Source organism: Massilia sp. ZL223 (assembly GCF_018119395.1).
Classification (GTDB): Bacteria; Pseudomonadota; Gammaproteobacteria; order Burkholderiales; family Burkholderiaceae_D; genus Telluria.
The window spans coordinates 1-57,159 of sequence record NZ_JAGPWD010000029.1; the positions used below are offsets into that span (position 1 = coordinate 1).

The window sequence follows — 57,159 nt, forward strand, 5'->3', positions numbered from 1 at the left end:
CCCCGGGGGGGCGGGCCCCTTCCATTCAGGCCGGGATGCGGCTCACTCCCACGGCTTCGGCCGTGGCCGATCCCCGGACTTGGAGAGACAGGCAAGCGGGAAGATGGTGCGGGGCGCGAGCGGCAAGGCCCAGTCGCGTAATCCATCCAGTAACGCCGTGTTGGCGAGCAGCGGCACATAGCTGCCGCTGTTCCCGTTGTCCATCCCGCCGGGTACTTCGTCCTTCGCGGTTTCGCGCCTGCCGAACATGAACTTCACCCTGGACCCGTCCACCAGGTGCAGGTAGACCAGGTTGCGCAAGGTGATGTAGCCGACGCCCTCGGGAGTCACGGTAACATTGTCCTTCAGAAGGTTCACTAGCGCCGCGATCTTCTCGCCATCCCAGTTGGACTGGAAGGTGCAGCCCGTATGTTTCAGCAAGTGGCTCTCGCGCAAGGGGTAGCGTGTCTGGATATCCAGCGGGACCAGGATGACCACCGCGCGGGCGACCTGCGACGGCTCGGGAATCCGGGTTTCGTGCTCGGCCTGCGCCCCGGCACCAAGCGCCGGCAGTGAGACAGCGAGGGCGCCGGACACGACTACGGCGTACAGGCTCGGCATCCTTCCTCCAATATGAAGAAGCGGCGACGGCTTCACTCTTGGACCCCGGCGCGGAAGCCCCTGAGTCTAACAGCGTGCAGCCGCCGGAAAATCACACATTGACACTGCCGAAGGCGGCCCTGCTTTTCCCGCGAGATATCGCGCCGCCGCCGGCGCAGCTGCGCCGAAACCGGCATTCATTCGAGTGAATTCGCATTTGTCCATATCTCCTTTGCATATTCCGGCTCGCATGCAAAGAACGTTTGCATATGTATGCTCGTGACCAAATTCGCAATTTGCAATTTGCAATTTTGCGGTGTAATATGCGCGGCCCACAAGGTTTCCCTGTGGCAATAAATTAAGGTAAGAAAAACATGTTCAAGAAAATCGCAGCTGTCGCGGCCCTGATCGTCGCTTCCTCCTCCGCCTTCGCCGTCGAGCCGGGCGCCCTGTACGCTGGCCTCGACGCCGGCAAGACCAAGCTGGATGGCTGGTCGCACCGTGAAACCAGCGTCGGCGTCTTCGGCGGCTACAAGTTCCACCCGAACGTCGCAGCCGAACTGAACTACCGCCGCCTGGCCGATGCCGACGTCGAAGATTTCAACGTGAAGGGCGACCAGTTCGGCGTGTCCCTGATCGGTTCGATCCCGCTGGCGAGCAACTTCAGCGTCTACGGCCGTCTGGGCTACAACCGCATCGAAGTCGACGTCGAGCAAGGCGGCTTCACCGGCACCGACTCGACCTCGCGCGCCGTCTACGGCGTCGGCCTGGGCTATGCCTTCACCCCGGCCATCTCGGGCCGCATCGAAGTGCAGAAGCCGATGAGCGACGTCACCAACCTGAGCGCAGGCGTGGTCTTCAAGTTCTGATCGCGTTGACGGAACATGGCGCATCGCGCGCCATGGCGCAATGAAAAGAGCCCGGTTCAGCCGGGCTCTTTTCGTTGGTGCAGCTTCAGGATGCGCGCGCCGTACGCGCGCCCGCCGCCAGCACCGCGCCGAGACGCAGCGCCGAATCCACCGCGCTGTCGATCGGCGGCTGGTAGCCGTTGGCGATCCAGCGCAGCGCGATGCTGATCACGCCGCCCACCACGCCGCACTGCAGCAGCTCGTCGTGCTCCGCGCTGGCCGGCGCCACCATGCGCGCCACTTCGCGTCCGATGGCGCGCAGCGCGTCGTCGAAGGCCCGGTCCACCGCCGGGCTCACGCCGCGGATCTCGACCAGGAACACGCGCGCCGCCTTCGGGCCGCGCTGCAGCGCCGAAAAGTAGGCGTGCAGCATGGCGCGCGAGCGTGCCATGCCGCCGCGTCCCGCCGCTTCGGCCGCGCGCAGCACTTCGCCCAGCACGGAATAGGTCACCGCATTGAAGGAGTCGATCAGCAGCGCCTCGCTGTTGGCGAAGGATTCGTAGAAGTAGCGTTCGGTCAGGCCGGCGGCCTCGCATACCGCCTTGACCGTGGCCTGGTGGTAGCCCCGTTCGCCGTACACGTCGATGGCGGCGGCGATCAGGCGGCTGCGCCGCTCGGCGCGTCTTTGTTCCTGCGATTGTCCACGGTAGGACCGGGTAGATAGGGAGAGCTCTGCTGTCATCCGGCTATTCTGACACATTCTTGCAACTGACATTCTGACAATGTACAGTGTCAGCAATAAACCAAAACAGGGACACCATGAGCATCAGCCACGACGAGAGCGGCGTGCTGGACGTACTGATCGTCGGCGCCGGCCTGTCCGGCATCGGCGCCGCCGCCATGCTGAGCCAGCGCTGCACGGACAAGTCTTACATGATCCTGGAAGCGCGTTCGGCCATCGGCGGCACCTGGGACCTGTTCCGCTACCCCGGCATCCGCTCCGATTCCGACATGTACACGCTCGGCTACGCCTTCCGTCCCTGGACCGATCCGCAGGCCATCGCCGACGGCCCCGCGATCCGCGCCTACGTCGCCGATACCGCGCGCGCCTACGGCGTCGAGCCTCACATCCGCTACGGCCACAAGGTGGTCAAGGCCAGCTGGTCCAGCGAGCAGGCCGTGTGGACCGTGACCGCCGCGCTGGCCGACGGCGGCGAAGCCGTGCTGCGCGCACGCTTCCTCTACTTGTGCAGCGGCTACTACAGCTACGACGAAGCCTACCGCCCCAGCTTCGAGGGCGAGGCGGACTATCGCGGTCGCATCATCCACCCGCAATTCTGGCCCGAGGACCTCGACTACAGCGGCAAGCGCGTGCTGGTGGTCGGCAGCGGCGCCACCGCCGTGACCCTGGTGCCGGCCATGGCGGCGCGCGCCGCCCATGTCACCATGCTCCAGCGTTCGCCATCCTATGTGGTCGCGCGCCCCGCCCAGGACCGCTTCGCACGGCGCACGCAGCGCTGGCTGCCGCCGCGCCTGGCCTACGCCCTCACGCGCTGGCGCCTGATCGCCGAATCGATTGTTCTCTACCGCCTGGCGCGCGGCAAGCCGGAGCTGGTCAAGCGCCACCTGCTGGCCCAGGCCCAGCGCCAGGCCGGTCCCGGCGTCGACGCGGGCACCCACTTCTCGCCCAGCTACAAGCCCTGGGACCAGCGCGTCTGCCTGGTCCCGGACGGAGACCTGTTCCGCGTGCTGCGCGAAGGCGGCGCCGAGATCCTCACCGACCGCATCGTCCGCTTCACGGAACGCGGCGTCCTGCTCGCATCCGGCCGCGAGCTCGAGGCCGACCTGGTGGTGCTGGCCACCGGCCTTTCGCTCAAGCTGTTCGGGGGCGCGGCCATCGAGGTCGACGGCCGCGCGCTCGACCCCAGCCAGGCCATGGCCTACAAGGGCATGATGCTCGGCGACGTGCCCAACTGCGCCATGACCTTCGGCTACACCAACGCGTCCTGGACCCTGAAGGCCGACCTGACCGCCGCCTACGTCTGCCGCCTGCTGTCCTGGATGGACCGGCACGGCGTGGCCATCGCCGTGCCGCGCCGCGATCCCACGGTGGCGAGCGAACCCTTCCTCAGCTTCACCTCGGGCTACGTCCAGCGCGCCAGGAATGTGCTGCCCAGCCAGGGGGCGCGCAAGCCCTGGCAGGTCTACCAGAACTATGTGATGGACCTGCTCACCATCCGCTTCGGCCGCCTGGACGATGGCGTGATGCACTTCGGTCCGAAAGGAGTCATGCCATGAGGTTCGGCAACCGCGTGGCCGTGGTGACCGGCGCCGGCGGCGGCATCGGGCGCGCCATCGCGCTGTCGCTGGCGCGGCGTTCCTGCCACCTGGCCCTGTGCGACATCGACGGGGCGGCGGCCGAGGCCACCGCCAGGGAAGCGCGCGCCCTGGGCGTGCGCACCAGCGTGCACCAGATCGACGTCGCCAACCGCGCCGCAGTGCGCGCCCTGCCCGCCGCCGTCGGCGTGATCCACGGCCGCGTCGACCTGCTGGTCAACAACGCAGGCGTGGCCCTGGGCGGGACCTTCGAGCAGGTGGCCGAGGACGATTTCGACTGGCTCATGGAAGTCAATTTCCACGCCGTGGTGCGCCTGACCCGGGTCTTCCTGCCGCTGCTGCGCGAGAGCGACGAAGCACGCATCGTCAACCTGTCGAGCATCTACGGCATCATCGCACCGCCGGGCCAGAGCGCCTATGCGGCCAGCAAGTTCGCGGTGCGCGGCTTTTCCAACGCCTTGCGCCACGAACTCGCGGGCAGCAAGGTCGGCGTCACGGTGGTCCATCCGGGCGGCGTGGCCACCAATATCGCGAAAGCCGCGCGCGTGCCGAAGGACGCCCCGGCGCACGAGGTCGCACTCGGCCGGGAACAGGCCCAGCACCTGCTGCGCATGGACCCGGCGCTGGCCGGCGAGACCATCGTTCGCGGCGTCGAACGGCGCCGGGCGCGGGTACTGGTCGGCGGCGACGCAAAACTCGTCGCCCTGCTCGAACGCCTGAGCCCCGTCAACTACTGGAACTACCTGAAACATCTCGTCATGCGGGAAAGCGCAAAATGATCTTGTTCACGATTCTCACAGCCGGCCTCGTGGCCGCCAGCCTCTTCCTGTTCTCGTACCGGACCACGCGCCGCATCGAAGCCTTCCTCCCGCCCAGCGGCCGCTTCGCGGAGGTGGACGGACAGCGCCTGCACGTGACCGACCAGGGGAGCGGCGCGCCGCTGCTGCTGCTCCACGGCCTAGGCGGAAACCTAGGCCACTTCAACTTCGGCGCCTGCGCCGCGCTGTCGCAGCATTTCCGCGTGGTCGCCGTCGACCGGCCGGGCTCGGGCTACTCGCCGCGCGCGGCGGACGCGCCGGCGGACCTGTCGGCCCAGGCCCGCGTGCTGGCCCGCCTGATCGAGGAACTGGGGCTGGAGCGCCCGACGGTGGTCGGCCATTCGCTGGGCGGCGCCACCGCCCTCACGCTCGCCATCGAGCATCCCCACCTGGTCGGCGCGCTGGCCCTGGTGGCGCCGCTGACCCACGCGCCCAAGGAAGTGCCGCCGGTGTTTCGCGCGCTGCTGATCCGCCCGCGCTGGCTGCGCAGCCTGTTCGCCCATACCCTGGCCGTGCCGGCCTCGATCGCCACCAGCCGCCGCGTGCTGGAACAGGTGTTCGGTCCCGAGCCGGTCGCGCGCGACTTCCCGACCCGCGGCGGCGGCCTGCTCAGCCTCAGGCCTAGGCACTTCCTGGCCAGCGCCGCCGACCTGGCCGCGGTGCCGGAACACATGGCGCGGCTGGAACAGCGCTACGGCGAGCTGGAGGTGCCGGTGTCCATCCTGTTCGGGCGCGAGGACCGCGTGCTGTGCTGGCGCGCCAACGGCCAGTCCATGCTGGACAAGGTGCCCGGCGTTCGCCTCGAGGTGGTCGAAGGAGGCCACATGCTGCCCGTCACCCGCCCGGAGCTGACCGCCAGCTTCATCATGGAAGCGGCGGCCGCACGCCGCCTGGCGGCCTGAGGTGCGCGCATGGTTGTGATCCACACCCCGCGCCTGGCCCTGCGCACCTGGCGCTCCGCCGACGCCGAGGCCTTCCACGCGATGAACCAGGACCCGCGCGTGATCGAGCACCTGCCCGGGCCGATGAGCATGCAGCAGGTCGCCGACTTCATGGCCATGCAAAATGCGCTGTATGAACGAAGCGGAAGCTGCTACCTGGCGGCCACGCTGGCTGCGGGCGGCGCGCTGATCGGATTCGTGGGACTCAAGCGCCATGCCGGGGGACTGCCATTCGCGCCCTGTACCGACATCGGCTGGCGCCTTGGCGCCGACTACTGGGGCAACAGCTATGCGCGCGAGGCCGCCGCGGCCTGCCTGCACCACGGCTTCGAGCGCCTTGGACTGGACGAGATCGTGTCCTTCACGGTACCGCAGAACCTGCGCTCGCGGGCATTGATGGAACGCCTGGGCATGCGCCGCGACGAGGCCGGGGACTTTGCCCACCCGGCCCTGCCGGCCGGTCACCGGCTGTCGGGGCATGTCTTGTACCGCCTCCGGCGCGGGGAGTTCGCGCCGGCTTAGCGCTCGCGGGCCGAGGTATCCTGGTCGCGATCGGTTTCGGTCGTGCGCTGGCCGCCCGAGCCTTGCTGGTTGAGTTCGCCGGACTGCCGGTTGCCCGCACTGCCGCTGCCCAGGCTGCCCTTACCGCCCATGCCCGTGCCGAGCTGGCCTTGCTTGCCGTCGGTCATGAAACCCTTGTCCTCGCACTCGGCATCCGAGCCGCCGGCCAGCAAGTCGTCGGTGCGGCCGGCCTGCATGTTGCCGGGTTGCTCGTTCTGTTGCGAACCGCCTTTGCCGATATCTCCCGTGCCGCCGGTCCCCATGCTGCCTGCGCTGCTGGTGCCGCTGCGCGTGATCTGGTCGTAGTTGCGCCCTTTGGCGTCCTTGCCTTCGCTTTGCATCGACATCATGGCCTCCTTGATGGACTTGTTGATCTTTCCATCATAAGCAGGCCGTCAGCCGGTGCAATAGGCCTGCTGCCGCTGACGCTGTAGGACAGTTCCGGGTCAGGCCGCGAGCCCCTGCAGATCCAGTATCCGCATCAGGCTTTCCAGGTTATACGGCTTGCGCAAGACCACGGCGTCCGGCCAGTTGTTGACCTCGCCATTTCCGGTGGCAAAGATGATCCGGATCGCCGGCGCGGTCGAACGCGCATGGGCCGCCAGCGCATCGCCCGACATGCCAGGCAGCATGACATCCGTGATCAGGATGTCGGTTTCCTGGCCGATCATGCCCAGCGCCGTTTCCGCGTCGCCCGCCGAGCAGACTTCGTGGCCCAGGTGTTCCAGCAATGCCTGGGTATTCATGCGGATGTTCTCTTCGTCCTCGACCAGGACGATGCGGCAGCGGCCGCTTGCCGGCAGCGGCGCCGGCGCGGGTGCCGGCCCCGGCTCGCGCCCGGTCTTCTTCTGGTTGGCGATCACCTGGCGGATGCGGCGCGCCAGGCTTTCGCGGGTGTAGGGCTTGCCGAGCAGCTCCACGCCCGGATCGAGGCGGCCGCCATGCACGATCGAGTTCTCGGTATAGCCCGAAGTGAACAGCACCGCCAGGTTGGGCAGGCGCTCGCGCGCCATGCGCGCCAGGTCGACGCTGCGCAGGGTACCCGGCATCACCACGTCGGTGAACAGCACGTCGATCGGCACGCCGCTCTCGACCACCACCAGCGCTTGGGCCGCGTCGGCCGCCTTCAGCACGCGGTAGCCGAGCTGGCCGAGCATCTCGACCACGGTGGTGCGCACGGCTTCGTCGTCCTCGGCCACCAGGATGGTCTCGGTGCCGCCGACCGCCGGCTGGGGCGCTTCGATCGGACCCAGCGGCTCCTCGGCGGCGGTGCTGCGCGGCAGGTAAATCTTGACCGTCGTGCCCTGGCCGACTTCGCTGTAGATCTTGACGTGGCCGCCCGACTGCTTCACGAAGCCGTACACCATCGACAGGCCGAGGCCCGTGCCCTTGCCTTCTTCCTTGGTCGAGAAGAAGGGCTCGAAGGCGCGGTTCAGGACCTCCGGCGGCATGCCCGGTCCGGTGTCGGTCACGGCCAGCATCACGTACTGCCCCGGCAGCACGTCGCCGTGGCTGCGGCAATACAGGTCGTCGAGCACGGCGTTGGTGGCTTCGATGGTCATCCGGCCCGTGCCGCCCATGGCGTCGCGCGCGTTGATCGCCAGGTTCAGCAGCGCGTTCTCGACCTGGGCCACATCGACCGCGGTGTTCCACAGTCCGCCCGAGATCACCAGTTCGATCTCGATCTCCTCGCCAAGCGCGCGGCGCAGCATGTCTTCCATGCCCACCACCAGGCGCCCGATCTTGATCACCTTGGGCTCGAGCGGCTGGCGGCGGCCGAAGGCCAGCAGATAGCTGGCCAGCTTGGCGCCCTTGTCGACCGCCTGGCGCGCATTGTCGATCCAGCGCGCGCGGTCCGCGTGGCCCGGCGCGGCCATGTCGAGCAGTTGCAGGTTGCCGGAAATAATCTGCAGCAGGTTGTTGAAGTCGTGGGCAACGCCGCCGGTCAGCTTGCCGATGGTTTCCATCTTCTGCGACTGCTGCAGCGCGAGTTCGGAGCGCCGGATGGTATCGAGCTGTTCGCGGTCGGCCGTGATGTCGCGCCCGATCGCGTGGATGTGGTGCGCGTCCGGCGCCGCGGTCCAGGACAGCAGGCAGTAGCTGCCGTCCTTGCGGCGGTAGCGGTTCTCGAACTTGTAGACGTAGTTGCCCTGGCCGAGCGAGGCCATCTGCGCCATGGTCGGCGCGCGGTCGTCCGGGTGCACCAGGTCAAGGAAGTTCCTGCCGACGAAATCCGATTCGTTCCAGCCGAGCAGCGCGCCGAAGGCGGGGCTGACCGCTTCCACCGTGCCGTCGAAACCCGCCACCAGCAGGATGTCCTTGGACAAGCGCCACATGCGGTCGCGCTCCGCGGTGCGCAGCGCCACCCGGCCTTCGAGGTCGGCGCTCAGGGCCGCGTAGTGCTCGGCCACGCGCTTCTGGTCCTCGATGTCGGTGGCGGTGCCGATCCAGCCGCCCGCGTCGCCACCCGCGTCGCTGCGCAGCGGCACGGCGCGCGACAGGTGCCAGCGGTAGCTGCCGTCGGCGCGCCGCAGGCGCATCTCGGCTTCGAAATCCGCGCCCGAGGCGACCGCGATCGCCCAGCGGGTCTGGGTGGCGGCGCGGTCGGCCTCGTGCACGACGGCCGTCCAGCCTTCGCCCTCCAGGTCCTCGAAGCCGAGACCACTGTAGGCGTAGACGTGTTCGTTGAACCAGTTCAGCCGGCCGTCCGGGCCGGCGGCCCAGACCTGGTTCGGCATCGCCTGGGCGAAACTGCGGAAGCGCGCCTCGCTGTCGCGCAGGGCGCGGGCGCCCTCGACGCGCCCGGTCACATCGTTGCCCTGCACGAAGATGCCGAACACCTTGCCATCCTCGCCGCGCAGCGGCTGCAGCACGAAGTCGAGGTAGCGCAGGCGCTCGCCGAGGCGGATGCCGCTGTCCTGGCCGCTGTACGGCTTGCCGCTGCGGTAGACCTGGCCCAGCAGGACGTCCAGGCCCTGGCCGGCCAGCTCGGGAATCGCCTCGCGCAGCGGGCGCCCCAGCAGGTCGCCGCGGCCGAGCAGCTCCAGGAAGGCGTCGTTGGCGAGCTCGAACACGTGTTCGGGACCGCCCAGCACGGCCATGAAGCCGGGCGCCTGCTCGAACATGGTGCGCAGGCGGCCGCGTTCGCCGTTCAGGTAGCGGCGCGCGCGCACCTTGTCGCTGGTCTCGACCACGATGGCGATCACGCCGACGATGGCGCCGTGTTCGTCGACGATGGGCGAGTAGTCCAGGTTCATCCACACCTGTTCCGGCTGGCCGTGGCGGTGCAGGGTCAGCTCCTGGTCGGCATACGACAGGGTGCCGCCGGCCAGCACGGTCTTCATCACATGGGCGTTGAAGTCGGCCACCTCGGGCCAGCCTTCGCGCACGCGCGAGCCCAGCAGGCGCGGGTGGCGGCCGCCGGCGAAGCCGGAATAGGCGTCGTTGTAGATCATGACGCCCTCCTCGCCCCACAGGGTGACGATCGGCACCGGCGAGCGCAGGATCAGGTCGACCGTCGTGCGCAGCACCGGCGCCCAGCCGGCCATGGCGCCGAGGCTGGTGGCCTCCCAGTCGTATGCGTCGATGATCGTGCCGAGAAGTCCGCCGCCGTGGGCGAAGGACCGCTGGGACGCCACTGCCTGTGCCGCTGCCTGATGCATCATGCTGGAAGAATGAATATGTAAAAGACGCAATTGTAATATCTCACAGTCAATTTCAGAAACGCTCCAGCCGTATCGTGCGGGGGTCTTTTGAGGGCGGCGCGGGACGCCATGTACAATTGGGCAACACTGAACGATCAAGCACGCAGCCATGACTTCGTCACCGCATGCCCTGGTGGTCTTCGCCGACCCCGCCCTGCACCGCTCGCGCATCAGCCGCGGCGTCGCCGACGCCGCCCGCAGCCTGCCGAATGTCGCCGTGCAGGACCTGTACGAGCTGTACCCGGACTTCTACGTCGACGTGCGGCGCGAACGCGCCCTGCTCAAGCAAGCCGACCTGGTGATCTTCGCTTTCCAGCTCAGCTGGTACGCGATGCCGTCGCTGCTCAAGGAATGGTTCGACGCCGTGCTCAAGCCCGAGTGGGCGGCGGTCGGCCCCAGTCCTCGCCTGCGCGGCAAGGCCTGCTGGGCCGCGGTCGGCTGCAACAGCCTGCCCGGCGACTACCGGCCCGGCGCCCGCCACGGCCATCCGCTGGGCGAATACCTGGCGCCGCTGGAACAGACCGCGCGCAGCCTCGGCATGCGCTGGATCGAGCCCGAAATCTTCTACGGCGCCGAGCACGCCGATCCGCAGGCCGTCGACGCCTACGCGGCGCGCCTGCGCACGCTGCTGGCCGGGCACCTGGAGCGCCTGGCCCTGGAAGGAGCCCCTCATGGAACATAGCGTCTTGACCGTGGCCATGGTCTACCTGGCCGCGGCCGTCATCGCGGTGCCGATCGCCCGCGCCCTGGGACTGGGTGCGGTGCTCGGCTACCTGCTGGCGGGGATCGCCATCGGCCCCTGGGGCCTGGGCCTGATCAGCGAAGTCGAGACCATCCTGCACTTCTCCGAGTTCGGCGTGGTGCTGCTGCTGTTCGTGATCGGCCTGGAGCTCGAACCCCAGCGCCTGTGGTCGCTGCGGCGCTCGATCTTCGGCTGGGGCCTGGCCCAGGTGGGTGGCGTGGCGGCGGTGCTGTTCGGCGCCGCCTGGCTGGCCGGCGTGGCCTGGCAGGTGGCCCTGATCGCCGCCCTCGGCCTGTCGCTCTCGTCCACGGCCATCGCCCTGACCACCATGCAGGAGCGTAATCTCCTGCCCACGCCGGCCGGACAGGCGGGGTTCTCGATTTTGCTGTTCCAGGACATCGCGGCGATCCCGATGATCGCCCTGGTGCCGGTGCTGGGTGCGGGCGACGCCGATCCGCACGGCGGCTGGGCCGGCGTGCTGAAGCCGGCGGCCGTGATCCTGGGCCTGCTGGTGGTGGGCCACTACCTGGTGCGCCCGGTACTGCGCGTGATCGCGCGCACCCGCATGCGCGAGATCTTCACCGCCTTCGCGCTGCTGCTGGTGATCTCGGTGTCGCTGCTGATGCAATGGGTCGAGATGTCGATGGCGCTGGGCGCCTTCCTGGCCGGGGTGCTGCTGGCGAACTCCGAGTACCGCCACGCGCTCGAGACCGACCTGGAACCCTTCAAGGGCTTGCTGCTCGGGCTGTTCTTCATCGCGGTCGGCATGTCGGTGGACTTCGGCGTGTTCTTCGCCCAGCCCTGGCGCATCGTCGCCATGGCCGCCGCCTTCCTGGTGCTCAAGCTGCTGGTGCTCTACCTGCTGGCGCGCGCCTTCGGGATGGCGGGGCGCCAGCGCACCCTGTTCGCCTTCCTGCTCTCGCAGGGCGGCGAATTCGCGTTCGTGGTGTTCGGGGCCGCCGCCACCGCGCGCGCCTTCTCCGCCGAGACGGCCTCGATCCTGGTGGTGGTGGTGGCGCTGTCGATGATGGCCACGCCGCTGCTCCTGATCGTCTACGACCGCGTGCTGGAACCCTTCTGGAACGGCCGCAAGAAGAAGCGCAAGGACGACGAGATCGCCGACAACGAAGGCCACGTGATCATCGCCGGCTTCGGCCGCTTCGGCCAGATTGTCGGCCGCCTGCTGCACGCCAACCAGGTGCCGCTGACCATGCTGGACCACGATCCGGACCACATCGACACCCTGCGCGACTTCGGCTTCAACGTGTTCTACGGCGACGCCACCCGCACCGACCTGCTGCGCGCAGCCGGCGCGGCCAAGGCGCGCGCGCTGGTGATCGCGATCGACGGCATCGACGACAGCCTCAAGCTGGCCGCCGCCATCCGCCACGAATACCCCGACCTGATGATCCTGGCGCGGGCGCGCAACATCACGCATTACTACCAGCTGATGGACCTGGGCGTGACCATCATCGAGCGCGAGACCTTCGAGTCGGCGCTGATGATGGGCAGGAGGGTCATGGAGCAGCTGGGCTTCGGCGCCTACCTGGCGCGCCAGGCGGCGATGCGCTTCCGCGAGCACAACCTGCAAAGCGTGAACGCGGTCTACCCCTACTACAAGGACCGCGAACAATACGTCTCGCTGGCCAAGCGCGCCAATGAAGAGCTGCATGCGATGTTCGAGCGCGACTTCGTGGCGATGAAGCGCGACCGCGAGGATGGCGACGAGTAAGGGCGTGCCCGCTCAGTCCTGCAGCATGCGCGCCGCAGCGGACTTGTCCAGGGCTTGCTTCCTGCATTCGGCCTATGCGCGCTGCCCCTGCGTGAGCCGGACACCTCCTTCTCGCCGATTCCGGAAGTTCGCACGCGTCAGGATTCCGCAGCTACCCACCTACCTACCTCAGTAAACCGCCGAATTCCTTTCTAAGCAGCGCCAGTTTCGGGTCGATATAGGTGGTGCAAAACGGGCCGCCGGCATTCTTTTCAGCATAGCGCTGAAAGCGCTCATCGGAAGCTTTGAAGGCTCGAAAGGGCAGGATTCGAGTGACAAGAGGCGCATCGAATCCTGGCCCGACTTCCATCAGAACGCGCCGTGCAACCTCGGCCTGGACCTCGTCCTTCACATAAACCGCGCTGCGATACTTGCGCCGCATGAAGTGGTTCGACGTGCTTGAATGCGTCCGTAAATGGATCTCGATCAAAGACCCAAGCGAGATTGTGTCTGGTTGAAAGGTGAGCAGCACGCCTTCGGAGAAATTGTCGTCGGGCGCGTCGGCCCGAATGAATCCCTGCTCCACGCGGATAATGCCGCGAAGAGCAGCGAACACGGCTTCCGTGCACCAATGGCAGCCTCCACCAAAGCCGATTCTCTGCACCTCAGCAGACATCAAGGATTCACCATGCAAAGCCGCATGGGTCATGACGGCACCCCGCTTTTCCTTTGTGCGGATCGAGCGTTCCAGATAGCTGAACCTGGAGCACGGCGTCGCTATCGATGATGTCAGACCCGGCAGTTCGGAACAGAATTGCTCTCGTCGTTCTTGCACTTCAGGCATGATACTCCCGGATGACCGTCCTTGAGGACGCCCACTGTCGCGTAAACGCGTCGCTGCCGAACGTTTCTATGCGGCACTGATATATACTCGACAGCACGTTTTCTGACCGCCCAGCGGCCTCGCGACGCCTTCCAACCGCCACCGCGCTAGTCTTATCTTGGATACCACCCCTCACCCGCTTCCTTGGCCGGCGAACCTGGCCGAAGAAAATGCCGCATTGATCGACAATTCGCTGGACCTGCTGGCGCTCGGCGATCACACGGGGCGCTTGCTGCGCGTGAACGCGGCGGCCCGCGAACTGCTTGGCTATGCGCCGGAGGAGATGGCTGGCCGTCATTACACCGAGTTCGTCCACGTGGACGACCACGCCCATGCGGCCGCGATCGAGGCTAGCCTGCGCGAGGGCAGGCCGGCCCGCCGCGACGTGCAGCTGCGGTACGTGCGCAAGGACGGCGCGGTGATTCTGATGTCGATCGCGGTGCGCTGGTCCCCGGCCCTGCAGTGCATGTTCATCACCGCGCGCGACATCACCCGGCAGGAGAGCGACCGCGTGGCCCTGCGCCAGTCCAAGGACCGCCTCGACGCCATGCTGGAAAGCATTGGCGACGCCTTTTTCGCGATCGACGCGGAGTGGCGCGTCACCTACGCCAACCGCAAGGCAAGCGACTTTGTCGGCATTGAACTGAGCTCGGGCATCGGCCGCAAGCTGCTCGATGTCGCACCGGAGCTGGAAGAATCGGAGGCCCTGGCTTTCTACCGGGAGGCGATGGCGAGCCGCGAACCGCGCACTACCGAGTTGTACTGGAAGCCGCGCGACATCTGGATCGAAATCCGCGCGTATCCGAACGAAGACGGGCTATCGGTCTACTTCCACGACATCACCGCCAAGCGCGATGCCGAGGGCGCCGTGCGCGCCAACGAGCAGCGCTTCCGCAGCCTGTTCCACCAGGCCGGCGACAGCATCATGCTCGTCGACCGCAGCCTCTCCATCGTGGCCGCCAACGGCCAGGCCTGCGCCCGTTTCGGCTACACGGAGGCCGAATTCGCCGGCATGGCGGTCACCGACCTCAACCCGGACATCAGCCTGCCGCAGCTGGGGCGGGCCCTGCGCGCCGGCCGCCCGCAGCTGCTGCGCACCCGCAAGACGCGCAAGGACGGGACCAGCTTCCCGGCCGAAGTGCACATTTCGCGCTTCGAGGACGGCGGCGAAGCGCTCTACCTGGCCATCATCCGCGACCTGAGCGACCGCGAGGAAGCCGGCCGCCAGCTTCGCGACAGCGAGCGGCGCTTCCGCGAAGTGATCGAAATGACGCCGGCCGGCTACCTGCTGGCCGGCGCGGACGGCGTCCTGCGTGACGTGAATCCGGCGCTGTGCGCGCTTACCGGGCGTGCCCGCGAGGCGCTGATCGGCCAGCCGCTGACCGAATTGTTCGTTGCCTTCCCGTGGCAGGCCCTGGCCGACGGCGCCACAGGTGCCGCGGCCGTGCAGGGAATGGAAGCGGTGATCCGCCACCGCGACGGCCGCCATCTGCACGTGCTGTTCAACGGCAGCATCGAACGTGGTGCGGACGGCCGCCTGAGCAGCCTGACCGGCCTGATGGCCGACATCACCGGGCGCAAGCTGGCCGAAAGCCGCCTGCGCGAGCTTGCCACCCACGACACCCTGACCGGCCTGCCCAACCGCGCCCTGCTCGGCGAGCGCATCCAGGACATGCTGGACCGCTGCTCAGAAGGCGACACCGTGGCGGTGATGTTCCTCGACCTGGACCGCTTCAAGGAGGTCAACGATTCCTTCGGCCACGAGATGGGCGACGTGCTGCTGTGCGAAGTGGCGCGCCGCCTGACCGGCGCCGTGCGCGCCGACGACCTGGTGGCGCGCCTGGGCGGCGATGAGTTCGTCGTGGCCGCGCACTGCACCACCGGTACGGCGGGCGCGGCGCGTGTCGCCGACAAGCTGCTGGAAGCCATGGCGGCGCCAGTGGTCGTGGGCGGCCACGACATGGTGGTCGGCGCCTCGATCGGCATCAGCATGTATCCGCGCGACGCGCGCACCCGCGAGACCCTGTTCCAGACGGCCGACACCGCGATGTACCGCGCCAAGTCCTCCGGCCGCAACCGCTACCGCTTCTTCGAGCCGGAGATGACGGTGGCGGCCCAGGTCCGCATGGCGCTCGAAGTGTCGCTGCGCCCGGCGCTGGCGCGGCGCGAGTTCGAGCTGCACTACCAGCCGCGCATCGACCTGCGCAGCATGGAACCGGTGGGCATGGAGGCGCTGATCCGCTGGAACCACCCGGAACGCGGCCGCGTGCCGCCCCAGCAGTTCATCGCCATCGCCGAGGAAACCGGCCTGATCGCCGCCATCGGCCACTGGGTGCTGCTCGAAGCCTGCGCCCAGACCCGGCGCCTGATCGACGAATACGGCCGCCCGATCCGGGTGTCGGTCAACGTTTCGGCGCGCCAGCTGGCCCAGCCGGGTTTCGGCGCCGAAGTGCGCGACGTGCTGGCGCGCACCGGCCTGCCGCGCTCCTGCCTGGAGCTGGAACTGACCGAGAGCGCGCTGATCGAGGACATCGAGCATACCGCCTCGATGCTGCGCGAGCTGAAGAAACTGGGGCTGGTGCTGGCGGTGGACGATTTCGGGACCGGTTACTCAAGTCTCGCCTACCTGCGCCGTTTCCCGATCGACGTGCTCAAGCTGGACCGCTCCTTCGTGCTGCAGCAGGACGACACGATCACGGCCTTCGAATTCGTGAAGGCCTTCGTGGGCATGGCGCACGCGCTCAACATGGCGGTGGTAGCCGAGGGGGTGGAGACGGCGGAGGTGCTGGATTTCCTGTGCGCGGCGGAGTGCGACGAGGCCCAGGGCTACTATCTGGCGCGCCCTGCTCCACTTGACGCAGTGCGCGATCTGCTGACGCCGAACGCGCCGCGGCTCGCCGGCTGAATTTCGGCCCGCTCCCATCACCCGTCGTTCCGGCGAAGGCCGGAACCTAAGTTGCACGCGCAGCCGTAACACACGCAAAACTTGGGTTCCGGCCTTCGCCGGAACGACGGGTTAACACTTAGGTCCTGGTTGCGGGGTCCACGTCGGTCCCGGCGTTGTCGGCCTGTCCCCTTTCCACACCAGCGGATCGATGCACATCCGCCTCCCCGTCATCCCCAAGTCCCAGGCGTGATACACGATCCAGGTCTGGCTGCCGTCCGGCGACACCGTAAACGAATTGTGCCCCGGCCCGATCACATGCCCTTCCCGGGAACTCATCAAGGGTTGCTCCCCTTCCGGCGGCCGCCCCCAGGGTCCGAGCGGATGATCGGCCACCATATAGCTGACCCCATAGTTCTCCCGCTCCCAGGCCCCGCCGCTGTAGAAACAGTAATAGCGCCCGTTGTGCCGCAGCACGCTCGCCCCTTCCACCGTGTGCCAGTCGTACACCGCGTCGTACATCGCCCGCCCGCGCTTGAACAAATGCCAGTCCGCGTGCGGCCGCGCCACCAGCGCCGGCTTACCCTCCAGCCGCGTCATGTCCAGCAGGCGGTCGACCACGATCCCCGTGCCGATGCGGTGATCGCCCTCCTCCTCCAGGAAGTCGACGCAATAGAACAGATACCACTGTCCATCGGCGTCGCGGAAGGGATGCGCGTCGATCGAGAACGGTTCGGAAGGCACCAGCAGCACGCCGCTGTCCACGAAGGGCCCGGCCGGCTGGTCGGCGATGGCCACGCGCAGCTTGTGGTCCTTGCCCTCCTCGTCTCCCGACGAGTAATACAGGTAGAACTTGCCGTCCGCATAGGCCACTTCCGGCGCCCAGAAATGATCCTCGCCCGGCTGGTCGATGGCGTAGCCCAGCTGCTCCCAGTGGACCAGGTCGTCGGAGGCAAGCACGGGAAAGCGCCCGCCCGCCGCGCTGCCGGGCGCCGTGCCGTAGGCGTAGTAGCGCCCTTCGTGCCGCAGCACGAAGGGGTCGGCCATGATCTCCGGGTAGACCGGATTCGTGTAGGTCGTCGTCATGCGGCCCTTCCTTACATCCGGTAGCGCAGGCTCAGGCCGTAGGTGGTCGGCGAGTAGCGGATGTCGCGCGGGCGGATCGGGTCGCCCAGGTAGCTCTCGTAGCGCTCCTTGGTCAGGTTGATGGCGTCGAAGTGCAGGCTGAGGTTCCTGCTCAGCTCATAGCCGAGGCTCAGGTCGACGTAGGTCGAGGCCTTGACGATGCGGTCCTGGCCGAAACGCGGCTCGGCGATCTGCTCCACGTATTTGCCGCGCCGCGTGGCGGCCAGGCGGCCGGTCCAGCCTCCGCGTTCGTACAGCAGCGCGAAGTTGTAGCTCTGGCGGGCGACGCCCACCAGCGGCGTGGTGGCGAAGTCGCCCGTGTTGAGGGCCGTCCGCGTCTGGTTCTCGCCATCGATCCAGGTGAAGTTGAATTGCGCCCCGAATCCGTTCCACACGCCCGGCAGGAAGTCGAAGAATTTCTGGACGCCGAATTCCGCTCCCTTCAGCTTGCCCTTGCCCGAGTTCTGCGGACGCGTCACGCGGTAGGTCTGGCCGTTGATCACCTCGGACTGCTCGAAGTTCTGCAGGTAGCCGTCGATGTCGCGGTGGAACAGCGCGATCTGGGCGTAGCCGTTGTTCTCGAAGTAGTACTCGAGGGTCGCGTCGCTGTTGATCGACTCGGTCGGGTCCAGGTTCGGGTTGCCGCCCGAGCCGGTGCCCGGCGCGTTGACGGTCGGCGGGATCAGGGACAGCGCCGGGTTCAGCGAGGCGAACTCGGGCCGCGTGATGGTCTTGCCGATGCTGAAGTGCGACTGCAGCCTGTTGGTCCAGTTGGCGAGCAGCGACAAGTTCGGCAGCACATTGGTCTCGGAGGTCGACAGGTTCACCGGGCTGACGGTGTCGCCGATACGGATATTCCCTTCCAGCTTGCGCTTGACCTTGACCACGCGCGCGCCCAGGTTGCCGGACACGCCCACGCCCGCCAGCTCGCTCTTGAAGCGCGCGCCCAGGTGCAGGGTGGCGCTGCGCTCGCGCTGCTCGAACAGGCGCATCGGATCGTCGGGGACGCGGCCGGGATCGGCGCCGTAGAAGCCCCGCACCACATCCGCCTGGTCGATCAGGAAGTCGCGCGAGGGCGTGACCCAGGGCCCGCCGAGCCGGTCCAGGCCCGGCACCAGCTTCTGGAAGGACGGGCCGAAGGCCTCGACCGGCGATGGCCGCACCGCACCCTGCACGTCGCTGTGCCCTTCGGCGCCGTGGAAGGACACCTCGCGCGTCGACAGGCGGATGCCGCCGGTCAGCGCGTTGACGAAGCCGCCGTCCAGGCGCCATATGGCGTCGCTGCGGAACTGGGCCTGTTCGCCCTTCGATTCGCCCCAGTTCTGCACCATCCCGCGCAGCACGAACTGGTTGGGGTCGCGCAGCGGGTTGGCGCTGGTCGGGGTGGTGATGGCGTTGTAGCCGCCGTGCCCGTCGCGCCCGTAGGTGTAAACGTCGGAGCTGGCGCCCGGGATCTGCTGATCGACGATCACGGTGTCGTTGATGAAGTCCGAGCGGGTGAAGGCCAGGCCCGAATCCACCGACAGCGCACCCTGGCGGTAGCGCAGGCCGAAGTTCAGGTAGTGGGTGTCGGTGCGCTCCTTCACGCCCCAGGTGCTGGTGGCCGTGTAGGGATCCCAGTCGTAGGGCCCGCCGAACTGGGCCGCCGCCGCATAGGCCGACTGGATCGGGCAGATGATGCCGTTGGGCGTGGCGCAGTAGGCGCCCTCGGGCGCCATCACCACATTGCTCAAGCGCGGAGTCCAGGTGGCGATGTTGAGGATGTAGTCCACCTCGCTGCGCCCGCGATAGCTGGTGCCCAGGTACTGGGTGGAGAACTCGAGGGCGGGGTTGATCTTCCACTGGAAGGCGGCGTGGATGCTGCCGCGCTCGCGGTCGCCCGCGTTGTAGATGCCGCCGATGTTGGGCAGCTCGCCGAGCCGGTCGCCCGGTCGCAGCGGTGCGATCGGCTGGTCGTCGTTGAGGCGGGTGGCGGTGCCGTCCGGGCTCACCGAGAAGATGCGGTCGGGCCGGTCGACCCACTGGACCGGATAGCCCCAGCGCTCCTTGTTCCAGGCTACGTCGAACAGGAAGCCCATTTCGCCCATGCCGGTCTGCCAGCGGTTGCTGGCCAGGACGCCGACGCCGGGATTGGTCTTGGCCTTGTGCGCGTTCGAGCCTTCCACGTCCTGGCGGCGCGCCTCGGCATAGCCGGTCACCGTATAGCCTTTGAAATCGAAGGGCGAGCGCAGGCGCACGTTGACCGCGCCGGCGATGCCGCCCTCGAACTGGTTGGCGGTGGCCGACTTGTACACGTCCAGCCCGCCGATCGACTGCACCGGCAAGTCCTGGTACGACAGGCGGCGCCCGGTGCCGGTGAAGATCTCGTTGCCGTCGATGGTGGTGGCGACGTCCGGCAAGCCGCGGATGATCACGGTGCTGGTCTCGCCGCGGTCGCGACCCACCTGCACCCCGGCGATGCGCTGCAGAGCGTCGCCCGCGGCGCGGTCGGGGAACTTGCCGATGTCGTCGGCGTTGATCGAATCCACCACCTGCTCGGCGTCGCGCTTGATCTCCTCGGCCGAGCGGATGCTGGCGCGGATGCCGGTGACCTGGACGGTCTGCATGGGGGTCGATGCGCCGGGCGCGGGCGCCGTGCTTGCGGGTTCGGTGGTCTGGGACTGGGCGAAGGCGCCATGGGCCGCAAGCAGCGCGATGGCCGCGCACACCGGCCTGAGTTTCAGGGTCGTCATCATGTCTCCTGGTTTCTCTCCGGGCACGACCGGCGCCTGGACCGACGCCGGTTGCCGATCTGAAAATTTTTATTAGTCATAAATATGACTAGCTGGACAAAAAGCTAACCCAAATTTCAGCGGGGCGGCGCACCCGACGATGCAGGAAAACAGGGGGAAATCAGGCTCGCGGAGCCACCGAATCGCGTTCCACCAGAGGGCAATCCATCTTGATGCTGGTGCGGCGGGCCACCGCGCCGCGGGTCTGGTCGATCAAGGCCTGAGCCGCCCAGCGTCCCATTTCGTAGTTTGGTAACAACACTGTGGTCAAGGGAGGCGTGGTGTAGCGCGCCAGGTCCTGGTCGTCGTAGCCGACGATCGAGACCTGTTCCGGCACCTCGCGGCCCAGTTTGCGGACTGCCTCGATGGCCCCGAGCGCCATCAGGTCGTTGGCGCAGAACAAGGCCGTGGGCGGTTCCGGCAGGCTCAACAGGTCGAGCGCATGCCGGTAGCCGGCGCCGACCTGCCAGTCGCCCTCGCGCACCAGTATCGGGTCGAAAGGAAGGTCGCAGGTCGACAGGGCTTGCCGGTAGCCCTTGAGGCGCTCGGCGGCGGCCTCGATCCAGCCTTCACCGTTGATCAGCCCGATGCGCCGGTGGCCGGCCTGCGCCAGGTGCATGGTGGCCGCGAAGCCGCCCAGCACCTCGCTCGGCACCACCGACGAGTACTGGCGGTCGCGCGTATGGCAGTTGAGCAGCACGGCCGGCACCCCGGCCAGGGCCGGCGGCAAGCTGACCGCGCGGGTGAAGATGGTGGCGTAGACCACGCCCAGCAGGCCGGGATCGGCCAGCATGCGCGCCAGCACCGCGCCTTCCAGCGCCGGGTCGCCGCGGGTGGCGAACACCGCCAGCAGGCAGCCATGCTCCCAGGCGCCGTCGCGGGCGCCCTCGATGGTTTGCATCGCATGCGGACTGGTGGCCAGCTCGTCGCTCAGGTAGACGATCAGGTTGCGTTCCTGCGGCGCGGCCGGCAGCGCGTGGCGTTCGAGCGGATAACCGAGCTCGCGGGCGATGCGCAGCACCGCGTCGCGGGTGGCCTTCGACACCTTGGCGCCGCTCATGTGGTTGATCACCAGCGACACGGTCGACTGCGACACGCCGGCCAGCTTGGCGATGTCGGTCATGGTCGGCCGGCGCGGCCGGGGCGTGTCAGCCATGCCGCCCTGGCGTGCGCGCGAAGGCCACGCCTTCCTGGTCGAACAGGTGGCCGCGCGCGGCGTCGAAGACCAGGCCAATGCGCGCCCCGCGCTCGGGGCAGGCCTCGTCCGGGCGGCACTTGATGGCCACGATGTCCTGCACGCCGGGCACCTGGGCATAGACGATGGTGGCGTCGCCCAGGTACTCGACCAGGGTGACTTCCGCGGGCACGGCGTGTTCGTCCCCCTTGTCCGCTACCCGCAGGTGCTCCGGGCGCACACCGAGCGTGACCGGTGCGCCGGGCGGCGCCCTGCCGGCATCGGCCGCCACCCGGGCCGTGGCGGCGCCAGGCAGCCGCACCAGCACCTCGCGCTCTTCTTCGCCCGCCAGCATCCCCGGCAGGAAGTTCATGCGCGGCGAACCGAGGAAGCCCGCCACGAACAGGTTGACCGGGTGCTCGTAGAGCTCCAGCGGCGTGCCCGCCTGCTCGATGCGTCCGCCGTTCAGGACCACGATCTTCTGGCCCAGGGTCATGGCCTCGACCTGGTCGTGGGTCACGTAGATCATGGTGGTGTTCAGGTCGCGGTGCAGCCGGGCCAGCTCGATCCGGGTCTGGCCGCGCAGCGCGGCGTCCAGGTTGGACAGCGGCTCGTCGAACAGGAAGACCTGGGGCTTGCGCACGATGGCGCGCCCGATCGCCACGCGCTGGCGCTGGCCGCCGGACAGCGCCTTCGGGCGGCGCTCCAGCAGGTGCCCGATCTGCAGGATCTCGGCGGCGCGCACCACCCGCTCCGCGATCTCCTCGCGCGGCATTTTCGCCAGCTTGAGGGCGAAGCCCATGTTCTCGGCCACCGTCATGTGCGGATACAGCGCATAGCTCTGGAACACCATGGCGATGCCGCGCCGCGAAGGCTCGACATCGTTGCAGACCTGGCCGCCGATCTCCACCGTTCCGCCGCTGGCCTCCTCCAGCCCGGCGATGATGCGCAGCAGGGTCGACTTGCCGCAGCCGGACGGACCGACCAGCACCACGAACTCGCCGTCCGCGATGTCCAGGTCGATGCCCTTGAGGACGCTGTTGTTCTCGAACTGCTTGGTGATGTCGAGCAGGCGCACATTCGCCATGAATTATCCTTTCAGGCCGGTGGCGGCCAGGAAGCCGTGGGTGACGCGGCGCTGGAACAGCACATAGGCCAGCGCCACGGGCAGCGCGCCGACCAGGGCCGCCGCCATCAGCTGGGCGTAGCGCACGCCGAAGGCGTCGTAGGTCTGGGTCAGGCCCAGCGGAATGGTCATCATGTCGGTCGAGGTGACGATGATGAAGGGCCACAGGAAGTTGTTCCAGGCCGCGATGAAGGTGACGATCGCCATCGCCCACACGATGTTGCCGGACACCGGCAGGTAGACGCTCCACAGGATGCGCAGCGGCCCCGCGCCGTCCATCACCGCCGCCTCGCGGAAATCGGCCGGAATGGCGTCGAAGAAGCCCTTGAAGACATAGATCACCACCGGCGCCACCACCTGGGGCAGCACGATGCCGGCGTAGCTGTTGATCAGGCCCAGTTCGTTCATCATGCGGAACAGCGGCACCAGCAAGGCCTCGAAAGGCACGAGGAAGGCCAGCATGGCGGCGGCGAACAGCAGCTGGCGGCCGCGGAAGCGCAGCTGCGAGAAGGCGTAGGCGGCCATCAGGCTCAGGGTCATGGTGATCACGGTGACCAGGAGGGCCACCAGGGCGCTGTTGAACAGCCAGCGCCCGACATTGCCGGCGGCGAGGACCTTGCGGAAGGCGTCCAGGGTCCAGTCCTGCGGCAGCCAGTGGAACACGGCGGACACGGTCTCGTGCTCCGGGCGCAGGGCCGTGCTGACGGCCCACAGCAGCGGCGCCACCCACATGGCGGCCAGCAGCAGCGCGCTTGCTGCGCCGAGCAGGGTCCAGCCGATGCCGGAACGGTGCGTCATGCGCTCCTCCCGTCCAGCCAGCGCACGAAGGCGGCCTGGGCCAGCGACAGCAGGATCACGATCAAAACAAAAGCGACGGCGATCGCGGCGGCGTAGCCGGCGTCGCTCTGGGTGAAGGCGGTCTCGTACATGTAGTGCAGGGTCACGCGGGTGGTGTTGAAGGGGCCGCCGGTGGTCATGATGTAGGTCTGGCCGAAGATCTTCATCGAGGCGATCAGCTGCAGGATCATGGCCATGCCCGCCACCGGCCGCAGCGCCGGCCAGGTGATGGTGCGGAACAGGGTGAAGCCGCGCGCGCCATCCAGCGCGGCCGCCTCGTACAGGTCGGCGGGGATGTTGCGCAAGCCGGCCAGGAACATCAGCATGTTGAAGCCCACGGTCCACCAGATGGTGGCGATGGCCACCATGGGCATGGCCCAGGTCAGGTCGGCGAACCAGGCGCGCTGCATCCCGAGCACGTAGTTCACCACGCCGGACGACGGCTGGAGCATCCAGTCGGCGATCAGGGTCATCACCGAGATCGGCAGCACGTAGGGCAGGAAGAAGGCGCCCTGCAGCCAGGAGCGCGCCCGGACGAAGCGGTCGACCAGCAGCGCCATCACCAGTCCAAGCGCGGTCAGCGGCACGACGGTGAGCAGGGCAAAGTAGAAGGTGTGGCCGAGCGCGGCCCAGAAGTTCGGATCCTGCACCAGGGTCGCGTAGTTATCCAGGCCGACGAAGGCGTTGGTGCGCGTCAGGCTGCTCTCGGTCAGGCTCAGCCAGAAGGTTTCGAGCGCCGGCAGGAAGAAGAACAAGATGAAGACGACGCCGAAAGGCGCCAGCAGCAGGATCGCGGGCAGGGTCTGGCGCCGCGGCTGCGGGGTCGAGAGGAAACGCATCCGGGCTCCTAGTAACGCGGCGGGCGTTTGCGCACCAGGCGCGCCGCCTCGGTTTCGAACATGCGCAGGGCCTGCGCCGGCGTCAGCTGGGAAGACAGCGCGGCCGGCATGAATTTGGAGGCCATCGCCTCCAGCGGCCCGGCCGCGCCCATATACCAGGCGTCCGGATCGTAGACCACGTGATCGGCGATGCCGGCATACGACGCGTTCGGCGTCAGCGCCATGGCTTGCGGCGATTCGGCCACCGGACGGTAGGCGAGCACATGGCCGCCCTGGGCCCAGCCCAGCGAGTTCTTGCTGACGAAAGCGATGAAGCGCATCACGGCCTTGACCTTGGCCGGCTCCATCGGGTTCTTTTCGTTGGCCGGAATCGCGAAGGCATGCGAATCGGCCCACACGCTGGCATTGCCGTACATCCGGGGCAGCGGCACGATACCGTAGTCGAAGCCGAGCGTGCCCTGTGTGCTTGCACGCACCAGTTCGGGCACCTCCCATACGCCGTTGATCATGAAGCCGGCGTTGCCGCCCATGAACTGGCTGGTGGAGGCCGCGTAGTCCAGCCCGGCTTGGGCATAACCCTTCTGGAACCAGCCGGCGATGCGCGCCAGCGAATCCTCGCCTGCACGGCCGTACGCGAAGCGCCCATCCTTGATCAGCGGGACGCTGCGCTGCGCCAGCATCGACACCCACAGGCGCCAGACGGCGTAGGAGCTCTGGCTGCTTTCCATCGTCATGCCGGGGCGGCCGGTCGCCTGGCGCACGGCGCGGAAGGCGTCGGTCAGGGCATCGATGCCTTCGATGGGCTGGAGTTGGCCTGCGGCGTCGAGCAGGCCCGCGCGGCCGGTGAGGGTCTTGTTGTAGTACAGGACCAGGGGATGCAGGTCGATCGGGACGGCGTAGATCTTGCCCTGGTAGACCGCCTTCTGCCACTGGCGCGGGTAGAAGTCCGTGTCGCTCAGGTCGGCGCCGCTCAGTTCAAACGGGGCGATGGGACGCAGGACGCCGCCGCCGGCCAGGTTGACCATGCGCGACAGGTGGACGGTGGCGATGTCGGGACCCGCGCCGACCACGGTCGAGGTGATCAGCTTGGTGTAGAACGGCTCGCCCCACTTCAGCGTGGTGCTGACCACCCTCACCTCGCGCTGGCTGGCATTGAAGCGCTCGACCAGGTCGCGCATGCGCGCGCCGTCGCCGCCGGACAGCAGGGTCCACATCCTGACTTCGACCTGGGCCAGCGCGGGCAGGCTGACGCCCGCCAATGCGGCCGCCAGCACGGCACCAGCCAGGCGCATAAGTGTGCGCGCCAAGCTTGTCTCCTGCAATGTTTGTTGAAGTTTATGAATTAATACTAGCAAATATTTCTTGCTTGGGCATGTACAAATGAGGGTGGTCCGCATGCAAACTTGGGCGGAACAATGCCGGTGGCATTGTTCCGGCCTTCGCGGGAACCCAAGTTCAACGAACGTAAAACCACCCGCACTGCTAAAATCATCCCTTTTTGCAGGCAGTAATAATGGGAATCGGCGTACTCTGCGGCCTCCTGGCCGGCGCTCTGTGGGGCCTGGTGTTCATCGTCCCCGAGCTGCTGTCCTCGTTCAGCCCGCTGGAGCTGGCCGTCGGCCGCTACCTCGCCTATGGCGCGATGGCCTTCGTCATCCTGCTGCCCAGGCTGCGCGCTCTGCAGCAGCGCCTGACCCGCGCCGACTGCGCCGCCCTGGTGCGCCACGCCCTCGCCGGCAACCTTGTCTACTACATGCTCTTGTCGGTCGGCGTCCAGTACGCCGGCGTCGGCCCCACCTCCCTGATCGTCGGCATGCTGCCGGTCGTCGTCACCCTCCTCGGCCGCAACGACCACGGCGCCGTGCCGCTGCGCCGCCTGGCCTTGCCGCTTCTGCTGGTCGCCGCCGGCATCGCCTGCATCAATGTCGACGCCTTCGCCCACCCGGCCAGCAGCGATCCGGTACGCACCGCCATCGGCATCGCCTGCGCCACCGGCGCCCTGCTGTGCTGGAGCTGGTACGCCCTCGACAATTCCCGCTACCTCAAGCGCAATCCGCACTTCGGCAGCGCCGAATGGTCCGCCCTGTACGGCCTGTCGACCGGCATCCTGGCCTTGGTATTGGGAGCGGTCGCCGTCGCCTTCGGCGTCGCCGGCCCCGCTACCGGCGCGGCGCGCGACTGGGGCCTGTTCTGGACCTGCAACGCCCTGCTCGCCCTCGGCGCCTCCATGATCGGCAACCAGCTCTGGAACGTGGCCAGCCGCCGCGTGCCGGTCACGCTGTCCGGCCAGCTGATCCTGTTCGAGACCCTGTTCGCGCTGGCCTACGGCTTCGTCTATCGCGGCCACGGCCCGCGCCCGCTGGAGCTGGCCGCGATCGCGCTGCTGGTGTGCGGCGTGACCTGGTCGGTCCGCGCGCACGCGTCCTCACCGGCGGAGCTGGGCCACGGAGACCTGGCTGAAGGTGACGGCGTGGCCGGCGCCGCCCATCGCCACCAGGCCTAGTTTCGCGCCTGTCCCCAGGCGGTGGGTCCAGGTGCCGCCGGCCACCCAGTTGCGGCCGTCCTGGCTGGACCAGGCGGTGTAGCGCTCCTCGCCGCGGCTCCTGCGCACGTCCAGCCGCAGCCAGGTCCATTCGCCCGGCGTGCCGACCACGGTATTGCCGTAGCGCGGATGGTGCGCCTCGACCGGCGCCAGCTCCTTCCCGAACTCCACCTGGCGCAGCCCGCCCCTGGCCAGCTCCACCAGCTTGACGTAGTTGTCGTCGTCACGCATCAGCACCAGGCCGGCCTGCACCGGCTTCGCGCAGCAGTCGAGCGGCGCGTCCAGGCGCAGGCGGGCTTCGATGCGCAGGTCGCCGGCCGGCAGCGCCGTCGCCAGCACCGGGGCGGTATCGGTGTCCACGTACAGGTCGGAGTCCGTCGTGGCAATGCGCAGGCCCGGCTGGGCCGCCGCCCAGCTGCCCGCGGCGCCCGGGCGCACCCAGCTCCAGCGCCGGGCCAGCTGCGGCTGGTCGAAATTGTCTTGCCAAATCGGCGCCGCCACGGCCGGGCTTGGCGCGGCGACGGCCGCCGCCCGCCTGCCGGGCATGACTTGCGGACCGTCCGTGGGCCCGCGCCCGCCCGCGATCACCGGCCAGCCATCCACCCACTCGATCCGGTCCAGCAGCACGGGCCGCCGCGTCAGCTTGTCGCGCGCGCTGAAGAAAGCCTGCCTGCGGTCGACCGCGTGGTACATCGTCCACCACTGGCCGTCATCGTCCTTGAACACCGTGTTGTGGCCCGCGCCGATCCAGCGGTTGCCGTTCTGGGCCAGCACCGGCGTGCCGCCCGCCCGCGCGGCCGCCATATCGTTGCCTTCGCGGTCGAGGAAGGGGCCTTCCGGCCCCCTGGCGCGGCCAACGTACAGGCCGTAGCCGGTCAGCGGCCCATTGCAGCAGTCGGTCGCCGACGCGAACAAATACCACCAGCCGCCATGGCGCACCACTTCCGCCCCCTCGTAGCGGTCGTCGGCGCCGATGCGCACCGGGTCGCCCACCAGGCCCATGCCGTCGGAGGACAGGCGCTGCACGAAGATGCCGCCGCCGTAGCTGCCGTAATAGATCCAGCGGTCGCCCTGGTCGTCCACGGCGATGTCCGGGTCGAAGGTCCAGTGGAACTTGCAGCCGCTGCCGGCGCGGCGCGGCGGCACCACCGGCCGCGCGACCGCCTTCCACGGACCGGCCGGCGAGGCGCTGGTCGCTACGCCGATCGCGCTGTCGGAAGCGCAGCCCGGCTCCGGGCTATGGGCGTCGTCGACGTCGGTGATGGTGAAGTAAAGGAAGTAGCTGCCGTTCATGTAGACCGCTTCCGGCGCCCACAGGCCGGCCTTGGGCGCGGCCAGGCCGCGCGGGCGCTCGGAGAAAGCGTCGCCCACGTGGTACCAGTTGACCAGGTCGATCGAACGGAAGATCGGCATCAGGCGGAAGCGCCAGCCGTCGCCGTCGCGCTCCTTGCGGCTGATCGGGTCGGTGGTGCAGTACAGGTACCAGACCGGATTGTCCGTCGTGCGGTCGCGCAGCAGGGATGGGTCGGCGCAGCTTTCGGCCAGGCTGCCGTCGGCCAGGCGCAGGGGCAAGGGATTGGTGAAGGTCTTGGCCGGTGCGGGCGCCTGAGGCGCGGCGAGCGCGGGGAGAAACAGCAGCAGGTGCATCGACAGCGCGGCGCACAGCCGGATTCCAGGTCTGCTCAAGACGTTCTCCTCGAGTTGCTGTTTGTCCCCGGAAAATAAGCGAAGCCGCGCGCCCGCGTCGCACGAATGCCGGTTAATTGTGAACATTGTAAAAATGATTCGTTGCACTAACGCATTTTTTTGTTCAATATGCACTCAAACACTATTTCCAGCATAAATGACCTGCTAGACTGGCAGGATTTTGTATCCCCTGGCACAAGAAAAATTGCCAACAAGAACATACATATGGGGAACGGCGGCATCCCGGTGCCGCGCCAAAACATAAGAAGAGAAACAAGGGAGTAGTCTGAAATGAACGGAATGCGGGGTCGTCCGAACCTGTCGCTATTGGCGGCGGCTGTCTCGGGCATGGTTGTCGGGGCTGTCCATGCCCAGGAACCCGGTGGGCAAGCTGGTGGGGCGCAGGCCGCGGCAACGGGCGAGATCCCGGAAGTCATGGTGACCGCCCAGCGCACGCCTTCGCTGGCCTCCCGCACTCCGGTGGCCATGAGCGTCCTGACCGGCGAGCAGCTGGCCCGGGCCGGGACCGACAGCCCCGCGGAGCTGGGCGCACGCCTGCCCAACGTGCACCTGGACCAGGCCGCCGATGGCCTGCGCGTCACCATCCGCGGCGTCAGCAACGCCGATGCGACCGACAAGGGCGATCCCTCGGCCGCCTTCATGCTGGACGGCGTGTATATCGCGCGCCCGCCCGGCCAGACCCTGAGCTTCCTCGACGTCGACCGCATCGAAGTGCTGCGCGGCCCGCAGGGCACCCTGTACGGCCGCAACACCACCGCCGGCGCCATCAACGTGATCTCGAACGCGCCGGTGAACCGCCATGAAGGCGCCTTCGGCCTGGAAGCCGGCACCCACGGAAGCCGGAAGATCGACGGCATGCTGAATGTCCCGGTCAGCGAAGCGCTGGCCCTGCGCGCGGCAGTCGCCGTGCGCCGCCACGATCCCTACTTGAAGAACGGCCAGGGCACGCCGCACAGCCTGGGCCTGGACCGCGACGACCGCGACGCGCGCCTGTCGGCCAGGCTCGCGCTCGGGCGCGACGCCTCGCTGCTGCTGCGCTACGACCATAGCGAAGCCCACGACAACAATGACCGCTTTGTCCCCGACACCAACTTCTTCAGCGGCATCGAGACCCGCACGCCCACCTGGCGCGCCGGCAGCACCGACCAGCGCCTGACCAACGCCTTCCGCCCGCTCAACCGGACGCCCGAGCAAGGCCGCCACGAGAAGCGTGCGCGCGGCCTGTCGGCCGACCTGGGCTGGGACCTGGGCGCGGCCACGGTGCACTACCTGGGCGCGCGCCGCAAGCTCGACCAGGCCATGCTGCTGAACTACTACTACCGCGTCAGCATCAACCCGCCTTTCGCGCTGGGCGTGCTGAACGACTACGACAGCCACAACACCCAGGACTCGCACGAGCTGCGCGTGGCAACCAAGGGCAAGGGTCCATGGCAGGCCCAGGCCGGCCTGTATTACTTCAGCGAAGAGACGAATTCGGTGTACAGCTTCCGCGGCCTCGAGATGCTGCGCCTGCCCCCGTATTACGTGTTCCCGATCGGCCCCACCAAGGCCACCAGCAAGGCGGTGTTCGGGCAGCTGACCTACAGCCTGCGCCCGGACCTGCGCTTGAGCGCAGGGGCGCGCAGGACCAACGACGACAAGTCGCGCATCGGCTCGACCAACTTCCAGCAAGGGCCGGTGTTCAATCCCGCCACCGACCTGCGCCTGCTGAACGCGGCCAGCATGGCGACCCACAAGACCACCTGGCGCCTCGGCGCGGAATGGGACGTGCTGCCGTCCACGCTGGCCTATGCCACCCTGGCCACCGGCTACAAGGCGGGCGGCTTCAACGACGGCTGCACCGCCGGCACCAGCGCGCTCGGCATCACCTGCCCGGCGGCGGCGGCCGTGCCGTCGAACCTGCTGTACTACCAGCCGGAGACGCTGCGCTCGGTGGAGGCGGGCCTCAAGAGCCGCTTCTGGGACGGCCGCGCCACGCTCAATGCCGCCGCCTTCCGCTACGACTACGCCAACCTGCAGCTGTCCGGCGTCGCCGTCCTGCAAGGCGCACCGCGCTTCATCACGAGCAACGCGGGCGAAGCCGGCGTCACCGGCCTGGAACTCGACGGCCAGCTGCGCGTGGGCCAGGCCGGGCGCCTGAACTACGGCCTGACCCTGCTCGACGCCCACTACGATGCCTACTCGCCGAACGGCGTCGTGTCCTGGAATGGCCACAAGCTGGACCGCGCACCCAGCCATGTGCTTACCCTCGGCTACGACCACCGCTTCGACCTGGCGGCGGGCCAGCTCACGGCCGGCCTGTTCGCGCGCGCCAGCGGCGCCTACGTGATCGGCGTGCCCAGCCAGCTGCTCGAATACCGCATTCCGTCGCGTACCGCCACCGACGCTACGGTCGGCTTCCAGCCGCACGGCGCGCGCTGGAGCCTGCTGCTGCGGGCCCGCAACCTGGAGAACAAGGTGCAGCCGGTCGCGATCGACAGCTTTGGCATGACCGTGCCGAGCAACCCGCGCACGGTCGACCTGCGCCTCGACTACCGCTTCTGACCAACAAAGGGATCACCAACGCCAACCCGCGCCGACGCGCACGCCCATCAAGAGGATCACAATAAATGACGTCTACGCATCACCACCGTTTGTCCTGGTTCACGCTCGCCCTGCTGGGTTCTTTTCTCACCGTCCTGCTGCTGCGCGGCTGGAGCGGCCAGACCCAGTTGCTGGTCCTGAGCTCCTTCCTGATGTTCGGCTGCTGCTTCGCCAGCGCCGCGCACCTGCTGGGTTTGCAGGCGGCCCTGCGCTTTGCGCTGATCGCGCTGCCGATCGGCTGGTTCGCGGAGCAGATGGGTTCTTCGCACGGCTGGTTCTTCGGCAAGTACACCTATACCGACGTCCTCGGTCCGCGCGTGGGCGACGTGCCGATGGTGATTCCCCTGATGTGGTTCGCCCTGGGCTATTGCGGCTACGTGATCGCCAACCTGATCGCCTGGCAGACCCCGTCGGACGGCGTCACCCCGGTCGGCCAGACCTTGACGATGTCCTTCCTGGCGGCCCTCGTCATCACCGCCTATGACCTCGGGGTCGACCCCTACATGGTCTACAAGCTCAAGGCCTGGGAGATGGAGAAGAAGGACGGCTGGTGGTTCGGCGAGACCCTGCAAGGCTTCGTCGGCTGGATGCTGGTGGCCTTCGTGATCGTGTTCCTGTTCCGCCTGAGCCTGCGCAAGTGGCCGCCGCGCGCTTCCCAGGCGCTGCGCCTGCGCGACGTTCAGGTGCCGCTCGCCATCTACGGCGGCCTGATGGTTTTCCAGATCACCCAGGGCTTCCCGGTCGAGACCCGCACCATCGCCACCTTCGTGATGGGCATCCCCCTGTTCTGCGCCCTCCTCGGCCTGCAGCGCTGGAACGGCGTCGCATCGCTGCGCGCGGAGGCCGCATGAAGCCGGATGCCCCGCAGCTGCTGAACCCCGCACTGCGCGCCGACCCCGCGGCCGACCATGCCGTGGCGCGCATGCTGGGCGACAGCGCGGCCGACCCGGCGCGGCTGTTCCCGCGCATTAACCGGATCAACGCCGAGCTGGCGCGCTGGGACACCAACGGCAGCCTGCAGGGCTGGCGCGCCTCGCCGGGCGCGGACCCGGCGATCGCGGCGGCGCTGGAAGACTATGTGCGCAGCTGCAGCCAGTTGCCCGAATGGGCCGACAAGGCCTGCATCGCGCGCGCGGAAAAGCTGTTCATGGACATGAGCATGCTGTCCTGCACCCTGCTGTTCTGTTCCAGCCTGCCCGAATGCTACATCCTGCCGGACCTGTCGGCGGTGCTGCAGGCGGCCGGCCAGCTGGAACTGCATACCGACTACCGGGTGCGCTCCACCGCCGCGATGATCTTCCCGGTCATGATGCGCGGCGGCCTGACCGACCCGGGCGGCGGCGGCGTCGCCCAGGCGCTCAAGGTGCGCCTGATCCACGCCACCATCCGCCACCTGATCCTGCGCGGGGCGCCGGGCGATTCGCCCGCCGCTTGCCCGGTCGCGCCGCTGGCGCCCGCCGGCCACGGCCTGCACCATGTGCTGTACGCGCATGGCTGGGACAGCCGGCGCGACGGCCTGCCCTGCAACCAGGAAGAACTGGCCTATACCCTGCTGACCTTCCACTACGCCTTCCTGCGCGGCCTGCGCCGCCTGGGCCTGGGCCTGCCGCGCGAAGACGAGGAAGCCTACTTGCACGCCTGGAACGTGCTGGGCCACCTGATCGGCATCGAGCGCGAGCTGATGGCCTGGACCATGGAGGACGCCTCCGCCCGCTTCCAGGTCCTGCAGGCGCGCGGCCGCGCGGCCTGGGATGCGCGACTGGCCGCCGATCCGCACGAAGCCGACCCGCGCCCGCCGCTGGCCGCCGCCCTGATGCAGGCCATGGCCAACGAACTGCCGCTGCGGATCCTGAAGCCCTTCCCGATCCTGCTGACCCGTTACCTGTGCGGCAAGCAGGCCAGCCGCGACCTGGGGCTGACCAAGCGCGTCTCGCTGCTGTCGCGCGCCCTGTTCGCCCTCGGCCTGGGCACGGTGCGCCTGATCGACGCGCTGGTGCGCATCTTCGTGCCCGGCTTTTCGATCTCGCGCCTGCTGACCCGGGTCGCCGGCTACCGCCTCACCACCCGCTTCCTGATGGACCAGACCCGCCCGCTCAAGCTGCCCGAGGCCCTGCTCGGCCAGGTCGACGAGGCGATGCAGTGCTGGTGCGAGGACCACAAGGCCCCGGCCTTCATGAAACGACTCGAGGCGCGCCTGGCGCGTCCCGCACCGCCCCCGGAGACACGCCAGGCATGAGCACCACCTTTGCATCACCCTTCGCCCCCCTGGCTCGGCTGCGCGCCATCCTCGTGTTCCTGTTCCTGGCCTTCTGCTCGCTGGCCGCCCTGGCCGCGCCGCTCGAACTCGGCGCCGGCGTCAAGCGCGTGGAAGCCTGGTCCGCCGTCACGGTGATGAACGACCCGGACGGCGATATGGACCCGGTCGCTGCGAGCAGCGCCCACGAACGCTTCGCGCGTCCGCTTACCGCCTACGCCACGCTTGGCATGCAGCAGGGCGCGACCTGGGTGCGCATTCCGGTGACGGTGCCCGCCGGCGCGCCCGAGAACTGGGTGATGCAGATCGACTTCGGCCTGCTCGACAAGGTGGATGTTTTCGTCGAGAGCGCCGGCGTGGTGCGCAAGGTCGGTACGGCCGGACGCGCGGATGTCCAGGACGGCTGGGCGCTGAAAGGCCGTGTGCCCGCGGTCGTGATGCGCCTTGGCGCCGGCGCCCGGCACACGGTGCTGGTGCGGGTGGAAAGCCACGGCGCCTTCATCCTGCCGATCGAGTTCCTGCAGCCGGACGCCTTCCACGGCGCCTCGCTCGGCGAGCAGATGCTGCAAGGCCTGATGCTGGGCCTGGGCCTGTGCCTGTTCCTGTACAGCGTGGGCCAGTGGATCACGCTGCGCGAGCCCTTGTTCGGCAAGTACGCGCTGCTGGTCGGCGCCGTGACCATGTACTCGGCCTGCTGGTTCGGCATCGCCGACCAGTTCCTGTGGCAGGACAACGCCTGGCTGAGCGAGCACGGCGCCGGGCTGGCCTCGATCCTCGCCTCCTGCGGCGCCTACCTGTTCGTCGAACAGTCGCTCGCGCGTCCCGGCATGGACCGCATCTTCAGCCGCCTGATGAAGACCTTCGCATCGCTGTGCGTGATCAGCGCCATCGGCTTCGGCGCGGGCCTGATCAGCCACCACTACCTGGTGGCCATCATCGGCACCCTCGGCATCATGCCGATGCTGCTCGGCCTCCCGGGCGCCTTTCGGCGCGCGCGCGCCGGCGACGCGGTCGGCACCTACTTCCTGGTCGGCTGGGCGGTCAGCTTCGCGGCGGCCCTGATCTCGGCCCTGATGATCAAGGGCGAGCTGCCGGCCAACTTCTGGACCATGCACGCCCTCGAATTCGGCAGCACCTTCGACATGCTGGTGTTCATGCGCATCCTCGGCCTGCGCACCAAGGCCATGCAGACCGCGATGCTGCGCGCCGAAGCGGGCGCGCGCATGAAATCGGAATTCCTGGCCAACATGAGCCACGAAATCCGCACCCCGATGAACGCCATCATCGGCATGAGCCGCCTGGCCCTGATGGCCGAGCCGAGCGCCAAGCTGCGCAACTACCTGTCAAAGATCCTGGGCTCGAGCGAGCACCTGCTGGGCATCATCAACGACATCCTCGACATCTCCAAGATCGAGGCCGGCAAGCTGACTATCGAATCGTTGCCCTTCGAGCTCGACGAGATGCTCGACCACCTGTCCAGCCTGACCGGGCTGAAGACCGATGCCAAGGGCCTGGAGCTGATCTTCCGGGTCGGCGCCCGGGTGCCGACCCGCCTGGTGGGCGACCCGCTGCGCCTCGGCCAGGTCTTGATCAACCTGACCGGCAACGCCGTCAAGTTCACCGAACGGGGCGAAATCGTGGTCTCCGTCGATGTCGACGAGACCCGCGACGGCAGCGTGGTGCTGGCCTTCTCGGTGAGCGATACCGGCATCGGCATGACGCCCGAGCAGCTCGGCCTGCTGTTCCAGTCCTTCACCCAGGCCGACAGCTCGATCACCCGCAAGTACGGCGGCACCGGCCTGGGCCTGTCGATCTCGCGCCAGCTGGTGGAACTGATGGGCGGCGCGATCTCGGTCACCTCGAGCCCGAACGTGGGCAGCTGCTTCCGCTTCACCGTTCCGCTGGGGATCCCCGCCGGCCACACCAGCACCGCCGCGGTGCGCCAGGCCACCTTGCAGGACGTGCGCGCCCTGGTGGTCGACGACAGCGGCACCGCGCGCGAAGCCCTGGTCGAGATGCTGCATGGCCTGGGCGTGCGCGCAGACGCCGCGCCCTCGGGCGAGCAATGCCTGGTGGCGCTGGAGCGCGCCCAGAGCGACGGCCAGCCCTACCAGGTGGTGCTGATGGATTACCTGATGCCCGAACTGGACGGCATGGAGACCATCCGCCGCATCCGCCGCTGCGCGCGCGACGCCGCGCCGCCGGCGATCCTGATGGTCAGCGCCTGCACCCGCGAGTCGGTGCTGCAGCAGGAAGGCGAACTGCCGCTGGACGGCTTCCTGCACAAGCCGGTCGGCCCTGCCTTGCTCTACCACAGCCTGCTGCAGGTCTTGCATCCGTCCACCGACGCGGCCGCGCTGAGCGCGCCGGCGGCGCTGCCGGGCATGCCCGCCCTGCCCGATATTCCGCGCCTGGACGGCGCCCGCATCCTGCTGGCCGAGGACAACGCCAACAACCGCGAGGTCGCGCTCGACTTCATGGCCGCCGCGCGCATGTCGGTGGATGTGGCCTTCGACGGCGTCCAGGCGGTGCGCATGGCCGAGGAAGGCGACTACGACCTGGTGCTGATGGATATCCAGATGCCCGAACTGGACGGCCTGAGCGCGGCGCGCGAGATCCGCCGCAACCCGCGCCTGGCCGAACTGCCGATCGTCGCGATGACGGCCCATGCGCTGCCGAGCGACCGCGCGCGCAGCCTGGCGGCCGGCATGAACGACCACGTCACCAAGCCGATCGATCCCGACCTGCTGTTCTGCACCCTGCTCAAGTGGATCGACCCGGCCCGCCTGCAGGGCCGCACCCTGCCGCCCGCGGCCGCGCATCCCGCGGTTTCCGAGCCGGTCGGCGCCCTGCCGCCGGTGCCGGGCATCGACTGGCGCCAGGCGCTGGACAACGTGAGCGGCCAGCGCAGCCGCCTGGAAAAGCGCGCCGGCAGCTTTGTGCGCGAGTACGCGGGCGCGCCGCGCATCCTGCGCGAAGCGCTGAGCGGCGGCGACCACGCGCGCCTGCAGTCGCTGGCCCATAACCTCAAGTCCAGCGGGGCCTACGTGGGCGCATTCGAGCTGTCGGCTGCGGCCAACCGGCTCGAGCAAGACCTGCGCGCCGGCCAGTTCGAGCGGCTGGCGGTTCAGGTGCCGGCGCTGGTGGCAAGCGCGGAGACGGTGCTGGCGGGCCTGGCCCAGCTGGCCGCGGCCGCGCTGCCGCGCCAGGCCGATCCGCACGCGGTGGCCCAGGTGATCCAGCGCCTGCAATCCTACCTGGCCGACGACGACGCGCGCGCCGAAGACGCGCTGTCCGAGCTCGAGAGCCTGCTGGCGGGCACCACGCACGCCGGCGCCCTGGCCCCGGTGCGGCGCGCGGTCGAGGACATCGAGTACGGCGCCGCGCTCGCGCCGCTGGGCGCGCTGGCGCTCGATCTGGATGTGAGCCTGGAGGGTGTGGCGTGAACATCGTAGAGACGCAAAAGGTCCTGGTGGCGGACGACGACGCCATCAACCGCGAGGTGCTGGGCGACCTGCTCAAGCCGGAATATACGGTGCTGCTGGCCAAGAACGGCGCCCAGACCCTGGAACGGGCGGCGCGCCATGCGCCCGACCTGATCCTGCTCGACGTGATGATGCCCGACATGGACGGCTACGAGGTGCTGCGCCAGCTGCGCGCGGACCCGCAGACCGAACACATCGCGGTGATCTTCATCTCCGGCCTGGACCGTCCCGAGGACGAGGCCAACGGCCTCAAGATGGGCGCCTCGGACTACATCGTGAAGCCCTTCAACCCCACCGTCGTGATGGCGCGCGTGGCCCTGCACCTGCAGGTGGTGCGCCAGCGCAGGATGCTCGAACGGCTGGCCAATATCGACGGCCTGACCGAGCTGGCCAACCGCCGCCGCTTCGACGAGATGTACGCCCTCGAGTGGCAGCGCGCGCGGCGCACCGGGCGGCCGCTGTCGCTGGCCCTGCTCGACATCGACGCCTTCAAGCAGTTCAACGACCGCTACGGCCATCCGGCCGGAGACCGGGCGCTGCGCTCGGTGGCGCGGGTCGCGGGGACGGCCATGCGCCGCCCGGCCGACCTGGCGGCGCGCTACGGCGGCGAGGAACTGGTGCTGCTGATGCCGGAGACCGACGCAGTCCAGGCGCGCCAGGTGGTGGAAGCGCTGTGCGAGGCCGTCGCCGGCCTCGACATCGCCCACGAAGCCTCGGCCGTGGCGCCGGTGCTGACGGTCAGCGTCGGCGGCGCCACCCTGGCGCCGGACAGCAGCGAATTGCAGGCGGACCTGTTCGAGGCGGCCGACGCCCAGCTCTACCGGGCCAAGCAGGCGGGCCGCAACCGCATCGCCTGGCGCGAAGAGGAGCCCAGCCAGCGCTAGCCGCGCGCCTTCCTCCTATCTCGCGCTCGGCCCGGGCATGTCGTGGCATCCTACGACCTCGGCCGCACAGGCGGAGCGCGAAAAGGAGAGTGGCATGGCACAGCGTCCAGGGATTTTTCCGACATTCTTTTTGTCCGGCTTCGAATGCTCCAGTTTCCTCTGGGGCAATCGGGTGCGGCGCAACCTGGTGGCGGAAACGGGGCACGACAGGCATGCCGCCGAGGATTACCAGTTCCTGAGCAGCCTGGGCATCGCCGTGGCCCGCGAAGGCATTCCCTGGCCAATGGTGGACAAGGACGGCGGCTACGACTTCTCGCCCATCGACCGCTTCATCGAGGCCATGAACGCCTCGCGCGTCATCCCGATCTGGGACCTCTGCCATTACGGCTATCCGGACGACCTCGACCCGTTCTCGGACGAATTCGTGACCCGCTTCGCCGCCTACTGCCGCGCCGCGGCCGAGTACGTGATTCCGAAAGTGCGCGGACCGCACTTCTTCACGCCGATCAACGAGATCACCTTCTTCTCCTACTGCGCTGGCGAATGGGGCTGGGCCGCGCCCTACCATTGCACCCGCGAGGACAGGATGCGCCTGCTGGAGGCGCTGTGCCGGGCGGCGATCGCCGGCGTCAAGGCGATCCGCGAAGTCGATCCCGAAGCGCGCATGGTGCACGTCGATCCCCTGGTGCAGGTGGTGGCGCCGCGCGACCGGCCGGACCAGGAGGAAGCCGCGCGCCACGAGACTTATGTGGACACCTTCCTGGCCTGGGACATCATCTGCGGCCGCGAGCATCCCGAATTCGGCGGCTCGCCCGGGATCCTGGACATCGTCGGGGTGAACAACTATTCCTTCGGGCAGATGGAATACCGGGAGCACGGGCCGCACGCGCCGCTGCCGCCCGGCGACGACCGCATCGCGCCGCTGTGCGACATGCTGCAGACCGTGTGGGAACGCTATCGCCGGCCGATGATCATCGGCGAAACCAGCGGTCTCGGCCAGGGCCGCGACAGCTGGCTCAGGGACGTCATGGGAGAATCGCTGGCGGCCGTGCACCGCGGCATGGACCTGCAGGGAATCTGCCTGTTCCCCGGGGTCGACATGCCGGACTGGCATACCGGCGAATGGGTACACAACGGCATATGCGACCTGGTCGAGGAGGACGGCGACCTCAAGCGCGTGCCGCACCAGGAGTACGTGGCCGAACTACGCCGCTGGCAGAAGGAGCTGAACCGGGTCACCAGCCTGGATGAGGATCCGTTCAGCGACCCGGTGGAACTGCAGGACGTGATCGATGCGGCGCACCGGCTTAATATGCAACCGGATAAAGATTGGCACTGAACGCCGCTTCTGTCAGCCGCGGCAGGCCAGGCCGAACTTGGTGGCGGTGCAGCCGCGCTTGATGCACAGGGTCGCGTGATACCCGGCCGCGCGGCACTGGCGCAGGGTTTCGGCCAGCGCGTCGCCGGCCGGTTCCGGTTCCGGGCGCGGGGGCGGCGGCGGTAGAACAACGCGTGCCGGCGGCGGTTCGCGGCGCGCGACGGTCCGGACAGGCGTGCGTTTCCCGGCGTTCCGCCGTACGGCCGGAGCGGCCGCTTTCTTCTTCGGCTTGGGCGCGGCGGCAACGATCGGCGCCGCCGCGGCGGCGGCGACCGTCGCAGCGTCCGGTGTCGAGGGCTCGCGCGTTTCGATGGGTGCGGGCGCTGCCGGGGCCGGTTCGGGTACGGCCAGGTCCGTGGTGGCGGTGGCCGGTGCGGGCTCGACGGCAGGCGCTGTCGGCTCGGCCGCTGGCGGCGCTGCCGGCGCAGCCGTCGGCGTCTGATCCGCAACCATCGCCAGCGTCGATTCAACCTGCGTGTCGCCGTAGATCCACCATCCGGTCCCCAATACGCCCGCCACAAGGGCGGCCGCAATGGTCCAGCCAAAGAATTTGCGGCCCCAGCGATCCATCCAGTGGACCGGCTCGTCAGGAAACTGGATGCTCAGATCCGGTTGCTGGCTGGCAAAGGATGGGGTGCCCGGCGGCGGCTCGAAGAAATGCGGCTCCGTGGGGGCTTCCGCTGGAGGCGGAGGGTGAAACTCAGGCGCGGGCTCGGCGACTGGAGCGGGATGCCTGCTGCGCCAGACGCGCGGACGCACGGCGGGATCGGGTGCGGCCTGCGGTGGCGGCGCCGCACTGCTGCGCTTTCGGGGCGGCGCCGGCTGGCTGTCGCCGATATCTTCCAACAACTGGCTCTTCATCTACTGACTTCTGCTTACGGACAAGCCGATTGTAGCCAATCCGCGCAAAGCCCCGCGCCGGGTACGCGGCGCCGGCTCAGGCTTTCGCGGGTTTCCAGGTGATAACACGGTACACATACCAGAGCACCAGCCCGATCAGGATCGCTTTCGAGACCGGATCGACATAATCGGCCACGCGCTCGTAGTGGCTTTCCAGGAGGTAGCCGGCGCCGGTGAGGATCCCGGTCCAGATCAGGGAGCCGATGGTCGAAAACAGCAGGAATTGGCCCAAGGGCATGCATGCCAGGCCGGCCGGCACCGAAATCAGGGTGCGGATGGCGGGAATCAGGCGCCCGAACAGCACTACCTTGCGCCCATGCCGCTCGAAGGCTTCCAGCGCATGGTCGATTTCGCCGTGGGTGACGGTCATCCAGCGGGCGTGCTTGTCCGCGAAGTTCTCCAGCCTTTCCTTGCCATAGATCTTGGCCGCGTAATACCAGGGCAAGGCCCCGGCGATCGAGCCGGCCGTGCCGGCCAGGAGCACCCCGACCACGTTGAGGTCGCCGCGCGCCGCCACGAAGCCGGCGAAAGGCATGATCAGCTCGGAAGGGATCGGCGGGAACACGTTCTCGAGGGCCATCAGGGCGAACACGCCCAGGTAGCCGCTGGTCTCGAGGAATTTGGTGATGAAGTCGAACATCGCTGGGCGCTCCTGATCATCTCGACAGGCCCCACCTTATCCCAGGCGCCAACACCGCTCTGTTCGCTAGGCCGCTTCCAGGGCAGATTCCTGGCGCCGGCGCCAGGCATGCGGCGACACGCCGATCACTTCGTGGAAGGTACGGGTGAAATGCGACTGGTCGCAAAATCCATGGGCGTGGGCGATCACGGTGAGCGGCTCGCGCGAAGCCAGCATCGCGGCGCAGGCCGCGGCCAGGCGCCGGCGCATCACATACACCCGCGGCGGGACACCGACGCTGTGCTTGAAAGCGCGGGTGAAGTGGCTCACGCTCAATCCCAGGGTCGCGGCCAGGGTGCCGGTACGCAAGGTCGCGCCCAGGTTGGCGTCGATATAAGCGATGATCCGCCTGAGCTGCCAGTCCGGCAGGCCGCCTGTCCGCGGCCTGGCCGGCAGCGCAATCGGCCTGGCGGCCGGGTTCGGGAACGCAGTGTGCACGTCATTTCTCCATCGTGTCTGAACGGTGTGTTCAGGACACAATGTTGCAACGCGGCGGCCTAAGCGAAAAGACAAGTTGGTGGCAGGAGCAGCCCCCACGAAAGTGTGGGTGCTACACCTCCAAAAAGCCCCGTTCGATGCCGATGGTTACCGCGTGGGTGCGGTTGCTGGCGCCCAGCTTGTCCATGATGCTGCGCATATGGCCCTTGACCGTGTCTTCCGACAGGCCCAGGCCGGCGCCGATCTGCTTGTTGGCCTGGCCACGCGCGCTCAATTCCAGCACCTGCAGCTCGCGCACGGTCAGCGGCTCCTGGCCCAGGTGCTGCGCAAGCTCCGCCGCTACCTGCGGCGGAATATAGCGGTGGCCAGCCGCCAGCTGGCGCACCGCGTCGCTCAGTTCCTTGCGCAGGGCGCTCTTGAGCAGGTAGCCCTGGGCGCCGGCCTTGATCGCCTGCATCGCGCGAGCGTCGCCGCGGAAGGTGGTGAGAATCGCCAGGCAGGCCGTCGGAAACTCGGCGCGGATGGCATGGATGGTCTCCATGCCGTTCATCTTGGGCATCTGCAGGTCGACCAGGGTCACGTCGGGGCGCAGCCGGCGGTATGCGGCGACCGCTTCCTCGCCGTCCCCGGCCTCCCCGGCCACCTCCATGTCGGGCTGGCTCCCGATCACGGCGGCGATCCCTTCGCGCATCAGCGGGTGGTCGTCCGCGATCAGGACGCGGATCGGCGTACCGTCACGCTTCAACATGGCCTCCGCCCCGGTCCTTGCGGCCAGGCACCAGCCACACGATCGCCAGCAGCACATGGATCACCGCGCCCAGCGGCGCGTACACCAGCGACAGCAGCACCGCCAGCGCATACAGCACGATCGACACGCGGTTCTTGCCGCTCTGCCAGGACATGGCGTGGCTGGCCCTGAGCGTCCACGACAGAATCATGAAGGCGATGGAACACAGCAGCAGCACCACACCGTAGAGGGCCACCGGACCGGAGGCCATCGGGTGCTCGCCCGCCCACGCCGTGACAAAGGGAATCAGGGACATCCAGAACAGCAGGTGCAGGTTGGCCCACAGGGCGCCCGCGTCGACCCGCGCCACCCGCTCCAGCAAGGCATGGTGGTTGACCCAGTAGATGCCGACGTAGACGAAACTCAGCGCATAGCGCAGCCAGCCCGGCAGCACCTCGGCCACGTCGCTCAGGTCGGTCGAGTGCGGCGGCTTGAGTTCGAGCACCATGATCGTGATGATGATGGCGATCACGCCGTCGCTGAAGGCTTCCAGCCTGTTCTTGTTCATTGTTCGCCATGGTCGGGGAGCCAGAGATGCAAACATAGTATCGCAACCGGCACCGCCAGCGCTACAAACCCGACCGCCAGATAGGCGAAGGCCGCCATCGCGCAGCCGACCGCAAAGGCCGCCACCGGCCAGAAGAACTTGCCGCAGCGCGCTTTTGTAGCGGCATCGCCCGCGCCGCGCAGCCAGTCGACGCCGTCGATCACGAGCTGGGTGACGTTGCCCGTCATCATCGAGGTCGGCGCCAGGCTGGTGAGCAGCAGCTTGCTGGCCGCGCTGTGCGCGCCCATTGCCATGGTGCCCAGCAGGCCGGCCGCCATCGCCAGTGGCCCGGCGCTCTTGCCCACCGGCTCGGCCAGCATGCCGCACACCATAAAGCCCAGCAGCAGCACCAATTGCAAGGTATAGCTGGGCTTGACCGCGGGCACGCCGCGCCGTTCGCAGTTGGCGACCAGCAGGCGCGCCGCCGCCACGCCCAGGATAAATGCCGGGAAGGCCAGCAGCTTGAGCAGCGAAGGCGTCTGCGAAGGCTCGGCCAGCGACACCGCGATCAGCACGAAGTTGCCCGTGACATGGGCCGTGAACAGGCCGAACAGGGCGATGAAGCCGAGCGTGTCGACATAGCCGGCCATCAGGCCCATGCTTGCGCCCTGCAGGCGCTGGAAAGTGGGCGTCTTCATCTCAGAACGCGAAGCAGCTGCAGCCCAGCGCGCCCCAGAAGCCGCCGAAGTCGGACACCGGCATGTTCGAGCGCCGGGCCCGGTCATGCTCGTGCGCGTGCACCCCGCAGGCCCCGCGGCACTGGTGGGCCAGGCTCTGCGCGACCGGCGCGGCTTTCCTGTAGTGGCCGGGCACCTTTTGCACCGGCGACCATTCCGGCAGCACCGGCAGCGGCGGCGGCCCCAGCGACGTGAACTCGGCCGCGCCGTAGACGATCTGGCCGCCCACCACGGTCAGCACCGATTCGATGGACTTGATGGCTTCTTCCTCGACGCTGAAGAAATCCGCCGAGAGCACCGCCAGGTCGGCCAGCATGCCTTCCTGGATCTTGCCCTTCTTGCCTTGCTCATTCGAGAACCAGGCGCTGCCCGTCGTCCAGAGTTCCAGTGCCACGCTGCGCGGCAGGTGGCCGGCGCTGCCGTACAGCGGCAGGCCGCCGACGGTGCGTCCCGAGACCAGCCAGTACAGCGCGGTCCAGGGGTTGTAGCTGGCCACGCGGGTGGCGTCGGTGCCGGCGCCGACCGGTACGCCGGTTTCCAGCATGTGCTTGACCGGCGGCGTGGCGCGCGCCGCCTCTGCGCCATAACGGTCGACGAAGTACTCGCCCTGGAAGGCCATGCGGTGCTGGATCGCGATGCCGCCGCCCAGCGCTTTCACGCGCTCGATGTTGCGCGGCGTGATGGTCTCGCAGTGGTCGAACATCCAGTGCAGGCCGTCGAAGGGAAGGTCGCGGTTGACCTTCTCGAACACGTCGAGCATGCGCGAGATCGATTCATCGTAGGTGGCGTGCAGGCGGAAGGGCCAGCGGTTCGCGACCAGGTGGCGCACCACCTTTTCCAGTTCGTCCTCCATGCCCGCCGCCAGGTCGGGGCGCGGCTCCAGGAAGTCCTCGAAGTCGGCCGCTGAGAACACCAGCATCTCGCCGGCGCCGTTGTGGCGGTAGTAGTCGCTGCCCTGCCCCGGCTTCACCATGTCCGTCCAGCGCTGGAAGTCTTCCAGTTCCTTGCCCTTGTTCTGGGTGAACAGGTTGTAGGCGATGCGGATCGTCAGCTGGTTGGCGCGCTCGAGTTCCTCGACGACCGCGTAGTCCTCGGGGTAATTCTGGAAGCCGCCGCCGGCATCGATCGCGCTGGTCAGTCCCAGGCGGTTCAGCTCGCGCATGAACTGGCGGGTGGAGTTCACCTGCAGCTCGCGCGGCAGGCTCGGCCCCTTGGCCAGGGTCGCGTACAGGATCATCGCGTTCGGGCGCGCGATCAGCATGCCGGTCGGGTTGCCGGAGGCATCAACCTGGATCTCGCCGCCCGGCGGGTTCGGCGTGTCCCTGGTATAGCCGACGGCGCGCAGGGCCGCGCGGTTGAGCAGCGCGCGGTCGTAGAGGTGCAGGATGAAGACCGGCGTGTCGGGCGCGGCGGCGTTGATCTCGTCCAGGGTCGGCATGCGGCGCTCGGCGAACTGGAACTCGCTCCAGCCGCCCACCACGCGCACCCACTGCGGATGCGGGGTGCGCGCGGCCTGGTCTTTCAGCATGCGCAGCGCATCGGCCAGCGAGGGCACGCCTTCCCAGCGCAGCTCCAGGTTGTAGTTCAGGCCGCCGCGAATCAGGTGCAGGTGCGAATCGTTCAGTCCGGGGATGACGGTGCGGCCGTTCAGGTCGATCACCTGGCTGCCTTCCGTACGGAAGCGCATCACGTCTTCGGTGTCGCCGACGGCCAGGAAGCGGCCGTCGCGGATGGCGACCGCGCTGGCCTGGGGCCGGCTGCGGTCGACCGTGTTGAAACGGCCGTTGAAGAGAATGAGGGCTGGCGCCTGCGCCTGGGAGTCATTGGTTTGCATGGTCTTCACCTTTGCGTGTTGCCCGGCGCTGGCGGCCCGGCGGGTTGAAACGAGCGGTGCGCGACGCGATGCCGCGCACCGTGCGCGATCGGCGCGCTGTTTATCGGGCAGGCACCGGCGCCAGCACTTCGTTCTCGCCCTTGTTGCGGGCCGCCGCCTTGTGCACCATGGTGTAGGCGTAGTCGACGCCCATGCCGTAGGCGCCCGAGTGCTCGGTGACGATCTTGATCACGGCATCATAGGTGTCGCGGTGGGCCCAGTCGCGCTGCCACTCCAGCAGCACCTGCTGCCAGGTGACCGGGACCGCGCCGGCCTGCACCATGCGCTGCATCGCGAAGTCGTGGGCGTCCTTCGAGGTGCCGCCCGAGGCGTCGGCCACCATGTAGATCTCGTAGTCGCCTTCCAGCATGGCGCACAGGGCGAAGGTAGTGTTGCAGACTTCGGTCCACAGGCCGGCCACGATGACCTTCTTGCGGCCGTTCGCCTTCAGCGCGTCGCGCACCTTCTGGTCGTCCCAGGAGTTCATCGAGGTGCGCTCGAGGATCTGGTGGTTCGGGAAGACATCCAGGATTTCCGGATAGGTCTTGCCCGAGAAGGAATCGGTTTCGACGGTGGTGATGATGGTCGGGATGTCGAAGACCTTGGCCGCCTTGGCCAGGCCGACGACGTTGTTCTTCAGGGTCTGGCGGTCGATCGACTGCACGCCGAAGGCCATCTGCGGCTGGTGGTCGATGATGATCAGCTGCGAGTTTTCCGGGGTCAGGACTTCGAGTTTTGGATTGGTCATGATGTCTCTCCTTGTGTGGACGTTGAAATTACCGCTTAACCGTGTTGTGCGGGCTCGTCGCCCGGTGCTGCTTTTGCTTTCGACGCCAGGCCCGTGATCTTGGGCTGGCACTCCTCGGCGAACCAGGCCGCGCTCAGCGGTGCGCCGTCGATCAGGCGCTTGGCCACGGGCACCACCTGTTCGCCGATCAGCATCCCGAGCAGGCCCACCAGGGCAATGGCCGGCGGCGCCGGCGAGCGCACGTTGAGAAAGCCGTACAGGATTCCGGCCAGGATGCCGGCGCCTAATGAAATCAGGTACATCGTCCGCTCCTTCTGTTGGCGGCGCCGCTGGCGGGCGCCGATCTCCGTGAGTATCGCCAGACGCGAAGTCCGCCGATAGAATCAGATTGCTCTTTTCGCGGCTTGCTATACAAACGCTACCCCAAGCCGCTACCATGGCGGCACGCCTACGACCGGACTGCCAATTGCTCAAGCTCAGCCTCGACGCCCTCCAGATCATCGAAACCATCGCCCGCAAGGGCTCCTTCGCCAGCGCGGCCAAGGAACTGTTCCGCGTGCCCTCGACCATCTCCTACACCGTGTCCAAGCTCGAGGACGACCTGGGCGTGCGCCTGTTCGACCGCTTCGGCCCCAAGGTAGTCCTGACGCCCGCCGGCCGCGAACTGCTCAAGGAAGGCCGCTACCTGCTGCGCGCCGCCGCCGACCTCGAATCCCGGGTGCGGCGCGTGGCCTCGGGCTGGGAGACCGAGATCGCGCTGGGCATGGATTCCATGCTCTCCGCCGCGGGGCTGGAGCCCGACATCCGCGCCTTCTACGAAGCCGCCGACCAGACCCGCCTGCGCATCGTCCGCGAATCGCTGTCGGGCACCTGGGACGCACTGCTCGACCGCCGCGTCGATTTGCTGGTGGGCGCCGCCGGCGAAGGACCGTCCGGCGGCGGCTACACCCTCGAACCGATCGGCACCAGCCGCTTCGTGTTCGCCGTTGCGCCCTGCCATCCACTGGCCGGCGCCGACCTCCCGCTGGACAAGGCCGACCTGCTGCCCCACCGCGCCATTTCCGTCTCCGATTCGGCGCGCCTGCTGGGCGCCCGCACCGTCGGCCTGCTGTTCGGCCAGGACACCCTGGCCGTGCCGGACATGATCACCAAGTACGAATTCCAGGTGCGCGGCCTCGGCTTCGGCTTCCTGCCCGAGGCCTGGGCCCGGCCCGCCATCGACCAGGGACTGCTGGTCGAGAAGCAGGTGGTCGAGCCCAAGGCCGACGAGACTTTCTACCTGGCCTGGCGTAGCGGCGAGGACGGCGCTGCGCTCAGGTGGTGGATCGACCGGGTGCGCAGCAGCTCGCCTTTCGCCCGCATGATCGCCGAACCTTGCGGCGCGACGCTCACCGGTCTCGCCTGATTGCCTATACCGCTTCCGTGTTGATGCGGATCGTGCCCGACAAGGTCTTGTGCACCGGGCACTTGTTGGCGATATCGGTCAGGCGCTGTTTCTCTTCCTCGCCCAGCGCGCCGACGTATTCGATGTGGCGGTTGAACTCATAGGCGCCGTCCTTCTGCCCGTGGTCGATGCGCACCCGGATGTCCTCCAGCGCCATGCCCTTGCGGGCGGCGTAGAGCTTGACGGTCAGCGCGGTACAGGCCGCCAGTGCGGCGGCCAGGATGTCGTGCGGTTCCGGGCCGGTGTCCTCGCCCCCGATAGCTTCGGGGATGTCGGTCAGCAGCTGGTGCTTCCCGATCTGGATCACGTGCTGCATCTTTCCGGTCCCGCGTGCGGCTGTCACTTGCATGGCTTGCTCCCTGGTGTCGTTGGCCGCCCCCGGCGGGGCGGCATAAAGGTTTTTATTGCGGCAGGTCGAACACCAGCACTTCGGCGGATTCGGCCTTTTCCAGGCTCACCTGCGACTCTTCGGTCACCTTCAGCGCATCGCCGCCGTTCAGCGCGACGCCGTTCACGGTGATGCTGCCGCGGATCACGTGGACGTAAGCCTGGCGGCCCGCGGCCAGCTGGTGGGTCAGCGCATCGTCGCCATTGAGGATCGCGGCGTAGATCGAGGCGTCCTGGCGCATCGACACCGAGCCTTCGCGGCCGTCGTTCGAGGCGATCAGGCGCAGGCGGCCGGTCTTGGAGGCGGCGTCGAAGTGCTTTTCCTCGTAGCCCGGAGCTTCGCCGGCGGTGTTCGGCTCGATCCAGATCTGCAGGAAGTGCACGCCTTCCGTCTTCGAGTGGTTGTACTCGCTGTGCACGACGCCGCTGCCGGCGCTCATGCGCTGCACGTCGCCGTAGCGCAGCACCGAACCGTTGCCCATGCTGTCCTTGTGCTCCAGCGCGCCGTCCAGCACATAGGAGATGATTTCCATGTCGCGGTGGCCGTGCGAGTCGAAGCCGCGGCCCGGCGCCACATTGTCCTCGTTGATCACCCGCAGCGGACCGAAGCCCATGTGCTTCGGGTCGTAGTAGTGGCCGAAGGAGAAGGTGTGACGGGATTTCAGCCAGCCGAAGCTTGCGGCGCCGCGTTCATTGCTTTTACGTACGTTCAACATGGGATGCTCCTTTCGTGATTGGGAATCATCGAACCCGTCGATGCTCAGGACTTTTGCTTTCCCATCCTTTGCTCTGCGTTGTTCGATGCGATGGAGTCATTATGCGCGCCCTCAGCCGCCCTGAAAAACGGATAATTTGCGGCCCTATCATCGAAATTTTCGATGATCTCTCAGCGCCAGGTCCGGCTCGCCCGCGAACACCGTCTCCAGCCACTGCGCAAAGGCCTGCAGGCGGGGGCTGGCCATGCGCCCGCGTGGATACAGCAGCGAGACCGGCATCGGCGTCGGTTCCACCCCGGGCAGCACTTCGACCAGCTCGCCGCTCTCCAGATGGCGGCGCGCCTGGTAGCGGCCGAGCTGGGCCAGCCCCAGTCCCTGTAGGGCGCAGCACAGATTGGCCTCTGCGTCGTTGACGGCCAGGCCGCCGCCCAGCTCGAGCTTGACGGGGCCGTGCTCCGTCTCCAGCTCCCAGTCAAAGGCGCGCCCGGTGCGCCCCGAGAAATGCACGATGCCCTCGTGCCCGGCCAGCTCGCCGATGCTGGCCGGGACACCCCGGCGCGCCAGGTAGGCCGGCGAAGCCGCCACCAGGAAGCGCATGCTGCCCAGCGGCCGCGCCACCAGCGCCGAATCCTGCAACACCCCGACCCGGACAGCGCAGTCGATGCCTTCCTGGGTCAGGTCGACCAGGCGGTCGCTCAGGCTGATGGTGAGCGCGAGGTCCGGATAAGCCTCCCGGAATTGCGCGATGCGCGGCAGGACGATGGCGCGGCCCAGGCTGCCCGGCAAATCGATGCGCAGCTTGCCGTGCAGCGGCCTACTCGACGCGCCCAGGAAGCCGGCCTCGGCCGTCTCGATGGCGGCCAGGATCCCGGCGCACTGCTGGTAGTAGCGTTCACCCTCGGGCGTCAGCGACAGGCGCCGGGTGGTCCGCTGCAGCAGCTGGGCGCCCAGATAGGCTTCGAGGTTCTTGATCGAGGCGCTCAGGGCCGCGCGCGGCAGGTCCAGGGTTTCCGCCGCCTTGGAAAAGCTGTTCGCCTCGACGATTCGTACGAAGGCTTGCATCGCCTTGACCTTGTCCATGATTGTTCAGAAAAAGTGACATGTATAAGCGCATTATGCCCAGATTATCTTTGAGTCATGCCTCTCTACAATGGCTTATCTCGTCCCCCCTCTGGAGTACAACATGCAGAACAATCCCTCGCGCGGCATGGTCATGCTGCTGGCCGCGGCGGCCGGCATCATCGTCGCCAACCTGTATTACGCCCAGCTCCTGGTCGGCCCCATCGGCGCCGCCATCGGCATGCCGCCGGCCGCCGCCGGCCTGGTGGTGACCCTGACCCAGGTCGGCTACACCCTGGGCCTGCTGTTCGTCGTCCCGCTGGGCGACCTGCTGGAAAACCGGCGCCTGATCGTCACCGGCCTGGCCGCCACCGGCGCGGCCCTGCTGCTGGCCGCCACGGCCTCCGGCGCCGCGCAATTCCTGCTGGCGGCACTGGGTATCGGCCTGGGCGCCGTGGTGGCGCAGGTGCTGGTGCCCTTCGCCGCCCACCTGGCGCCCGAGGCCAGGCGCGGGCGCATCGTCGGCCAGGTGGTCAGCGGCCTGCTGCTCGGGATCATGGTCGCGCGCCCCGCGGCGAGCCTGCTGGCGGACCGCGCCGGCTGGCAGGCGGTGTTCGTGCTCGCCGCGCTGCTGGTGTGGCTGCTCGCCGCCGTGCTGCGCCTGCGCCTTCCGCAGCGCCGTCCCGATGCGGCCTTGCCTTACCGTGCCCTGATCGCTTCGCTGTGGACGGTGCTGCGCGCCACGCCGCTGCTGCGCCGCCGCGCCCTGTACCACGCCGGCCTGTTCGGCGCCTTCAGCCTGTTCTGGACCGTGGCGCCGCTGGCCCTGGCCGGCCCGGCCTTCGGCCTGTCGCAGACCGGCATCGCCATATTCGCCCTGGTCGGCATGGCGGGCGCCGTGGCCTCGCCCATCGCCGGGCGCCTGGCCGACGCCGGCCATACCTTGCCGGCCACCGCCGCCGCCCTGGCCCTCGGCGCCGCCAGCTTCGCGCTGCCGCTGCTGGCGCCGCAGGCGCACTGGCTGGCCCTCGGGCTGCTGGCCGTGGCGGCGATCGTGCTCGACGCCGCGGTCGCCGCCAACCTAGTGCTGGGCCAGCGCGCCCTGTTCACGCTCGGCGCCGAACTGCGCAGCCGCCTCAATGGCCTGTACTTCGCGCTGTTCTTCCTGGGCGGCGCCCTCGGTTCGGGCGTGGGAGGCTGGCTGTATGCGCGCCACGGCTGGCATGCGGCCCTGCTGGCGGGCATGGCCCTGCCCCTGGTCGGCCTGGCGGCCTGGGTCGCCGAATACCTGGAACAGGCCGCGGCGCGCCAGGCGGCGTGAGCGCGCCGGATATGCTTTAATCGGGCATGCGAGCACGCCGAGACCACGATGCAGCCCAAGCCCGATCCCTCCGAGCTGGATGAAGCCACCCTGGCCTGGGTGCGCCAGGTATTCCAGTCCGCACGCAGCGGCGAGGCTGGCGCCCTGGGCGCGCTGCTGGCCCAGGGCCTGCCGCCGAACCTGCGCAACGAGCGCGGCGACAGCCTGCTGATGCTGGCTTGCTATCATGGCCACGTCGATGCGGCCCGGGTCCTGCTCGAACACGGCGCCGACCCGGAGCTGATGAACGACGCCGGCCAGGCGCCCTTGCATGGCGCGGCCTTCAAGGGCGACCTGGCGGTGGCCGCCCTGCTGCTCGACCATGGCGCGCGCGCCGACCATGCGGGCCCGAACGGCAAGACCGCATTGATGTTCGCCGCCATGTTCAACCGGGTGGAGATCGCCAGGCTCCTGCTCGAACGCGGGGCCGATCCGCGCGTGCTGGATGCCGGTGGAATCGGCCTGGTGGAAGCGGCGCGCCGCATGGGTGCGGGCGATACCGCCGCCCTGCTGGCCGCCTATACCTGAGCGACTGGACGCGCCTGTTGCGTTCGCCCAACCGGATTCCCTTGAGAAACAATTGTTTCTTGACCGCAATTCCAGCCATCGCTATTGTGACGTAAAGCGAAGCGTTTTTTAACACGGCCTGTGCCTTACAGGCCGCATCGTCCTCTAGTGCACTGGTATCGCCATGGCAGAACTGCAATCCATCTCCATCGATCAGGTCCAGGTCGGGCTGTTCATCCACCTCGACCTCAAATGGTTCCAGCATCCTTTTGCCTTCGGCAAATTCAAGATCAAGTCGGAAGACCAGCTCGTCACGCTGCGCAGCCTCGGCCTGACGACGGTCCGTTACGACCCGGCGCTCAGCGATGTCGGCCCGGCGCCGGCCTCCGCTACTTCCGCCGCGTCCGCCGGGCCTGCCGCCTGTCCCGCCGCGCCCTTGAATCCGTCTGAAAGCCCGGTCATGGCGGCCAAGCGCGCGATGATGGAGCGGATCCGCCAGCAGCGCGACGACGCCGCCCGTGTCGAGCACGCCTTCGTCAATGCAGCCAAGACCATCCGCGACATCGACCGCAACCTGTTCGCGCAACCGCAGGAAACCATGCGCATGGCCAACCAGCTGGTCGGCCAGATCACGGATTCCATGCTCAACGTTTCCGAGCTCGCCATCCACATCATGGGCGACAAGCAAGGCGGCGAAGAAGTCTATGTGCACTCGCTGAACGTCACCCTGCTGTCGATGATGATCGCGCGCGACATCAAGCTGCCGCCGGATTTGGCCAACCTGCTGGGCATCGGCGCCCTGTTCCACGACGTCGGCCACAAGAACATTCCCGACAAGGTCTTGAACAAGCTCGACCCGCTCAGCCGCGCCGAGCAAGCCTTGTTCGAAACCCATTGCCAGTCCGGCGCCGAGATCGCGCAGAAGCTGGGCCTGCCCGCGGCGGCCATGGCCATCGTCCACGACCACCACGAGCTGTTCGACGGCAGCGGCTATCCGCGCGGCCTGGCCGGCGAGGCTATCGGGGTCCTGAGCCGCATCGTCTCGATCGCCAACTGCTACGACGAGCTGTGCAACCCGGTCAACATCGCGCAGGCGCTGACGCCGCATGAAGCCCTGTCGCTGATGTTCGCCAAGATCCGCGGCCGCTTCGACCCGAAGCTGCTGCAGGTGTTCATCCGCTGCCTCGGCGTCTACCCGCCGGGCACCATCGTGCAGCTGTCCAATGGCGTGATCGGCATGGTCGCCACCGTCAACACGGCGCGTCCGACCAAGCCGGTGCTGACCGTGTACGAGGCCGGGGTGGCCGAGGAAGACGCGATCCTGATCGACCTGGACCGCGAAACCGACCTGAACATCGTGAAGTCGATCCGCCCGGCCCAGGTGCCGAAGGACATCTTCCACTATCTGAGCCCGCGCAAGCGGGTGAGCTACTACTTTGACGCCGGCAAGCAAGGCCAGCACGGGGCACTCTGATGAACAGCCTGCAGCAACTGATGCTGGATCACAGCCCCCACATGATGATGCTGGTCGATCCGAGCGACCTGCATATCGAGCTCGTCAACCGCGTGGTCGAGCAGACCCTCGGCTATTCCAGCGAGCAGCTGCGCGCCATGAGCATCACCGACATCGAAAGCTCGCTGCAGGACGTCTTCTACTGGGAGGACGTGCGCGGCGGCAGCTGCCAGGACGTCGCGGCGCAGCAGGGAGAATACCGCTGCGCCGACGGGAGCATCGTGACGGTCATGAAATCGGTGCGCGCTATCCAGCACGAGGGCGCGGCGCTGCTGCTGGTGCAGGCGCGCGACACCCGCCACGAGCGCCAGGTCGAGGAGCTGCTGGACCGCACGCTGGCGCAGCTGCGCGCCACCCTCGAATCGACCGGCAGCGGCATCCTGGTGCTGGACTGGCACGGCAGGATCACCAGCATGAACCGCCAGTTCAGCGAGATGTGGGGCATCCCGGGCGCCCTCCTCCAGGCCAACGACGACACGGCGATCATCGCCCACATCGCCGGGCAGGTCGAGGACGGCGAGGCCTGCAGCCAGCGCCTGCAGCAGGTGGCGGAACTGGACGAGACCGACGACGTGCTGCGCCTGAAGGACGGGCGCTACTTCGAATGCCGCTCGCGTCCGCAGTACCTGGGCGAGCGCGTGGTGGGACGGGTGTTCGGCTATACCGACGTCACGGCCCGCCAGCGCGCCGAGGAAGCGCTGCGCGAGTCGCACGACCTGCTCGAATCGAAGGTCCAGGAACGCACCCGCGACCTGCAGGCGGCCAATGCCGGCCTCGAAACCGAAAGGGCGCGCCAGGCGGAACTGATCAAGAAGCTCGGCGTGGCCCAGAGCCAGCTGCTGCAGTCCGAGAAGATGGCGTCGATCGGCGTGCTGGCGGCCGGCGTCGCCCACGAGATCAACAACCCGATCGGCTTCGTCAATTCCAACCTGGGCAGCCTGCAGCGCTACGCCCACTCGCTGCTGCGCCTGCTCGACGCCTACGAAGGCTACGAATCGCGCCTGAGCCAGCAGGACCGCGACGCCATCCAGCAGCTGAAGGTCGAGGTCGACGCCGACTACCTGCGCGAAGACCTCGACAGCCTGCTGAGCGAGTCGCTCGACGGCCTGGGCCGGGTCAAGCGCATCGTCCAGGACATGAAGGATTTCTCGCACGTGGACGGCGGCGACCTGCAGTTCGCCGACCTCGAAGGCGGCTTGAACAGCACCCTCAATGTGGTCTGGAACGAGATCAAGTACAAGGCCGAGGTCACCAAGGAATATGCGAATATTCCGCAGATCGAATGCTATCCGCAGCAGCTGAACCAGGTGTTCATGAACCTCCTGGTCAATGCCGCGCACGCGATCGAGAGCGCCGGCCACATCACCCTGCGCACCGGGCACGACGACACCTGGGTATGGGTCGAGATCGAGGACACCGGCAAGGGCATCCCGCCGGACAACCTGAGCCGGATTTTCGAGCCCTTCTTCACCACCAAGCCGGTGGGCCAGGGAACCGGGCTCGGATTGTCCCTGTCCTACGGCATCGTGCAGAAGCACGGCGGCCGGATCGACCTGAGCAGCGAAGTCGGCAAGGGCACGCGTTTCCGCGTTGTGCTGCCCAAGCAGGTTCCGAAGAAGGAAGCGGGCGAGCAGGCGGCGGCGCAGGCAGCCACTTAAGCAAGCCGCATGGGCGCGCACGGCAGGATGCCGTTTGCAAATAGTGCTTACATCTGGCGTAATAGTTCCATTGCCCAGATGAGGGGCGGCCTGGAACATGCCTTATGGAAAAACCGCGTATTCCGCCGGAAGAAGCCCACCGCATCGCTTCGCTGTACGCCACCAAGCTGCTCGGGACCGGCCCCGAGGAGGCCTTCGACCGGATCACCCGCCTGACCGCGCGCCTCCTGATGGCGCCGATGGCCGTGGTTTCCCTGGTCGGCAAGGACACCCAGTGGTTCAAGTCGCGCACCGGCACCGAACTGCGCGAGACCGGGCGCGACGTCTCGTTTTGCGGCCACGCCATCCTCACCGACGAACCGCTGGTGGTGCCCGACGCCGCCAACGATCCCCGCTTCTCCGACAACCCGCTGGTGACGGGCGGGCCCGGCATCCGCTTCTATGCGGGCGTCCAGCTGCATTCCGTGGATCGCATGAAGCTCGGCACCCTGTGCATCATGGACACCAGGCCGCGCACCCTCAGTTCCCAGGAGCTGGACGACCTGCGCGACATGGCGCGCCTGGTCGAACAGCAGATCTACCACCGCCAGCTGGCGATGGCGGCCCAGGAACTGCAGCGCGAGCTCGATGTCGAGCCGGGCGCGCTGCGCCTGCCCGCCGCCGGCCAGGTGGCCTACCTGCTGAACCACGACATGCTGACCGGCCTGGCCAACCGCCCTGCCCTGGTGCGCGCGATCCAGACCGGCATCGCCGGCTGGCGCGAACGCGGCGAGCACGCCATCGTCGCCTCCATCAACCTGGACCGTTTCAAGCGCCTCAACGAGCTGCTCGGCCACCGCGCCGGCGACGAGGCCCTGGTGGCGATCACCCGCAGCCTGCAGGACAAGCTGCGCGACGGCGACATGCTGGCGCGCGCCGGCAGCGACGAGTTCATCGTGCTGCTGGGCGACGCCGGCGACGACAACGAGGCGCGCGCCTTGCTGGACCGTCTGCTCAAGGCGGTCAACCGCCAGATCGTCTCCGGCGATAACGAAATCGCGATCACCTGCAGCATCGGCTACGCGCGCTATCCCGACAACGGCGACGACGCCGACGCCCTGCTCACCAGCGCGGCGCTGGCGATGCGCCATGCGAAGTCCCTCGGAGGCGGCGTGGTGCACCAGTTCTCCAGCGACCTGCGGCACGAACTGGGCCGCCGCCTGACCCTGGAAAGCCACCTGCGCCGCGCGGCGGAGCACGGCGAACTGTTCCTGCAATACCAGCCCAAGATCGATATCCGCAACGGCGGCGGCGCGAGCGCAGCAAGCGGCCCGATCGCCGGCTTCGAAGCCCTGGTCTGCTGGCAGCATCCGGAATACGGCCTGATCAGGCCCGACGAATTCATTCCCATCGCCGAGGAAACCGGCCTGATCGTACCGATCGGCGAGTGGGCGCTGCGCACCGCAGTGGCCCAGCTGGCCGCCTGGCGCGAGGAAGGCCTGCCGGGGATTCCGGTGGCGGTGAACCTGTCGGCCCGCCAGTTCCTGCAGACCGAGGTGGTGGCGCTGGTCGGCGAGCTGCTGGGCGCCTCCACCGTCGATCCGGGCACGCTGGAACTGGAGCTGACCGAGTCGGTGTCGATGACCGATCCGGTCGCCAGCGCCTCCATCATGCGCAGGCTGCGCGAGCTGGGCGTCACTCTCAGCATCGACGACTTCGGCACCGGCTACTCGAGCTTTTCCTATCTCAAGCGCCTGCCCATCGACAAGCTCAAGATCGACAAGTCCTTCATCATCGACATGACCCAGAGCGCGGAATCGCTGGCCATCGTGCAGGCCATCGTGGCGATGGCCCACCGCCTGCACCTGGTGGTGGTGGCCGAAGGGGTGGAGACGGCCGACCAGGTCGCGGCCTTGCGCAAGGCGGAGTGCGACCAGATCCAGGGCTACTATTACTCGCGGCCGCTGCGCGCGGAAGACTGCCCCGCCTACATCCGCGCGCACGGGGCCGCCTTGCCGGCCCCGTCGCGGCCGGCCGCCGCGGCCTAGCGCGTGTTCACGCCGCCTGCGCCTGCCCCATCGCGGCGGCGCTGCGTTCCACCTGGCGGCGGAAGAAGAACAGGCCGAGCAGCACCAGCGCGATCGGGACCAGGGTCAGGTAGAAGGCGAACTGGCCGTTGTAGCGCCCGAACACATAACCCGTCACCATCGAACCGGTGGTGCCGCCCAGCGCCGAGAAGATCACCAGCAGGCCCGTCATCGGCGCGTGCTGGTGCTTGGGCAAGGAGCTGAGCATCACCGAATTGATGCCTGGGTAAATCGGCGCCATGAACAGGCCGATCAGCGGGAACACGAAGGCCGCCAGCGGCGCGCTCGACCAGCTGACGTTGGGGTCGTGGGCCACGCCGTGGCTGAGCGGAAGCGCCAGCAGCACGGTGGCGCCCATCGCCAGCACACAGCCGACCATCACCGGGAACCAGTTCAGGCGGCGCATGATGAAGCCGGCCGACAGGCGGCCGATGGCCAGGCAGAAGGCGTAGATGCTGGTGACCTGCACGCTCATGGCCGCCGGCAGCTTGAGGATTTCGTTATTAAATGTCGGCAGCCAGGTGCCCACGCTCTGCTCGATCAGCACGTAGAGGAAGGCGGTCAGCACGAACACGCATACCAGCGGGCGCAGGAAGAGGCGCAGCATCTCCATGAAATCCTGGACCGGGCCGCGGCTCGCCGGCGCGACCGCCTCACTTTCGTCGAAGCGGGTGAACAGCACCAGTACGAAGGTCAGCGCGCACAGTCCGGACAGCAGCCAGTACACGTTCAGCCAGCTGGTCGACGCCGGGTTGTTCGAGTCGATGAACCAGCCGAAGATCCAGTAGGCCGACAGCACCCCGACCATGAAGAAGCCTTCGAGGGTGTTCATGATGCCCGCATGCTGCTTGCGATCCTGGGCCACCAGGCCGACGGTGGTGTAGACCGACACCTTCACCAGGGCGAAGGCCACGCCCACGCACAGGAACAGCAGCTTGGCGGTGCCGAAGGCCGGCAGCAAGGGCATGGCCAGGCAGGCGCAGGCGACGATGGCCAGGGCCACCAGCATGGCCTTCTTGTAGCCGAAGCGCGGCAGGCTGGACGCGACCAGGAAGGACACGATCGCGATCGGCAAGTCCTTGAAGCC

At 68.0% G+C, this 57,159-nt stretch carries 47 protein-coding genes (1 of these 47 only partly in view); 21 read left to right on the forward strand and 26 right to left on the reverse strand.

Annotated features, from left to right (window positions below; all coding sequences use genetic code 11):
• Positions 1–42: 42 nt before the first annotated feature.
• On the reverse strand, positions 43–600 hold the full coding sequence (locus KBW95_RS17230) for a hypothetical protein (RefSeq protein ID WP_211528855.1): 558 nt from the start codon (positions 598–600) through the stop codon (positions 43–45).
• Positions 601–953: 353 nt separating this feature from the next.
• Between KBW95_RS17230 and KBW95_RS17235 the strand changes: the two genes are divergently transcribed.
• Complete coding sequence (locus KBW95_RS17235) at positions 954–1,448, forward strand: outer membrane beta-barrel protein (RefSeq protein ID WP_211528856.1); 495 nt, start codon at positions 954–956, stop codon at positions 1,446–1,448.
• Between the two features lie 85 nt (positions 1,449–1,533).
• Here KBW95_RS17235 and KBW95_RS17240 read toward each other — a convergent pair whose 3' ends face one another.
• On the reverse strand, positions 1,534–2,169 hold the full coding sequence (locus tag KBW95_RS17240) for a TetR/AcrR family transcriptional regulator (RefSeq protein ID WP_211528857.1): 636 nt from the start codon (positions 2,167–2,169) through the stop codon (positions 1,534–1,536).
• A gap of 77 nt (positions 2,170–2,246) precedes the next feature.
• On the opposite strand from KBW95_RS17240, the gene KBW95_RS17245 reads away from it, so the two are divergent.
• The 4 genes from KBW95_RS17245 to KBW95_RS17260 are packed head-to-tail and all read left to right on the forward strand — an operon-like array spanning position 2,247 to position 6,045.
• Positions 2,247–3,725, forward strand: a complete 1,479-nt coding sequence (locus KBW95_RS17245; RefSeq protein ID WP_211528858.1) for an NAD(P)/FAD-dependent oxidoreductase — start codon at positions 2,247–2,249, stop codon at positions 3,723–3,725.
• Positions 3,722–4,543, forward strand: a complete 822-nt coding sequence (locus KBW95_RS17250; protein ID WP_211528859.1) for an SDR family oxidoreductase — start codon at positions 3,722–3,724, stop codon at positions 4,541–4,543. The genes KBW95_RS17245 and KBW95_RS17250 overlap by 4 nt, the downstream gene beginning before the upstream one ends.
• Positions 4,540–5,484: an alpha/beta hydrolase gene (locus KBW95_RS17255; RefSeq protein ID WP_211528860.1), complete on the forward strand. Its 945-nt coding sequence runs from the start codon at positions 4,540–4,542 to the stop codon at positions 5,482–5,484. The genes KBW95_RS17250 and KBW95_RS17255 overlap by 4 nt, the downstream gene beginning before the upstream one ends.
• Positions 5,485–5,493: 9 nt before the next feature.
• Positions 5,494–6,045 (forward strand): GNAT family N-acetyltransferase, encoded by a 552-nt coding sequence (locus tag KBW95_RS17260; RefSeq protein ID WP_211528861.1) that lies wholly within the window; start codon positions 5,494–5,496, stop codon positions 6,043–6,045.
• Here the strand turns inward: KBW95_RS17260 and KBW95_RS17265 are convergent.
• Together KBW95_RS17265 and KBW95_RS17270 are read right to left on the reverse strand one after the other, a co-directional pair.
• Positions 6,042–6,434 carry a hypothetical protein gene (locus KBW95_RS17265; protein WP_211528862.1) on the reverse strand — a complete coding sequence of 131 codons (393 nt, stop codon included), beginning with the start codon at positions 6,432–6,434 and terminating at the stop codon, positions 6,042–6,044. The genes KBW95_RS17260 and KBW95_RS17265 overlap by 4 nt on opposite strands.
• Positions 6,435–6,530: 96 nt before the next feature.
• Complete coding sequence (locus KBW95_RS17270) at positions 6,531–9,632, reverse strand: PAS domain-containing protein (protein WP_229429839.1); 3,102 nt, start codon at positions 9,630–9,632, stop codon at positions 6,531–6,533.
• A gap of 265 nt (positions 9,633–9,897) precedes the next feature.
• Here KBW95_RS17270 and KBW95_RS17275 point away from each other — a divergent pair, with 265 nt between their 5' ends.
• Together KBW95_RS17275 and kefC are read left to right on the forward strand one after the other, a co-directional pair.
• Entirely contained in the window at positions 9,898–10,470 is a 573-nt protein-coding gene (locus KBW95_RS17275) for an NAD(P)H-dependent oxidoreductase (protein WP_211524768.1), read from the forward strand.
• Positions 10,460–12,262: a glutathione-regulated potassium-efflux system protein KefC gene (gene kefC, locus KBW95_RS17280; RefSeq protein ID WP_211524769.1), complete on the forward strand. Its 1,803-nt coding sequence runs from the start codon at positions 10,460–10,462 to the stop codon at positions 12,260–12,262. Before KBW95_RS17275 ends, kefC begins: the two co-directional genes overlap by 11 nt.
• A gap of 163 nt (positions 12,263–12,425) precedes the next feature.
• Here kefC and KBW95_RS17285 read toward each other — a convergent pair whose 3' ends face one another.
• Positions 12,426–13,085 carry a peptide-methionine (S)-S-oxide reductase gene (locus tag KBW95_RS17285; protein WP_211528863.1) on the reverse strand — a complete coding sequence of 220 codons (660 nt, stop codon included), beginning with the start codon at positions 13,083–13,085 and terminating at the stop codon, positions 12,426–12,428.
• 217 nt (positions 13,086–13,302) lie between these two features.
• Here KBW95_RS17285 and KBW95_RS17290 point away from each other — a divergent pair, with 217 nt between their 5' ends.
• Complete coding sequence (locus KBW95_RS17290; RefSeq protein ID WP_211528864.1) at positions 13,303–16,029, forward strand: EAL domain-containing protein; 2,727 nt, start codon at positions 13,303–13,305, stop codon at positions 16,027–16,029.
• Positions 16,030–16,140: 111 nt separating this feature from the next.
• Here KBW95_RS17290 and KBW95_RS17295 read toward each other — a convergent pair whose 3' ends face one another.
• From KBW95_RS17295 to KBW95_RS17325, 7 genes are all read right to left on the reverse strand, one after another.
• Positions 16,141–17,094, reverse strand: coding sequence for a glycoside hydrolase family 43 protein (locus KBW95_RS17295; protein WP_211528865.1), 954 nt, complete (start codon positions 17,092–17,094; stop codon positions 16,141–16,143).
• Positions 17,095–17,105: 11 nt separating this feature from the next.
• Positions 17,106–19,865 (reverse strand): TonB-dependent receptor, encoded by a 2,760-nt coding sequence (locus KBW95_RS17300; protein WP_211528866.1) that lies wholly within the window; start codon positions 19,863–19,865, stop codon positions 17,106–17,108.
• Between the two features lie 160 nt (positions 19,866–20,025).
• The gene (locus KBW95_RS17305; protein ID WP_229429832.1) at positions 20,026–21,060 is read right to left on the reverse strand and encodes a LacI family DNA-binding transcriptional regulator; all 1,035 of its coding nucleotides are present in this window, start codon (positions 21,058–21,060) and stop codon (positions 20,026–20,028) included.
• Positions 21,053–22,165 carry an ABC transporter ATP-binding protein gene (locus tag KBW95_RS17310; protein ID WP_211528867.1) on the reverse strand — a complete coding sequence of 371 codons (1,113 nt, stop codon included), beginning with the start codon at positions 22,163–22,165 and terminating at the stop codon, positions 21,053–21,055. Before KBW95_RS17310 ends, KBW95_RS17305 begins: the two co-directional genes overlap by 8 nt.
• A 3-nt stretch (positions 22,166–22,168) precedes the next feature.
• A complete protein-coding gene (locus KBW95_RS17315) occupies positions 22,169–23,002 on the reverse strand; it encodes a carbohydrate ABC transporter permease (protein WP_211524775.1) in 834 nt (277 codons plus the stop codon).
• Positions 22,999–23,880: a carbohydrate ABC transporter permease gene (locus tag KBW95_RS17320; protein ID WP_211528868.1), complete on the reverse strand. Its 882-nt coding sequence runs from the start codon at positions 23,878–23,880 to the stop codon at positions 22,999–23,001. Before KBW95_RS17320 ends, KBW95_RS17315 begins: the two co-directional genes overlap by 4 nt.
• 8 nt (positions 23,881–23,888) lie before the next feature.
• Positions 23,889–25,187 (reverse strand): extracellular solute-binding protein, encoded by a 1,299-nt coding sequence (locus KBW95_RS17325; RefSeq protein WP_229429833.1) that lies wholly within the window; start codon positions 25,185–25,187, stop codon positions 23,889–23,891.
• A 206-nt stretch (positions 25,188–25,393) separates the two neighbouring features.
• Between KBW95_RS17325 and KBW95_RS17330 the strand changes: the two genes are divergently transcribed.
• Positions 25,394–26,383 (forward strand): DMT family transporter, encoded by a 990-nt coding sequence (locus KBW95_RS17330; protein ID WP_211528869.1) that lies wholly within the window; start codon positions 25,394–25,396, stop codon positions 26,381–26,383.
• Here the strand turns inward: KBW95_RS17330 and KBW95_RS17335 are convergent.
• Positions 26,306–28,108, reverse strand: coding sequence for a family 43 glycosylhydrolase (locus KBW95_RS17335; RefSeq protein WP_211528870.1), 1,803 nt, complete (start codon positions 28,106–28,108; stop codon positions 26,306–26,308). The genes KBW95_RS17330 and KBW95_RS17335 overlap by 78 nt on opposite strands.
• A 291-nt stretch (positions 28,109–28,399) precedes the next feature.
• Between KBW95_RS17335 and KBW95_RS17340 the strand changes: the two genes are divergently transcribed.
• The 6 genes from KBW95_RS17340 (at position 28,400) to KBW95_RS17365 (ending at position 38,674) form a co-directional block, all read left to right on the forward strand.
• The gene (locus tag KBW95_RS17340) at positions 28,400–30,673 is read left to right on the forward strand and encodes a TonB-dependent receptor (protein ID WP_229429834.1); all 2,274 of its coding nucleotides are present in this window, start codon (positions 28,400–28,402) and stop codon (positions 30,671–30,673) included.
• Between the two features lie 65 nt (positions 30,674–30,738).
• Entirely contained in the window at positions 30,739–31,563 is an 825-nt protein-coding gene (locus KBW95_RS17345; RefSeq protein ID WP_211524779.1) for a carotenoid biosynthesis protein, read from the forward strand.
• Complete coding sequence (locus KBW95_RS17350) at positions 31,560–32,948, forward strand: oxygenase MpaB family protein (protein WP_211524780.1); 1,389 nt, start codon at positions 31,560–31,562, stop codon at positions 32,946–32,948. Before KBW95_RS17345 ends, KBW95_RS17350 begins: the two co-directional genes overlap by 4 nt.
• Positions 32,945–36,412 carry a hybrid sensor histidine kinase/response regulator gene (locus KBW95_RS17355; RefSeq protein WP_211528871.1) on the forward strand — a complete coding sequence of 1,156 codons (3,468 nt, stop codon included), beginning with the start codon at positions 32,945–32,947 and terminating at the stop codon, positions 36,410–36,412. Before KBW95_RS17350 ends, KBW95_RS17355 begins: the two co-directional genes overlap by 4 nt.
• On the forward strand, positions 36,409–37,335 hold the full coding sequence (locus tag KBW95_RS17360; RefSeq protein WP_211524782.1) for a diguanylate cyclase: 927 nt from the start codon (positions 36,409–36,411) through the stop codon (positions 37,333–37,335). Before KBW95_RS17355 ends, KBW95_RS17360 begins: the two co-directional genes overlap by 4 nt.
• Positions 37,336–37,429: 94 nt before the next feature.
• Positions 37,430–38,674: a b-glycosidase gene (locus KBW95_RS17365; RefSeq protein WP_229429835.1), complete on the forward strand. Its 1,245-nt coding sequence runs from the start codon at positions 37,430–37,432 to the stop codon at positions 38,672–38,674.
• Between the two features lie 12 nt (positions 38,675–38,686).
• On the opposite strand, the gene KBW95_RS17370 is transcribed toward KBW95_RS17365, so the two are convergent.
• From KBW95_RS17370 to KBW95_RS17410, 9 genes are all read right to left on the reverse strand, one after another.
• Positions 38,687–39,574, reverse strand: coding sequence for a hypothetical protein (locus KBW95_RS17370; protein ID WP_211528872.1), 888 nt, complete (start codon positions 39,572–39,574; stop codon positions 38,687–38,689).
• Between the two features lie 76 nt (positions 39,575–39,650).
• Positions 39,651–40,253 carry a DedA family protein gene (locus tag KBW95_RS17375; RefSeq protein WP_211524784.1) on the reverse strand — a complete coding sequence of 201 codons (603 nt, stop codon included), beginning with the start codon at positions 40,251–40,253 and terminating at the stop codon, positions 39,651–39,653.
• Positions 40,254–40,319: 66 nt separating this feature from the next.
• Positions 40,320–40,730 carry an AraC family transcriptional regulator gene (locus KBW95_RS24820; RefSeq protein ID WP_211528873.1) on the reverse strand — a complete coding sequence of 137 codons (411 nt, stop codon included), beginning with the start codon at positions 40,728–40,730 and terminating at the stop codon, positions 40,320–40,322.
• 112 nt (positions 40,731–40,842) lie between these two features.
• Entirely contained in the window at positions 40,843–41,478 is a 636-nt protein-coding gene (locus KBW95_RS17385; RefSeq protein ID WP_211528874.1) for a response regulator transcription factor, read from the reverse strand.
• Entirely contained in the window at positions 41,465–42,025 is a 561-nt protein-coding gene (locus KBW95_RS17390; protein WP_211524787.1) for a TMEM175 family protein, read from the reverse strand. Before KBW95_RS17390 ends, KBW95_RS17385 begins: the two co-directional genes overlap by 14 nt.
• Positions 42,022–42,702 carry a YoaK family protein gene (locus KBW95_RS17395; RefSeq protein WP_229429836.1) on the reverse strand — a complete coding sequence of 227 codons (681 nt, stop codon included), beginning with the start codon at positions 42,700–42,702 and terminating at the stop codon, positions 42,022–42,024. Before KBW95_RS17395 ends, KBW95_RS17390 begins: the two co-directional genes overlap by 4 nt.
• Before the next feature lies 1 nt (position 42,703).
• Positions 42,704–44,575, reverse strand: a complete 1,872-nt coding sequence (locus KBW95_RS17400) for an amidohydrolase (RefSeq protein ID WP_211528875.1) — start codon at positions 44,573–44,575, stop codon at positions 42,704–42,706.
• A 100-nt stretch (positions 44,576–44,675) separates the two neighbouring features.
• The gene (locus KBW95_RS17405) at positions 44,676–45,362 is read right to left on the reverse strand and encodes a hydrolase (protein ID WP_211524789.1); all 687 of its coding nucleotides are present in this window, start codon (positions 45,360–45,362) and stop codon (positions 44,676–44,678) included.
• A 35-nt stretch (positions 45,363–45,397) separates the two neighbouring features.
• A complete protein-coding gene (locus KBW95_RS17410) occupies positions 45,398–45,664 on the reverse strand; it encodes a XapX domain-containing protein (protein WP_211528876.1) in 267 nt (88 codons plus the stop codon).
• Positions 45,665–45,828: 164 nt separating this feature from the next.
• Between KBW95_RS17410 and KBW95_RS17415 the strand changes: the two genes are divergently transcribed.
• On the forward strand, positions 45,829–46,767 hold the full coding sequence (locus KBW95_RS17415) for a LysR substrate-binding domain-containing protein (protein WP_211528877.1): 939 nt from the start codon (positions 45,829–45,831) through the stop codon (positions 46,765–46,767).
• Between the two features lie 4 nt (positions 46,768–46,771).
• Here the strand turns inward: KBW95_RS17415 and KBW95_RS17420 are convergent, their stop codons facing one another.
• The 3 genes from KBW95_RS17420 to KBW95_RS17430 all read right to left on the reverse strand — a co-directional run bounded on the left by KBW95_RS17420 (position 46,772) and on the right by KBW95_RS17430 (position 48,989).
• Positions 46,772–47,155: an OsmC family protein gene (locus tag KBW95_RS17420; protein WP_211524792.1), complete on the reverse strand. Its 384-nt coding sequence runs from the start codon at positions 47,153–47,155 to the stop codon at positions 46,772–46,774.
• Positions 47,156–47,207: 52 nt separating this feature from the next.
• Positions 47,208–47,909 carry a pirin family protein gene (locus KBW95_RS17425; RefSeq protein WP_211528878.1) on the reverse strand — a complete coding sequence of 234 codons (702 nt, stop codon included), beginning with the start codon at positions 47,907–47,909 and terminating at the stop codon, positions 47,208–47,210.
• Between the two features lie 147 nt (positions 47,910–48,056).
• Positions 48,057–48,989: a LysR family transcriptional regulator gene (locus tag KBW95_RS17430; protein ID WP_211524794.1), complete on the reverse strand. Its 933-nt coding sequence runs from the start codon at positions 48,987–48,989 to the stop codon at positions 48,057–48,059.
• Positions 48,990–49,092: 103 nt separating this feature from the next.
• On the opposite strand from KBW95_RS17430, the gene KBW95_RS17435 reads away from it, so the two are divergent.
• From KBW95_RS17435 to KBW95_RS17455, 5 genes are all read left to right on the forward strand, one after another.
• Positions 49,093–50,289: an MFS transporter gene (locus KBW95_RS17435; RefSeq protein ID WP_229429837.1), complete on the forward strand. Its 1,197-nt coding sequence runs from the start codon at positions 49,093–49,095 to the stop codon at positions 50,287–50,289.
• A gap of 48 nt (positions 50,290–50,337) precedes the next feature.
• On the forward strand, positions 50,338–50,856 hold the full coding sequence (locus KBW95_RS17440; protein ID WP_211524795.1) for an ankyrin repeat domain-containing protein: 519 nt from the start codon (positions 50,338–50,340) through the stop codon (positions 50,854–50,856).
• A gap of 163 nt (positions 50,857–51,019) precedes the next feature.
• Positions 51,020–52,309, forward strand: coding sequence for an HD-GYP domain-containing protein (locus KBW95_RS17445; RefSeq protein WP_211524796.1), 1,290 nt, complete (start codon positions 51,020–51,022; stop codon positions 52,307–52,309).
• Positions 52,309–54,006: an ATP-binding protein gene (locus KBW95_RS17450; RefSeq protein WP_211528879.1), complete on the forward strand. Its 1,698-nt coding sequence runs from the start codon at positions 52,309–52,311 to the stop codon at positions 54,004–54,006. Before KBW95_RS17445 ends, KBW95_RS17450 begins: the two co-directional genes overlap by 1 nt.
• 104 nt (positions 54,007–54,110) lie before the next feature.
• A complete protein-coding gene (locus KBW95_RS17455; protein ID WP_211528880.1) occupies positions 54,111–56,033 on the forward strand; it encodes a bifunctional diguanylate cyclase/phosphodiesterase in 1,923 nt (640 codons plus the stop codon).
• A 7-nt stretch (positions 56,034–56,040) separates the two neighbouring features.
• Here KBW95_RS17455 and KBW95_RS17460 read toward each other — a convergent pair whose 3' ends face one another.
• A protein-coding gene (locus KBW95_RS17460; protein WP_211526711.1) for an MFS transporter crosses the window boundary here: on the reverse strand, positions 56,041–57,159 show its 3' portion. The gene runs 138 nt beyond the window's last position; only the last 1,119 of its 1,257 coding nucleotides appear in the window; the start codon falls outside the window, past its right edge; the stop codon is at positions 56,041–56,043.

What these genes read in the sequence shown, in the direction of transcription:
- KBW95_RS17260 (WP_211528861.1), top strand. Translation starts at nt 5,494, where the DNA reads ATGGTTGTGATCCACACCCCGCGCCTGGCCCTGCGCACCTGGCGCTCC.
- KBW95_RS17375 (WP_211524784.1), bottom strand. Translation starts at nt 40,253, where the DNA reads ATGTTCGACTTCATCACCAAATTCCTCGAGACCAGCGGCTACCTGGGC.
- KBW95_RS17245 (WP_211528858.1), top strand. Translation starts at nt 2,247, where the DNA reads ATGAGCATCAGCCACGACGAGAGCGGCGTGCTGGACGTACTGATCGTC.
- KBW95_RS17400 (WP_211528875.1), bottom strand. Translation starts at nt 44,575, where the DNA reads ATGCAAACCAATGACTCCCAGGCGCAGGCGCCAGCCCTCATTCTCTTC.
- KBW95_RS17235 (WP_211528856.1), top strand. Translation starts at nt 954, where the DNA reads ATGTTCAAGAAAATCGCAGCTGTCGCGGCCCTGATCGTCGCTTCCTCC.
- KBW95_RS17255 (WP_211528860.1), top strand. Translation starts at nt 4,540, where the DNA reads ATGATCTTGTTCACGATTCTCACAGCCGGCCTCGTGGCCGCCAGCCTC.
- KBW95_RS17310 (WP_211528867.1), bottom strand. Translation starts at nt 22,165, where the DNA reads ATGGCGAATGTGCGCCTGCTCGACATCACCAAGCAGTTCGAGAACAAC.
- KBW95_RS17425 (WP_211528878.1), bottom strand. Translation starts at nt 47,909, where the DNA reads ATGTTGAACGTACGTAAAAGCAATGAACGCGGCGCCGCAAGCTTCGGC.
- KBW95_RS17440 (WP_211524795.1), top strand. Translation starts at nt 50,338, where the DNA reads ATGCAGCCCAAGCCCGATCCCTCCGAGCTGGATGAAGCCACCCTGGCC.
- KBW95_RS17385 (WP_211528874.1), bottom strand. Translation starts at nt 41,478, where the DNA reads ATGTTGAAGCGTGACGGTACGCCGATCCGCGTCCTGATCGCGGACGAC.
- KBW95_RS17230 (WP_211528855.1), bottom strand. Translation starts at nt 600, where the DNA reads ATGCCGAGCCTGTACGCCGTAGTCGTGTCCGGCGCCCTCGCTGTCTCA.
- KBW95_RS17410 (WP_211528876.1), bottom strand. Translation starts at nt 45,664, where the DNA reads ATGTACCTGATTTCATTAGGCGCCGGCATCCTGGCCGGAATCCTGTAC.
- KBW95_RS17405 (WP_211524789.1), bottom strand. Translation starts at nt 45,362, where the DNA reads ATGACCAATCCAAAACTCGAAGTCCTGACCCCGGAAAACTCGCAGCTG.
- KBW95_RS17355 (WP_211528871.1), top strand. Translation starts at nt 32,945, where the DNA reads ATGAGCACCACCTTTGCATCACCCTTCGCCCCCCTGGCTCGGCTGCGC.
- KBW95_RS17295 (WP_211528865.1), bottom strand. Translation starts at nt 17,094, where the DNA reads ATGACGACGACCTACACGAATCCGGTCTACCCGGAGATCATGGCCGAC.
- KBW95_RS17340 (WP_229429834.1), top strand. Translation starts at nt 28,400, where the DNA reads ATGAACGGAATGCGGGGTCGTCCGAACCTGTCGCTATTGGCGGCGGCT.
- KBW95_RS17420 (WP_211524792.1), bottom strand. Translation starts at nt 47,155, where the DNA reads ATGCAAGTGACAGCCGCACGCGGGACCGGAAAGATGCAGCACGTGATC.
- KBW95_RS17300 (WP_211528866.1), bottom strand. Translation starts at nt 19,865, where the DNA reads ATGACGACCCTGAAACTCAGGCCGGTGTGCGCGGCCATCGCGCTGCTT.
- KBW95_RS17250 (WP_211528859.1), top strand. Translation starts at nt 3,722, where the DNA reads ATGAGGTTCGGCAACCGCGTGGCCGTGGTGACCGGCGCCGGCGGCGGC.
- KBW95_RS17435 (WP_229429837.1), top strand. Translation starts at nt 49,093, where the DNA reads ATGCAGAACAATCCCTCGCGCGGCATGGTCATGCTGCTGGCCGCGGCG.
- KBW95_RS17365 (WP_229429835.1), top strand. Translation starts at nt 37,430, where the DNA reads ATGGCACAGCGTCCAGGGATTTTTCCGACATTCTTTTTGTCCGGCTTC.
- KBW95_RS17240 (WP_211528857.1), bottom strand. Translation starts at nt 2,169, where the DNA reads ATGACAGCAGAGCTCTCCCTATCTACCCGGTCCTACCGTGGACAATCG.
- KBW95_RS17315 (WP_211524775.1), bottom strand. Translation starts at nt 23,002, where the DNA reads ATGACGCACCGTTCCGGCATCGGCTGGACCCTGCTCGGCGCAGCAAGC.
- KBW95_RS17350 (WP_211524780.1), top strand. Translation starts at nt 31,560, where the DNA reads ATGAAGCCGGATGCCCCGCAGCTGCTGAACCCCGCACTGCGCGCCGAC.
- KBW95_RS17445 (WP_211524796.1), top strand. Translation starts at nt 51,020, where the DNA reads ATGGCAGAACTGCAATCCATCTCCATCGATCAGGTCCAGGTCGGGCTG.
- KBW95_RS17450 (WP_211528879.1), top strand. Translation starts at nt 52,309, where the DNA reads ATGAACAGCCTGCAGCAACTGATGCTGGATCACAGCCCCCACATGATG.
- KBW95_RS17430 (WP_211524794.1), bottom strand. Translation starts at nt 48,989, where the DNA reads ATGGACAAGGTCAAGGCGATGCAAGCCTTCGTACGAATCGTCGAGGCG.
- KBW95_RS17270 (WP_229429839.1), bottom strand. Translation starts at nt 9,632, where the DNA reads ATGGCCGGCTGGGCGCCGGTGCTGCGCACGACGGTCGACCTGATCCTG.
- KBW95_RS17305 (WP_229429832.1), bottom strand. Translation starts at nt 21,060, where the DNA reads ATGGCTGACACGCCCCGGCCGCGCCGGCCGACCATGACCGACATCGCC.
- KBW95_RS17330 (WP_211528869.1), top strand. Translation starts at nt 25,394, where the DNA reads ATGGGAATCGGCGTACTCTGCGGCCTCCTGGCCGGCGCTCTGTGGGGC.
- KBW95_RS17455 (WP_211528880.1), top strand. Translation starts at nt 54,111, where the DNA reads ATGGAAAAACCGCGTATTCCGCCGGAAGAAGCCCACCGCATCGCTTCG.
- KBW95_RS17265 (WP_211528862.1), bottom strand. Translation starts at nt 6,434, where the DNA reads ATGATGTCGATGCAAAGCGAAGGCAAGGACGCCAAAGGGCGCAACTAC.
- KBW95_RS17395 (WP_229429836.1), bottom strand. Translation starts at nt 42,702, where the DNA reads ATGAAGACGCCCACTTTCCAGCGCCTGCAGGGCGCAAGCATGGGCCTG.
- KBW95_RS17345 (WP_211524779.1), top strand. Translation starts at nt 30,739, where the DNA reads ATGACGTCTACGCATCACCACCGTTTGTCCTGGTTCACGCTCGCCCTG.
- KBW95_RS17390 (WP_211524787.1), bottom strand. Translation starts at nt 42,025, where the DNA reads ATGAACAAGAACAGGCTGGAAGCCTTCAGCGACGGCGTGATCGCCATC.
- KBW95_RS17370 (WP_211528872.1), bottom strand. Translation starts at nt 39,574, where the DNA reads ATGAAGAGCCAGTTGTTGGAAGATATCGGCGACAGCCAGCCGGCGCCG.
- KBW95_RS17285 (WP_211528863.1), bottom strand. Translation starts at nt 13,085, where the DNA reads ATGCCTGAAGTGCAAGAACGACGAGAGCAATTCTGTTCCGAACTGCCG.
- kefC (WP_211524769.1), top strand. Translation starts at nt 10,460, where the DNA reads ATGGAACATAGCGTCTTGACCGTGGCCATGGTCTACCTGGCCGCGGCC.
- KBW95_RS17320 (WP_211528868.1), bottom strand. Translation starts at nt 23,880, where the DNA reads ATGCGTTTCCTCTCGACCCCGCAGCCGCGGCGCCAGACCCTGCCCGCG.
- KBW95_RS17275 (WP_211524768.1), top strand. Translation starts at nt 9,898, where the DNA reads ATGACTTCGTCACCGCATGCCCTGGTGGTCTTCGCCGACCCCGCCCTG.